The sequence below is a fragment of the Cryobacterium mannosilyticum genome, from assembly GCF_004402705.1.
In the GTDB taxonomy this organism is placed as follows: domain Bacteria; phylum Actinomycetota; class Actinomycetes; order Actinomycetales; family Microbacteriaceae; genus Cryobacterium; species Cryobacterium mannosilyticum.
In genome coordinates this window covers 1-53968 of record NZ_SOFM01000052.1, presented here as the reverse complement: position 1 = coordinate 53968, position 53968 = coordinate 1, and the positions used below count along the sequence as shown (strand labels likewise).

Sequence of the window (53968 nt, the reverse complement as noted above, 5' to 3'; positions counted from 1 at the left end):
GACGGTAATGAAGGGCCATGAACCATTTTCTCAGACCCCTCAAACACGCCCAGGAACGACACGCCCTGCCGGTGGGCAGCCCCATAAAGCAACAGGCTCCGGAGCGAGCGCCTGGTTCCGGAAGGTGCGCCGCGAGCGAGCCGGACCGGATCGTCCATCGGGTGCAGCCCCTCATTCCCGGCGAGGCACCTTGCCTACTTCCATTTTGTCGCATCGACCTGCACGGCCACGACGTAGAGGTGCCGGCCCTGCTCGATCTTCTCGACCTCGTAGACCCGCACGGGGGTCTGCGGGGTGGAGCTCAGCGGGCGGCCGACGCCGATGCCGTAGGTGACGTAGCCCTCGAAATCGCCGGCGGGCGCGTACCTCGTGATCGCCTTGTAGCCGACGAAGGCCGGCGGCGACGAGACCACGCTCGACTGCCCGCCTTCGGTGTGCGCCTGCGCGGTATGGAAGACGACCCGCAGGATCGTGTTGGTGCCGGGCATCGGGATCGGCAGGCCGCTGGCGTCGCCGTCGAGCTCCGGCACGTATTCCAGGGTGTAGCCGGGGAACCCGCCCGTGAAGCGGAAGCTCATCTGGTCGAACGGCGGGCTGTCCGACGGATGCGCGCCCACGCCGATCGAGTAGAGGGAGGGCAGCGGCGGCTCGGGCGGCGGCGCGATCGGAACCGTGTTGTCGTGCACCACGGAGATCGGCTGGTCCGGTCCGGGCCAGGCCCAGTCGTGGGCAAGCCGGGACGAGATGACCTTGTCGCCGGACTGAGGCGGTTCGGTCTGGTCCGGTGGCGGGGTGGCCGGGGAGGTGCCGGTCGGAGTGGGGGTAGGGGTGGCCGGCGTGGTCGCCGTGCCGGAGGGCGTGGCGGTGTCGGTGGGCAGCGGCAGCCAGGGCACGCAGGCGGCCAGGGCGAGCACCGCGGGAATCGCGATCAGAAGGCCGGCCGTGCGGCGCATCCGCCGGTGGGAACTGCGGGACATCATCGTCAACCCCAATCAGGCGGCTTCGAATGGCCCCGAACGCCACTGCTCGCGAAGACCGGTCTGATCGTGGTCTACTCCCGCACGTCAGGGTTCACAAGGTCGAACGGCCCTGAGCGACGCCGGCAGGGTCAGGAGGCGCCGCGAACGATCGCGGTGACCTTGCGGTCGGCGAGCCAGACATCCAGTTCCCCGGCGGAGACCGGGCGGGAGACCAGGTAGCCCTGCGCGGAGTCGCAGCCGAAGCGCACGAGCTCGTTGTAGGCGACGCTGTTCTCGACTCCCTCGGCCACCATCTGCAACCCCAGGCTGTGGGCCAGGGCGATCGCGGAGGAGACCAGGGTGGCGGCCCGCTCGTCGTCGATCATCGGGAAGACGAAGGACTGATCGAGCTTGAGCTCGTCGATGGGCAGGTCGCGCAGGTAGGCGAGCGAGCTGTAACCGGTGCCGAAATCGTCGACGGCGATGCGCACGCCGAGGGCCCGCAGCCGGGTGAGGATGTCCCTGGCCCGCTCCCGGTCGTTCAACAGGAACTCCTCGGTGACCTCGAGGGTCAGCACGGATGCCGGCAGGCCCCGGGAAGCGATCATGGCGCCGACCCGGTCGGGAAGGTCACGGTCGACCAGGGAGCTCGCCGACAGGTTCACGGCGACCGTCAGCTGTTCTCCCTGGGCCCGCCAGAGCACCGCCTGGTCGAGGGCCTTGTTCAGCACGATCCGGGTGAGCCCAGGCATCAGCCCGGCCTCTTCCACCAGGTCGAGGAAATGCTCCGGAAGGAGCAGGCCGCGGGTGGGATGATTCCAACGCACGAGGGCCTCGACGCCCTGAACGTTCCCCGTGGCCAGGTCGACCTTCGGCTGGTAGTGCAGCTCGAGCTCGTCATCGCCGATCGCGGAACGCAGCTCCTGGAGGGTTCGCAGGCGCAGGTCGCCGTGGCTGTCGTCGTCGCTCCGGTAGACGTGGTGCCCGCTCTTCGTCGACTTGGCCTTGTACATGGCCATGTCGGCCTTGCGCATCAGCGATGTCAGGTCGTTCCCCTGGTCGGGGTGCACGGCGATGCCCATGCTCGCGCTGGAATGCAGCGTGATCCCCTCGAGCAGGAAGGGCTCGGCCAGCGCCGCGCGCAGCTTGCCGGCGACCAGAACGGCCTCATCGTGGCCCGAGTTCACGAGCAACACGGCGAATTCGTCGCCGCCGAGGCGGGCCAGCAGATCGGTGGCGCGCAGTTGTCCGGCCAGACGCACGCCCACCTGCACCAGTAGGCGGTCGCCCACGTCGTGCCCGAGGCTGTCGTTGACCTCCTTGAACCGGTCCAGGTCGAGGAGCAGAAGGGCGCTGCGCCGGCCGGCGTCAACGGCCCCGAGCCGGCCGGGCACATCGGTGTAGAAGGCGCGCCGGTTGGGCAACCCGGTGAGTTCGTCGGTGCGGGAGAGCACCCGGAGCACCCGTTGCCTGCCGATGAGTGGGATGGTCGCCACGGCCATCGTCAAGGCGGCCAGCAGAACGGCCAGCCCGGACACCGGAGCCTGGCTGGCCAGGATGAGCACGCCGAGCCCGGCCAGGATCGACACCGCCGGCACGGCCACGGCCGACATGCTTCCGGTGCCGCGGCCGGCCGTCGAGCGGGGGGCACCCGAGCGGTCGACCCACAGGGTGATCAGGGCGATCGCGATCGCCCAGGTGGCATCGAGCGGGGTGCCGATCAGATAGAGGTCAGGTGCCAGCGCGAACACCACGTCGGCGCCCGTGAAGATCACCAGTCCGGAAACGAGGAGCATCCAGCGGCGGCCTGACTCCGGCCCGTGCGACGCGACGATCCCGGCGATGGCGGCGAGGAGGAGCAGGTCGAGCATCGGGTAGGCGATCGCGACCGCGGTGCCGAGTGTCGGCGGTTTCGCGACGGCGGCGTTGAGAGCGGGGGTCAACAGCACCGCGAGAAGCGAGGCGGCACCGAGCGAGCCGACGACGCTGTCCAGGATCATCGTCCTGGTGGAGCCGCGCAGCTGCCGACGCACCAGCACGATGAGGGAGGCCAGGAACAGCACGTAGAAGAGGAGATACCCCGCGTCAGCCGGCGAGGGGTAGCCGGCGAAACCGGTCCCGCGCTGGATCAGCTCGTAGGTGTCACCGAGCGTGTTGGCGGTCACGGCGCCGGCGGCGAGGAGCACCTCCGGGCGTCCGTGGCCATCGCGGCGCCCCCGGCCGCTTCGGCGGTCCCGGCCCGCCCGGTAGGCGGCGGCCCAGCACACGGCGACGCTCGTCCACCCGGCGGCCATGGACAGGAACCCGTCGACGAAGGGATTGAACCCGGAGTCCGGGACCATGAGGCCGATCGTGTAGGCGAGTACCAGGCCGGCCAAGACCCAGAGAGACCAGCGCCGCCGGATGGGGAGGGCGCTCATTCGGTGGTCGCCGTGATCTCGCGGCGGGCCAGCCACTGGTCCAGGTCGGCGGCCGGGATGGGGCGGCAGATGAAGTACCCCTGGGCGTAGTCGCAGCCGTAGCGCACCAGCTCGTCGTAGGCGACGCCGTTCTCGACGCCCTCGGCCACCATGCGGAGGCCGAGGCCGTGGGCCAGGTCGATGGTGGAGGCGACCAGGGCGGCGGCCCTGGCGTCGTCGGCCATCGGGAAGACGAAGGACTGGTCGAGTTTGAGCTCGTCGATGGGCAGGTCGCGGAGGTAGGCGAGCGAGCTGTAGCCGGTGCCGAAGTCGTCGACGGAGATCCGGATGCCGCTGGCACGCAGCCGGGTCAGGATCTCCCTGGCCCGGTCCCGGTCGGCCATCAGGAATTCCTCGGTGATTTCCAGGGTGAGGGCGGATGCCGGAAGGCCGCGGCTCTCGATCATGGCGGCGACCCATTCGGGCAGTTCGGCGTCGACCAGGGAGCTGGCCGAGAGGTTCACCGCGACGGTGAAGGAGCGGCCGGCGGCCAGCCACACGGCTGCCTGGTCGAGGGCCTGACGCATCACCACCTGGGTGAGGGCGTGCATCAGTCCGGCCTCCTCGGCCATGGCGAGGAACTGGTCGGGGAAGAGCAGACCCCGGGTGGGGTGGTTCCAGCGCACGAGGGCTTCGACTCCGTTCACCGTTCCGGTCCCCAGCTCGATCTTGGGCTGGTAGTGCAGCACGAGCTGGTCCTGGGCCAGTGCTATCCGCAGCTCGTGCAATGTGCGGAGCCTGGTCGCGCCGTGGCTGTTGTCCGCGCTGCGGTAGACGTGGTGGCCGCTGTGGCCGGATTTCGCCTTGTACATGGCCATGTCGGCCTTGCGCAGCAGCCCGGTGAGGTCGTCGCCCTGGTCGGGGTAGAGTGCGATGCCGATGCTCCCGCTGGTCTGCAGCGAGATTCCCTCGAGGGTGAAGGGTGCCGCGAGTGCGGTGCGCAGCCGGAGCGCGGCTGCTTCCGCCTCGAGCCGGTCGGAGTCGTTGAGCAGGATGGCGAATTCGTCGCCGCCGAGTCGGGCGAGGAAATCACCGGGTGCCAGCTCCGAGGCCAGGCGGGACCCGACCTGGATCAGGAGGCGGTCGCCGGCGTCGTGGCCGAGACTGTCGTTGATCTCCTTGAACCGGTCCAGGTCGAGGAGCATCAGCGCGCGCGGCTGCGCCCGGTCGGCTGCGAGCCGCCCGGCGACGGCGGTGTACAGCGCCCGGCGGTTGGGCAGGCCGGTGAGGTCGTCCGTGCGGAGCTGGCGCCGGAGCACCATCTGCCGCGAGATGAGCGGCAGCGCCGCCAGCCCCAACGTCGCGGCTGCGAGTGCGATGGCGAGGGGGGCGAGCGGAACCTGGCTCGACAGCACCAGTACGCCGAGGGCCGCGATGGTCGACACCGCGGGCAGGGCGAGGGCGGCGGCGCTGTGCGCCGCGTGGCCGAGCACGGCATCCGGACGGGTGGACGAGTCAAGCCAGACGGCGACGAGGGCGAGGCCGATCACCCAGCCCGCATCCAGCGGGGTGCCGATGACGTATCGGTCGCCGATGATCGCGAACACGATGTCGGTGGAGGCGAAGATCATCAAGCCGAAGACCAGGAGGACCCAACGTCGGTCGGCATTCGTGCTCTGTGACGCGGCGATTCCGCCGACGGCCAGGGCCAGCAGCAGGCTGAACAGCGGATAGGCGACCGCGATGCTGCCCGTCGCGTCGGGTTTGGCGTCGCCGATCGAGTCCAGAAAGGGGGAGAGCAGCGCCGCGAGCACGGATGCCGTGCCCAGGGTGCCGACGGCACTGTCCAGGAGCACCGACCAGGCCAGGCCGCGCGCACTGCGCTGCACGAGCATCCCGATCACGACCGTCATCAGGGCGTAGAACAGGAGGTAGCCGGGGTTGGTCGGGGAGGGGAACGGCAGTTCCTCGCCGCGGCTGTTCGCGGAAAGGGCGTAGACGTTCGCGGCGACGACGCCGGTTGCGGCCACCGCCGTCAGCAGCAGCTCGCGATGGCCGCGCCCGCCCCGGGCGACCGCCAGCCAGCACACGGTCAGCAGGACCGACTGGGTGAGCATCGACAGCACACCGTCGACGAGCAGGTTGAAGCCCGGGCCGTGCAGGAGCAGGGCGCCGGTGTAGGCGGCGACGAGGAGGCTCATGACCCACACCAGCCACATGCCGGACTGACTGAAGTACCCCAGTACCGGACCGCGTAGACGCGCAAAATTGTTCGACTGCATGGAACTCCCGGACTGACGTTTGTTCAGCGTAGCAGCGGGATGCCGGTGAGCCACGGTGGAGATGCTCCGAGCCGGGACCAATCCTGGCATCGTCCGCATGAATTCGGAGAAAAGGTCGATGACCTTCACCGTGGCGACGGCGATCCGGCTGCGGCCCTCGGTCGTTACGATTGAGGTACCCAGGCAGGAAAACAGGAGGCACTCATCATGACGGTACTCGTGGGGTTCTCGAGCAAGTACGGTGCGACCGAGGGAATAGCCGAGCGCATCGCGCGAAAGTTGCGCGAGGCGGGCCGTGACGCGATCGCCCGGCCCCTCGCATCCGTGGACAAGCCGGCGGATTACGACGCCTTCGTGCTCGGCAGTGCGGTCTACATGGGGTCGTGGCGCAAGGAGGCAACCGAATTCGTGCGCGGACACCTGGCGGAGCTGGCCGGCAAGCCGGTCTGGTTGTTCAGCAGCGGACCGCTCGGCACCGACCCGAAGGATGCCGAGGGACGCGACAAGCTCAAGGAAGCCGAACCGAAGCAGTTCGAGGAGTTCGGTGAGGCGCTGAGCCCGCGCGGGCGCCAGGTGTTCTTCGGCGCCCTCGATCCGGGCGTGCTCGGTCGCCGGGACCGGCTGGTGCGGCGGATCCCGTCCGGGCGAGAGCTGTTGCCCGAGGGTGATTTCCGCGACTGGGCTGCGATCGACGAGTGGGCGGCCGGGATCGCCGAGGAGCTGGCCGCGGGCTGAGCCCGTCGCCGGGGCTCAGGGTTCGAGCAGGCCGCGGATGTCGTCGGCCGTGAGCGCGTCGCTGAAGCCGGCGTCGCCGGCCGTGCCGGCACCGTCGAGCACCGAGCCGGTGAGCGCCGCCTTCTGCTCCTTGAGCGCCATCACCTTCTCCTCGATCGTGTCGGTGGCGACCATCCGGTAGACCATCACGTTCTTCGTCTGACCGATCCGGTGAGTACGGTCCACGGCCTGCGTCTCGGTGGCCGGGTTCCACCACGGATCGAGCAGGAAGACATAGTCCGCCTCGGTGAGGTTCAGGCCGAACCCGCCCGCCTTGAGGCTGATCAGGAACACCGGCGCGGCGCCCTGCTTGAACCGGTCGATCACCGCCGAACGATGCAGCGTCGACCCGTCGAGGTAGCAGTAGGCGATTCCCGCGGCATCGAGCCGTGCCGCCGCCTTGCCGAGGAATGAGGTGAATTGGCTGAAGACGAGCGCCCGGTGTCCCTCGGCGACGACGTCTTCGAGCTGGTCGAACAGGGCGTCCAGTTTGCTCGAGGACACCCCGGCATATTTCTCGTCGACCAGCGAGGGGTCCAGGCTGAGCATGCGCAGCAGGGTCAGCGACCGGAAGACGATGAACCGGTTCTGGTCCAGGTCTTCGATCAGGCCGAACAGCTTCTGCCGCTCCCGTTGCAGGAACGTGTCGTAGAGCCGCCGGTGCCGCGGGTTCAACTCGATCTGCAGGGTCTGTTCCTGTTTGGGCGGCAGTTCCGGAGCGACGACGTCCTTGGTGCGGCGCAGCATCAGGGGCCGGATGCGGCGGCGCAGCCGATGGATCAGCGCCGGGTCGGCCGGGGCCGTTGCGGGTCGCAGGTAGTCCTCGGCGAAGCGGCGGGCCGAGGGGAAGAGGCCGGGGGCGACGACAGTGAACAGGGCCCACAGTTCGAGCAGGTTGTTCTCCATCGGCGTTCCGGTGAGGGCGAGCTTGAACGGGGTGTCCAGGTCCCGGGCGCAGAGGTGCACCTTCGAGGCTCGGTTCTTGATGAACTGGGCCTCGTCGAGGATCAGCCCCGCCCAGCCGGCGGCCTGGTAGGCCTCGAAGTCGAGGCGGAAGAGCGCGTAGGAGGTGACGATGACGTCGACGCCGGCCGCGGCATCCTCGATCGGTGTCCCACCGGCCGCCTCGGTCGCGGTGACGGCGCGCACGACGAGGCCGGGCGTGAACCGGGCGGCCTCGGCGAGCCAGTTGGAGACCACCGAGGTCGGGGCGACGACCAGGAACGGCCGTCGGCCCGGGGTGCGCGGCTGCGCGGTGGCGTGGGCGAGCAGCGTCAGGGTCTGCAAGGTCTTGCCGAGCCCCATGTCGTCGGCGAGGATGCCGCCGAGCCGGTGCTCCCAGAGGAAGGCGAGCCAGGCGAAGCCGTGCAGCTGATAGGGGCGCAGGGTGGCCTGGAGTCCGGCCGGCAGGCAAACGGACCGTGGCTCGGCGAGGGCGCGCTGCCCGCCGGCGGGGTGGTCGCCCGCGGTGAGGGCGAGCAGCCCGGCCACGGCGGACCGCCACGCCACGGCCTGCACGGTCTCGTCGGCGAGGTCCTCGAACTCGGACCAGAGGGCGGCCTGGTGACGGCTGATCCGCAACCCGGTGTCCCACTCCTGCAGGGCACGGGCTTCGGCGATGAGCTCGTGCAGACGCTCGAACACCGGCTGGCGCAGGGAGAGGTAGCTGTTGTCGACCAGAAGCAGCTTGGCCTTCCCCTTGGCCAGGGCCTTGAAGAGGGGGCCGAACGGCACACTCCGGCCGTCGACGGTGACCAGCACGCCGAGGTCGAACCAGTCGCGCTGATCGGTCTCGACCGTGCTGACGGTGAGCTTGGGAACCGCCGTGAGCTCATGGTAGTCGGGCGGGTCACCGACGACGTCGACGCGCACGCCCGGAACCGAGCGGAGCCTTGGCAGGCTCCGCTCGGCGAACTCGGCCGTCTCGATGTCGTGCAGGTGGCGGGGTGCCGGGCCGGGCGCCGGGTGGCCGTCCAGCCGGAGGGTGTCGGCCGCGTCGGCGAGGATGGTGGCTTCAGGGGTGTCGGCAGTCTCGGGGCCGGGGGTGTCGGCTTCGGGTGTGCCGGCGTCGGGTGTGCCGGTTTCGGGTGTGCCGGTTTCGGGTGTGCCGGTTTCGGGTGTGCCGGCGGCGGGGGTGTCGGGCGACGGCCGGAGGGGGCTCCGGGTCACGCGGGCACCCTCCCGGTGCTCCCAGTGCCACTCGAGCTCCAGCGCCTGCTTCGGCCGGAATCGTGCCGTGAGCACGAGCACGGGCGGGTCTGCCTCGGGGAAGTGCACCGAGGCATCCGTGCTCGTGACCGGGAGGGTGTGCCGCAGCGCGGGGTAGAAGACGGTCAGGAACTCGGCCACGTCGGACTCCGGCACGTCGACCGTGCCCGGCTGCCCGAGCAGCCGGAGCTGTTCGCGGCTGAGCGGCCGGTCGGCGGGGGCCAGGGTGAGCTGTGGCCGGGCGCCGAGCTCCCAGACGTAGAGACCGTGGCTGCCGATGGCGCCGGCGTGTTCGGCGGGGTGGGCGTCGCCGTCGATCAGCAGCCGGGTGGCCAGGCGGAGACCCTCGTCGACCGCGTCGGCGCTCGCGTCGAGGCTCAGGCGGGCCGTGCGGCCCACCGTGACCTCGGCATCCTTCTTGCTGCCGACCAAACGGAGGCCGATCGCGGCGGCCTCGTCGAAGAGGGTCCAGAGCAGCGGGCTGGTGAAGTCGTCGAGGTAGAGCCAGTCGGCCTCCTGGCCGGTGTACACGCCGCGCACCGCCCGGTGCAGGGCGAGCAGCTGGCTGAGCCATCGGTGGTGCTCGGGGTTGAGATTGAGCCGGTTCAGGTGGAATCCGAGCTGGTTCCAGGACACGTTCGTGCGCACCCAGCTGCCCCGCGCGCTCAGGATGACCGGCCGCACCCCGAGCCGGAGCTCGCCGTGCCCGGGCCGGACTGTGGTCACCGCTCGCGCCGTCGGCCCGCGCCAACGCTCATTCGTGCGGGGGGTCTGCTCGCGCAGCTCGAACTGCAGCCCCATCGACACCGGCGCGCCGGCGGCGGCGGGGGAGCCGGTCGCCTCGGCGGCAGGCCCCGCGATGCGCTTCCACTCGGCGGATGCCGCTGGAGGCCCGGAGCGCGACATGGCTCCATGCTCTCACGCGCGGCCCGGGCCCAGCGGCATCCGACACCGGGCCAGGCGCTGCCGTCCGCGAACGCCAGAGCGGAGAAAGATCGGACACGCCGGGGAACGCGGCGGCGGCACCGGCGTGGCGCGAGAATCTCCATCCCGGAGTAGGCGGAGTGGGCGGAGCGGTGCGCGCTATTCGGGGAGCGGGGCCTCCCCGGACGGATGCGCGCCCGCGACGTCGATCAGCCAGGCGAAGTCGAAGGCCCGCTCACGCCAGGCGGCGTAGCGCCCGGACACCCCGCCGTGGCCGGCCGACATCTCGGTCTTCAGCAGCGCATCCGCCCCGACCTCGCGCAGCCGGGCCACCCACTTGGCCGGCTCGACGTAGAGCACCCGGGTGTCGTTCAGGCTGGTCACGGCCAGGATGCGCGGGTACCGGGTCGCGCGCACGTTCTCGAGCGGGGAATACCCCTTCATGTACGCGTACACCTCGGGGTCGTGCAACGGGTCGCCCCACTCGTCCCACTCGATCACGGTGAGCGGCAGCGACGGGTCGAGGATCGAGGTGAGCGGGTCGACGAACGGCACGGCGGCGTGGATGCCGGCGAACAGCTCCGGCGCCAGGTTCGCGACCGCGCCCATCAGCAGCCCGCCGGCACTGCCGCCGTCGGCGACGAGCCGGTCGGGGCTGGTCACGTCCAGGTCGACCAGGTGCCGGGCGCAGTCGATGAAGTCTGTGAAGCTGTTGCGTTTGTGCAGCTTCTTGCCCTGTTCGTACCAGGGGCGGCCCAGTTCGCCGCCGCCGCGCACGTGGGCGATGGCGAAGACCATGCCGCGGTCGAGCAGGCTCAGCCGCGGGATGCTGAAGCCGGGATCGATGCTGTGTTCGTACGATCCGTAGCCGTAGAGCACGGTCGGCGCCGGCACCCCCGGGCGCACCAGGTCGCGGCGGAAGACCAGGGAGATCGGCACGCGGGTGCCGTCCGCGGCCACCGCCCACTCGCGACGCTGTTCGAACAGGCTCGGGTCGTAGCGGCCGCGCACCGGCTGCTGCTTGAGCAGGCGGCGCTCGCCGGTGGCGACGACATGGTCGTACACGGTCGACGGTGTGAGGAAGCTGGTGTAGCCGAACCGCACCGTGGGCTGGTCCCACTCCGGGTTGGCGCCGGTGCCCACGGTGAAGAGCGGCTCGTCGAAGGTGAGTTCGGCGAAGTCGAGCCCGCCGGAGCCGGAGCCGGAGCCAGAGCCGGAGCCGGAGCCGGTATCGGTGCGGGCGATGGCCACCCGGGTGAGCCCGTCCCGCCGGTATTCGGCGGTGACGAAGTCGCGGAACGCGTCGACGCCCTCCAGACGTACGGCGTCGTCGTGGGGCAGCAGCATCCGCTGCGGACCCTGGGGGTCCGCCGCGGCCACGCTGACCAGTTCGAAGTTGACCGCGTGGTCGTTGTGCACGATCAGCAGGCGGTCTTCGCCGTTGACGACGGCGTGCTCCACGTCGTATTCGACGCCGTCGCGGCGCGGCCAGACCACGGCGAACTCGCCGGTCGGGTCGGCCGCGGCGAGCAGCCGGGTCTCGGTGGTCACGCTCGACCCGGCCTCGACCAGCAGGAACTTGCGGCTGCGGGTGACGCCGACGCCCACCCAGAACCGTTCGTCCGGTTCGTAGAACACCTCGCTGTCGACGGATGCCGCCGCGCCGACCTCGTGCCGCCAGACGGTGTCCGGCCGCCAGGCGTCGTCGACCGTGGTGTAGAAGAGGTAGCGGCCACTCGGATCGAACAGGGCGCCCTCGGCCGTGTCCTCGATCTCGTCGGGGAGGTTCTGCCCGGTGGCGAGGTCGCGCACCCGGATCGTGTACCGCTCGTCGCCCTCGGTGTCGACGGCGTAGAGCAGCCGGCTCCCGTCGGCGCTCACGTCGAAGCTGCCGAGGGAGTAGAAATCGTGCCCGGCCGCTTCGGCGTTGTCGTCGAGCAGCTGCTGCTCGCCCGGGAGCCCGGCCGCGGCCGGGTCGCCGTCGGCGGTGATCACCGGCGGCTCCCAGTCGTCCGGCCCGGTGATCGGGGCCCGGCAGTGGATGCCGTACTCCTGCCCCTCGACCGTGCGGGTGTAGTACCACCACCGGCCCTCGCGCACGGGCACACTGAGGTCGGTCTCCTGGGTGCGGCCCTTGAACTCCTCGAAGAGCTGCTCCCGCAGCAGTTCGAGGTGGGCGGTGCGGGCATCCGTGTAGTCGTTCTCGGCGCCGAGATGGGCGAGGACGGCCGGGTCATCCTTGTCGCGCAGCCACTCGTAGTCGTCGATGTAGACGTCGTCGTGGTGCACCCGCCGGGTCGGTTTCTTCGCCGCAAGGGGAGGAATGATCATTGGTCCAGCGTACGGGGGAGCACCCGTGCGCGCCGGTGCGGGAGAATTGCCGGGTGACCGGAGCCGACAATCGCGGCCCCGGGAAAGGACACCCATGACGAACGCCCCGAACGCCCCGACCGCCCCGACCGCCCCTCGGGAGTCTCCCGACACCTCGAACACCCTGCTCGGCCGGGTCTTCGAGGCCGTGCTGTTCGACATGGACGGTACCCTCGTCGACTCGACTAACGCCGTCAACCGGTCCTGGCGGCGCTGGGCCGACGAAGCCGGCCTCGGCGAGTCGTTCCAGGGTGCCCGCCACGGGGTGCCGGCCCGCCAGATGCTCGCCACGCTGGTGCCGGCCGACCAGGTCGACCAGGCCGTCGTGCGGCTGACCGAGCTCGAGCTGGCCGACACCGGCGACATCGCGATCCTCCCCGGCGCGGGGGAGCTGCTCGCGAGCATCCCCGAGCACCGGCGGGCGATCGTCACCTCCGCCACCCGGGCGCTCTGCCTGGTGCGCCTGACCGCCGCCGGCGTGCCCACCGTCGCCACCGTCGTCACGATCGAGGAGACGAGCCGGGGCAAGCCGTTCCCCGAGCCGTTCCTGGCCGCCGCCGCGCGCCTCGGCGTCGACCCGGCCCGCTGCCTCGTGGTGGAGGACGCCCCGGCCGGCCTGGAGGCAGCCCGGGCCGCCGGATGCGCGACCATCGGCGTGGAGGGCACCCACGCCGCGGCCGACCTGGTCGCCGACCTCGTGGTGCCCGGCCTGGACCGGCTCCGCATCCTGGTGCAGGACGACGGGGTCAGGTTCGAGCTGCTGCCGGCTTAGTCAGCTCTGGTAGATCTCCAGCGGGAGGCCGTCGGGGTCACGGAAGAAGAACATGGCCTTGTCGTTGTTCGGGTCCACCCGCAGTTCCTCGCAGTCGACGCCCTTCCGCAGGAGTTCGGCGTGGGCCGCCGGCACGTCGTCGACCTCGAAGGCCAGGTGGCGCAGGCCGAGCGCCTCCGGGCCGCTGCGCCGCGGCGGGGTGTCCGGGAACGAGAACAGTTCGATCAGGTAGTGCCCGTTCAGGGCGAGCTTGCCCATCCAGGAATCCCGTTCGGCCCGGAAGTACTCGGCCTCGAGGGTGGCGCCGAGCACGTCCTGGTAGAACGCCTTGGACGCTTCGTAGTCGCTGGCGATGATGGCGATGTGGTGCACTCCGTTTATCCGCATCCCGGCAGTCTGGCACGGCCGCCGTGGCTCCCAGGGGCGCACTCTGTGAGGCATCCACAGGAATATTCAGGGCGCACACGGGTGCGGACTATATGGTGGGCGATTAGTGCAAAAAACCAAGACAGGGAGATCAATGGCACGGGAGCAGGAGCCGATCGGGCGTGGAGACGCCCGTCGCCAGGCCAAAGTGACTGGTCTGGTGCGCCACAAAGGCCACTCCCGCTGGCGCGAATTCTGGGCGCCGCTGCTCAAGGTCGTCGCGATCACACTGGCCGTCGCACTGGTGAGCGGGGCATCCGTCGCCGCCATCGCCGTGAACCAGCTCGCCACCAAGGTCGCCGCCAACTCGGTGGACATCTCCAACGGCAAGAAGCCGGCGAAAACCGCAAAGGCGGCCTCCTTCGCCGGCGGTTTCAACGTGCTGGTCGTCGGTGTCGACAACTCCACCGCCCAGGGCCAGTCCTACGGCGAACGCGATTCGACCCTGAACGACGTCAACATCCTGCTGCACGTCTCCGCAGACCATAAGAGCGCCGTCGTCGTCAGCATCCCGCGTGACCTCGTCATCGCCCAGCCCGAGTGCACCAACCCCGACACCGGCGATGTCAACCCCGCCGTCGACGCCGAGGCGGTCAACGCGTCCTACGGTCGCGGCGGCCTCGGCTGCGTCGTCTCGACGGTCTCCGAACTCACCGGCCTGGACATCCCCTTCGCCGGGCTGATCTCCTTCGAAGGCACCGTCGCGATGGCGGATGCCGTCGGCGGCGTTCCGATCTGCCTCAACGATGCCATCGAAGACCCTGCCTCCGGCCTCAACCTCCCCGCGGGCACCAGCGTCGTCGCCGGCCAGACGGCCCTCTCCTACCTGCGCAGCCGCCACGGCGTCGGCGACGGCAGCGACCTGTCCCGCATCTCGTCGCAGCAGGCCTACATGTCCTCGCTGATGCGGGTGATGAAGAGCAACTCGACCCTCACCGACGTGTCGAAGCTCACCGGCCTGGCCAACGCGGCCGGCACGAACCTCAAGCTCTCCACCTCGCTCGCGAACATCCCCACGATGGTGAGCATGGCGCTCGCGCTGAAGGACATCGACCTGAACAAGCTCGTCTTCGTGCAGTACCCGTCGGCGGAGGATCCCGAAAACACCGCGAAGCTCGTGCCGTCGGAAGAGCTCGCCACGGCGCTGTTCGCCAAGGTGAAAGCCGACCAGCCGTTCACCCTCGACGAGAACTCACTCGGCAACGGCGCCCAGGCGGACCCGGCCGCGCCGGCTCCCGCGGAAACCCCGGCACCGGCTGAGACGGCCGACCCGGCAGCGACCGACCCGGCCGTGACCGACCCGGCAGCGACCGATCCGGCCGCGACGCCGGCCCCCGCCGCGCCGGAAACGATCGCCGGGCTGCGCGGCCAGACCGCGAACCAGCAGACCTGCTCCATCGCCTACGACTACTGACCCGGCTGGTGAGCCCGTCTGACTCGACCTGACCCGGCGGGGTTCGGGCCCGGCGGGGCCTTTTCAGCACCCTCATCCAGTGCTAACGTCAACTAGCTAAGCTAATTGACTATTAGGAGGATGAGATGAAACAGGGCAGTGACCTTCTCCGCCAGGGCGTCGTGCTGGTCAGCGCGATCCTGGCGATCATCGGCTCATTCATTGGTTCGGGGGCGGCCGGCGGCACGCCGATCCAGAACGCGTCGGGCGGTGCACTCGCCGCCGACGCCACCCTGATCGCCCCCGCCGTTCCGGCGTTCGGCATCTGGACCCCGATCTACCTCGGCCTGATCGGCTACGCCATCTGGCAGTTCCTGCCCGCGCAGAAGACGGATGCCCGTCAGCGTCGCCTCGGCTACCCGGTAGCCGCGTCGCTCCTGCTGAACGCGGCGTGGATCCTGAGCGTGCAGTTCGACCAGCTCTGGTTGAGCGTGCCGGTGATCGTGCTGCTGCTCGCCGTGCTCGTGCTGACGTTCCGGATCACCCTGGCTTCGCGTCCGAAGAACCTGATCGAGACCGTTCTCGCCGATGGCACGATCGGCCTCTACCTCGGCTGGGTCTGCGTGGCGACCGCCGCCAACGTGACCGCGGTCCTGGTGGCGGCCGGCTTCGACGGGTTCGGCGCCTCACCGGACGGGTGGGCTGTCGCCATCGTGGCCGTCGCCGGGCTCGTCGGGGTGTTGCTCGCCGTCGCCGGCCGCGGGCGTCTCGCCCCAGCCGTGTCCCTGTCCTGGGGACTGGCCTGGCTGGCCGTCGCGCGGCTGACCGGCAGCCCGCCGTCCACCCCGGCGGCGGTCGCGGCCCTGGTCGCCGTCGCCGTCATCGTCATTCTCACCCTCACCCTGCGCCTGCGCGGCGCACGGTCCGTCGCTCCCCGATTGGCCACCGCATGAGCATCCCCGCCTCCGACCGTGCCGCGCGACCCGCCGAGGCCACGGGGTCTCCCCGTCGCCGCTGGGCCGGCCTGGTCTTCATCAGCGTCGCCGTCGCGCTCATCATCGTCGATTCCACGATCATCAACGTGGCCATCCCCTCGATCGTCGACGACCTCGCCATCACCTCCACCCAGGTGCAGTGGGTGCAGGAGAGCTACACGCTCGTCTTCGCGGCGCTGCTGCTGGTGTTCGGCACCCTCGCTGACCGGTACGGGCGCCGCCGCATCCTGTTGCTCGGCGTCGTCGTCTTCGCCGCGGCATCCGTGCTCGCCGCGTTCTCCGGATCGGGCGACCTCCTGATCGGCGCGCGCCTGGTCCAGGGCGTCGGCGGGGCCATGGTGCTGCCGACCACCCTGTCGCTGATCAACGCCACCTTCCGCGGCCGCGACCGTGGCATCGCGTTCGCCATCTGGGGCTCCACGATCGGCGGCATGGTCGCCGTCGGCCCGCTCCTCGGCGGCTGGCTCACCACCTACTTCTCCTGGCGCTGGGCGTTCGGCATCAACGTGCCCCTCGGCATCATCATCGTCATCGGCGTGCTCACCTTCGTGGTCGAATCGCGGGATGCCGGCGAGCCGCGCCGGGTCGACGTCGTCGGCGCCGTGCTCTCCGTGATCACCAGCGCGTCGCTCGTCTTCGGGCTGATCGAGGGGCGCAGCTACGGCTGGTGGCTGACCAACAAGGCGATGGTGGTCGGCGACTGGACCTGGCCGTTCGAGCTCTCGCCGATCCCGTTCGCGTTCGCGATCACGCTCGTCGCCGGGGCGGCGTTCGTCGCCTGGGGTCTGCACCGCCAGCGCACGGGCCGCACCACCCTGCTCGCCTTCTCGCTGTTCCGGATCGCCTCGTTCCGCAACGGCAACATAGCGGCCATGATCGTCTCGCTCGGCGAGTTCGGGATCATCCTCTCCCTGCCGCTCTGGCTGCAGAACGTGCTCGGCTACGACGCGCTTCAGACCGGTTTCGTGCTGCTCGCCCTTGCCCTCGGCTCCTTCGTGGCGAGCGGCCTGGCCGGCGCGTTCGGCAACAAGGTCTCGCCCGAGACCATCGTGAGGCTGGGCATCGTCGCGGAGATCATCGGCGTCACGGGTCTCGGGGTCGTCATCTCGAAGGATGCCACCTGGCTGTCGGTCGTGCCGTTCCTCTTCGTCTACGGCATCGGCGTCGGCCTCGCGACGGCGCAACTGACCGGGGTCGTGCTCAAGGACGTGCCGGTCGAGAAGAGCGGCCAGGGCTCCGGCACCTCGAGCACGGCCAGACAGATCGGTTCCGCCCTGGGCATCGCCGTGCTCGGCACCGTGCTGTTCACCTCGGTCGGGGCGTCGCTCGACGCGAAACTCGCCGACGTCCCCGGCATCCCGGCGGTCGCGCAGTCCCAGATCGTCGACGCCGTCGTCGACAGCGCCGGTGCGGCCATCCCGGCGCTCGAGGCCCGGAGCCCGGCCATCGCGGATGCCGCGCGGGACGCGTTCAGCGAGGGCACCCGGTACTCCGCCTTCGCCGCCGCCGGTTTCCTCGTGCTCGGCTTCCTGGCGACGCTGCGGCTCTCCGGCACTGCTCCGCACCGGGTTCCCCGTGAAGCGGATGCCGCCCCCGCCGGAGTCGGCGGTTCCGCCTGAATCGACCCGGCGTCACCGCACGGCGCCCTGGGCTCCGCGTCAGGGGAGGCGCCGGCGTGGGCGGCGGAGCCACACGAGAGCGGCACCAGCGAGGATGAGCGCCGCCGCCATGGCCGCCCCACCGAGGTCGACGCCGGTGGGGGCCAGGTGCGGCTTCGCGGGGACGCCCGGCGCGGCCGGACCCGGCTGGGCTGGTGCTGCCGCGGGGGCGATCACGATCGAGTACGTTGCCGTCGCGGCGGGGTTGCCACCGGTGTTGTCGTCATCGGCGACGGAGATGACGACCGAACTGGTCCCGGCGGCCGAAGGTGTACCGGCGATCACGCCGGTCGCCGAGTCGAGGATCAGGCCGTGGGGGAGAGATCCGCCGATGATCCGGAAGACGGGGTCGAAGAGGCCGGAGGCCGTCAGAATGAAGCGGTACGCGCTGCCGACGAGGCCGCTGGACGGCGGCCCGGAGGTGATGGCCGGCAGGTCGGCGAGCACGGTGACGGTGCTGCCATCCGTGCTGCCCACGTAGGCGCGGTGCGTCCCCGGGTCGACGGCGACACCGTAGGGCGCGTTGGGCACCGGGACGGTCGCGGTGACCGTGTTGGCGGCGGCGTCGATCACCGACACGGTGTTGCCGTTGATGTTGGTGACGAAGACGGTCCGGTTCGGGTCGACCGCGACCCGGTACGGGGCGGTGCCGACAGCGATGGTGGCGGTCACGGCGCCGGTGCTGCCGTCGATGACCGAGACGGTGTTGTCGCCCGCGTTCGTGACATAGACGGTGTGGCTGGCCGAATCGACGGCGACCCCGTAGGGGAACGCCCCGACCGGGATGGTGCCGACGATGCTGGTGCCGTCGAGCACGGTGACCGTGGCGTTGTCCGCGTCCGTGACGTAGGCGGCATGACTGCCGGTGTCGACGGCGACTCCCTTGACGTTGGTGCCGACCGTGACGCTGCCCGTGACCGACTCCGTTGCGCCGTCGACCAGAGTCACCGTGCCGCTGTCCGGGGAGGTGACGTAGACGGCCCTGGTTCCGGGGTCCACGGCGACCTGGTCGGCGGGGAAGCCGAGGTCGATCGTGCCGGTCACGGCATCCGTCGCGCCGTCGATCACGGAGACCCGGTTGTTACTGGTGACATACACGGTGTGGGTCACCGGGTCGACAGCGACGCCGGTGGCTCCTGAGGGGAGGGGAATGGTCGCGGCGACGACCCCCGCGTCGATGACCGACACCGCGGCGGGAGAGCCGGCGGCGACGTAGACGGTGTTCGTGCCCTCGTCGACGGCGACGCCGAACGGGTTGAAGCCCACCGGGATGGTGTCGGCGACTGCCCAGGCCGCGGAGGCGGCCTCGAGTGCGACCGGGGCGACGACCATCGCGCCGGCCAGGGCGAGTGCCGCGCCGGCCCGGAGCCCCAGACGACCGGCGGAGGGTGTGCGCATGGAGTCTCCCGTCGTCCGTGGGGACAGCCGTCGATGGGGACAGTAGTCGCCCAGCGGGCGCTCCGATAGGGACGGGACCCCCCGAATGCGGGGCGTACGGGGCGGCGCGGCCGGCGGCATCCGTCGCGGCGCACCCTACGCAAGCGGGCGCACGCTTTGCGGTGCGCCGGCTTCCCGAGGGTGCGCCGCGACCGGGTCCGCCTCAGATCTCGGAATCGTCCAATCGTCCAGCCAGGTCAGGGCGCGCGTCGCGATCCTGCCGAGCGCTGCTCGCATCGGTGCCGGAACGCGCGGCCCCGGTGCGCTCGGGCGGAGCCGCGGGGCGGGCGGGCTGCGGTCGTTGAACGGCGAGTTCGCCGCCGAGCCGGCCGCCGAACGGTCGACCGTGGTCGGCGTATTCCTCCCGGAAGTAGGCCATTCGCCACGGCCCCATTTCGATCCGGGCGCCGGTGCGCAGAATCTGGCCGCCGCCGTGCGGCCGAACCTCCTGCTTCGTGCCGCCGGCCACCGGGCCGAGGGGGAACAGGACGTATTCGTCGTTCCGGTCGTGCCGGATTTCGGCGTGCACCGGTTGCAGACCGTCCAGCCGGAGGTCGCAGTCCGGTCCGGACCCGATCGTGGTGACCCCGGGCAGCAGATCGAACTCTCGCGGTGCCTGTCCGTTCCAGTTCTCCGAGCCGACGACGAACACCAGCCGAGGCCGTCCGGCACCCGGCGCGTAGTGCGTCGTCGTGATCCGGCGGCGGATCCGCCGGTCGAATGTCGGGACCAACGGGAACAGGGTCGACGGCGGCAATGGCACGGTGGGCAGCGGTGGCGCCCCCCGGCGCCGGGACCGCCGCCGCAGCAGCGGCGTGAGTGCGGCCCGGCTGCCCAGGACGATATGGGACGACCCGGTCAGGACCCGCTGGAGCGGGGGTGACGTCACCGCTCCCACGCGAACGATGAGGCCGTTCGGGCCGCTCAGCGACACGGTCAGGCCGCGGTCGGCGAGATCGGCCGCGATCCGGCGAAGGTCCTTCAGCCTGACCGCCGAGGACACGAACAGCTCGGGCTTGCCGGCGAAGATCTCCACGTCGAGGCCGGCGGCCTTGACCGTGCCGGACATCGTCTCGACGGTCGGCGTCGGCACCGCCGCACCGGCCGCCCTCTGGTCCGCCGTGGTCGAGGGAGGCGGGCTCGGCTGGACCAGGGAGAAGGCCAGGTCGATGTCCAGCCGGGTGGTCGCGGTCATGGCTACTGGGGGAGGGATTCGGCGCCGGCGTTCTCACTCGTGGTGACGCGCAGGGTGCCGTTGAGCTTCCAGGTCGCCCGCGGTGCGTCGGGTCCGATGTCCCGCGGCACCTCGACGGTCATGTCGATGAAGCTGTAGTTGATGACGGCACTCTTGCCGGTGAGATAGGACCACATCTCCTTGCCGAGGTCGGTCCAGTCCTGGATGCTGTGGGCCCCGGGTCCGTTCGCGCCGGTTTCGGCGGGCGAGGTCTGGTCTGTGGTCGAATCGTTGGTCACGGTGCACTCTCTTTCGGTTTCACCGGGATGAGACTGGCTCAGGCAGGTGCGGAACCGTCCCGGATCCGGGTCCGTCTGCTCCGGCAACCAGCTGCGCCACTGCCTGCCGTGACGCCAGAGTAGTTGAGGCCCGACCGCCCGGAGCGAATCCACAGCAGGCTCTCAGGACGACACCGTCGGAGGGTTCGGTTAGCCTCGGGGGAGCACCCCTGGAGGCCACCGTGTTCCTACTCGATCCCGGCACCATCGTCTACTCGGCGAGCGACCTCAGCGCCGCCGCCGGCTGCGAATGGGCGCTGATGCGCAGGCTCGACGCGAAACTCGGGCGGATCGACCCGATCGCCGAGACCGCCGACGCCATGCTCGCGCGCACCGCCGAGCTCGGCGATGCCCACGAACTGCGGATGCTCACCCGGCTGCGGGAGACCCGCCAGGTCGTCGAGATCGAACGCCCCGCCCTCGCCGAGATCGGCTCCGCCGTGCGAGCGAGCGAGGCGGCGCTCACCGGTGGCGCCGAGGTGGTCTTCCAGGCCGCGTTCTTCGACGGCCGGTTCCTCGGCTACGCGGACTTCATCATCCGCTCCGACGACGGCGCGAGCTACGAGGTGTACGACACGAAGCTGGCGCGCAAGGCGAAGATCACCGCGTTGCTCCAGCTCGCTGCCTACAGTGACCAGCTCGAACGGATGGGCATCCCGACGGGGGAGCAGGTACACCTCCTGCTCGGCGACGGGCGCACGAGTTCGCACCGGCTGCGGGACATCCTGCCCGTCTACCGCACCCGCCGGGCCAGGCTGGAACGCCTCGTCGACGACCGGCTCGCCGACACCGGGCCGACCGAGTGGGGCGACCCGCGCTACACCGCCTGCGGGCGCTGCGACCTCTGCGACGACCAGGTGCAGCAGCACCGCGACGTGCTGCTCGTGGCCAACCTGCGGCTCAGCCAGCGCGCGAAACTGCGCGCCGCCGGCGTGGCGACGATCGAACAGCTGGCGGCGGCGGTGGGCCCGGTCCCCGGCCTTTCGGATGCCACGCTGCACACGCTCAGCGAGCAGGCCAGGCTGCAGGTCACGTCGGCCGGCGCCGACCGGCCCGTGAACTGGGAGGTGATCAACCCGCTCGCGCTCCAGGCGCTGCCGGCACCCGACCCGGGCGACATCTTCTTCGATTTCGAGGGCGACCCGCTGTACCAGGAAGACGCGGGCGAGGCCGGCCAGGCCGGCGTTGTCTGGGGGCTGGACTACCTCTTCGGCCTGGTCGAGCCCGACGACACCTTCCGCTCGTTCTGGGCGCACAGCCACGCCGACGAACGCCGGGCACTGGTCGAGTTCCTGGACTACGTGCGAGCGCGGCGGGAGCGCCATCCGGGGATGCACATCTACCACTACGCCCCCTACGAACGCACCCACCTGCTCACCCTCGCGGCCCGGCACGGAGTGGGCGAGGACGCCGTCGACGGCCTGCTCAGGGACCACGTCCTCGTCGACCTCTACCCGGTGGTGCGGCAGGGCCTGCGCATCGGCAGCCGCAGCTACTCGCTGAAGAAGCTCGAGCCGCTTTACATGGGCAGCGAGGAGCGCGAGGGCGTCGCCAACGCCGCCGACTCGATCACCGAGTACGTGCGGTCGCGCGAGCTGCTGGCGAACGGCGACGCGGATGCCGCGGCCGACGTTCTCGCCGACATCGCCCGGTACAACGCCTACGACTGCCGCTCCACCCGGCGGCTCCGCGACTGGCTGCTCGAGCGCGCCGCCGAGAGCGCGGTTCCCGCGGCGGCGGCCGCGGAGCCGGCCTTCGACCTTCCGGTGCGCGAGCCCGACCCCGTCTACCTCGAGCTCACCGACCTCCTCGCCGCGGTGGCGCCCGCCGATCGGAGCACCGACCAGACCGCGCTCGCCCTGGCCGCCGCCGCGATCGACTATCACCGGCGGGAGCAGAAGTCGTTCTGGTGGGACCACTACTCGCGCCTCGGTTCGCCCGTCGACGAGTGGGCCGACACCCGCGATGTGCTCGTCGTGGACTCCGTCACCGTGCAGACGGGGTGGCACCGGGAGGGCCGGCAACGCCTCGACCGGCGTCTGCTGCGGATCTCGGGCGCGCTCGCCCCCGGCAGCTCGCTCAAGGTCGGACAGAACCCGTTCCTGCTCTACGACCCGCCGTATCCGCCGATCCGGCCCAGCGCCGAGCCGGGCGCGCGCACCGCGCACGACAAGGCCACCATCGTCGAGGTGATCGACGAGTCGGTGTTCGTCGTCGAGGAGATCCTCGAGCGGGACGCCCCCACCCACCACGAACTGCCGATCGCGCTGACCCCCGGCACCCCGCCGCCGGCCGGCAGCCAGGTCGGGGCGATCTCGGAATGGGGCCGGGCCGTGCTCGGCGCCTGGCCGGAGCCGCTGCCGGATGCCGCGTTCGACCTGCTCCGGCGCCGGCCGCCACGGCTCCGGGCCGGCCCGGCCGACGCGCCCGGAGGCACCGCGGAGCACGGCCTCGCCCGGCCGCGGGACGGCGACGTGCAGCCGGCAATCCTGGACAGCCTGTTGCGCCTTGACCGTTCCTATCTCGCGGTGCAGGGACCGCCCGGCACCGGCAAGACCTACGTCGGGTCGAGGGTGATCGCCGACCTCGTCGTCAACCACGGCTGGACGATCGGCGTTGTCGCCCAGTCCCACGCCGCAGTGGAGAACATGCTCCGCGCGGTGCTCACCGCCGGCGCAACGGTCGGCCTCGACCCCGACCGGGTCGGCAAGAAGGCCAGGAAGGGCGAGGAGAACAAGCCCGTTCCGTGGGCGCTGCTCGACACCCGGACCTTCGGCGCGTTCACCGGCCGCCCCGGCGGCTGGGTGGTCGGCGGCACGGCCTGGGACTTCAGCAACGCCGACCGGTTGCCACGCGGGTCCCTCGACCTGCTCGTCGTCGACGAGGCCGGCCAGTTCTCCCTGGCCAGCACGATCGCCGCGGCCGTGTCGACGGAGCGGCTGCTGCTCCTGGGCGATCCGCAGCAACTGCCGCAGGTGAGCCAGGGCACCCACCCGGAACCTGTCGACGAGTCCGCCCTCGGCTGGCTGAGTGACGGGCACCGGGTGCTCCCGGCCGAATTCGGCTACTTCCTCGCCACCAGCTGGCGGATGCACCCCGCGGTCTGCGCTCCCGTCTCGGCGCTGTCCTATGAGGGCAAGCTGCTCTCGCACCCGTCGGACCGCAGCCTGGCCGGGGTGACTCCCGGACTGCACCCGCTGCCGGTGGCACATTCCGGCAACGCGACCTCATCGGTCGAGGAGGCGGAGGAGGTGGTCGGGCTCGTGGCCGACCTGCTGGGGCGACCCTGGACATCCGCGGGGGTCACCGCGACGCTCGGGCAGCACGACGTGATCGTCGTGGCTCCGTACAACGCCCAGGTGGAACTCCTCCGCGGCAGGCTGAAGGCGGCCGGTTTCGGCCTGGTGCCGGTCGGGACCGTGGACAAGTTCCAGGGGCGGGAGGCTGCGGTCGCGATCGTCTCACTCGCGGCGTCGGCCGCCGAGGACGTGCCACGGGGCCTCGAGTTCCTGCTCCTCGCGAACCGGCTGAACGTGGCCGTCTCGAGGGCGCAGTGGGCGGCCTGGCTGGTCTATTCGCCAGCGCTGACCGAGTCGCTGCCGACCAGCGTCGACGTGCTCACCCAGCTGAGCGCGTTCATCACGCTGGTGACCCCCGCCGGGTCGTAGCGGGGCGCCGGGCCTGGCCGACCGGGACAGGCCGGCCAGGGGGAACGGCCGGGTGTTACTCGGCGTCGAGGTCGGTTTCGAGGATCTTGACGAGGGCTTCGAGGGCCTCGTCGGCGCCCTCACCCTCGGCGCGGAGCACGACGACGTCTCCGTTGGCGGCGCCGAGGCTCATCAGGCTCAGGATACTCGAGGCATCCATTGCGTCTTCGACCGGGTCGGCCTCGAGGCCGATGGTGACCTCGATCGGCAGTTCGCCGACGGCCGCGGCGAAGATGGACGCGGGGCGGGCGTGCAGGCCCACCCTGCTGGCGATGGTGGCTTTACGTTCGGACATGGTTTCTCCTCATTTGGTGCTCGTCGAGTTGTGCCCGGCGATCGTGGGGCGGCGCGGTGCGCCGCGAAATGGTGCGTCGGGGCTCAGAGGCCCAGCTTTTCGAGGATCGGCAGCTCGGCGCGCACGCGGGTGCGCGCTTCGTCGGCGTTCCGGGCCGAGAGAGCCAGCTCGGCCAGGCGCTTCGCCTCGTCGAGGGTGACGCTCTTCAGCACAGCGCCGACGGCGGAGAGCGACCGTGCGGTCATCGAGAGCGTCGAGACGCCGAGACCGACGAGCACGACGGCGAGCACGGGGTCGGCCGCGGCCTCGCCGCAGACGCCAACGGGCTTGTTCTTGCCCTGGGCGATCGAACCGGCGACGGTCAGCTTGATCAGATGCAGCACGGCCGGCTGCCACGGCGAGTTCAGCGCGGCAAGGGTGCCGAGCTGACGGTCGGCGGCCATCGTGTACTGGGTGAGGTCGTTCGTGCCGAGACTGACGAAGTCGACCTCGCCGAGGATCCGATCCGCGAGCAGCGCAGCGGACGGCACCTCGACCATGACCCCGGGGATCTTCAGCCCGGCGACGCGGCACATCGCGGCGAAGTCGGCGGCCTCGTCGACGGTCGCGATCATCGGCGCCATCACCCACACTTCGGCGGGGGAATCGGTGGCCGCGGTGGCGATCGCGGTGAGCTGGCGCTTGAGCACGCCGGGGGTGGTCAGGTCGGTGCGGTAGCCGCGCACACCCAGGGACGGGTTGGGCTCGGTGGTGTCGGTCAGGAACGGGAGGGGCTTGTCGGCGCCGGCGTCGAGGGTGCGCACGACGACCTTCTTGCCCGGGAAGGCGTCGAAGACGCCGCGGTAGGCGACGACCTGCTCGTCGATGGTCGGTTCGGTGTCGCGCTCGAGGAAGCAGAACTCGGTGCGGAGCAGGCCGACGCCCTGGGCGCCGAGCTCGGCGGCCTTGACCGCGTCCACGGCGCCGCCCACGTTGGCGAGCAGGGGCACGAGGTGCCCGTCGGCGGTGCTGCCCGTGCCGTCGAATACGGCGAGGGTCTCGGCGGCGAGCAGCCAGGCCGCAACCAGCGCCTGCTCGTCGGCGCCGGGGTTGACGCTGACGGTGCCGGCGGCGCCGTCGACGTAGACCTCGGTGCCGTCGACGAGTTCGTCGACGCCGGGGGCGGCAACCACGGCCGGCAGGCCGAGGGCGCGGGCGATAATGGCGGTGTGCGACTGCGGGCCGCCGCCGGAGGTGACCAGGGCCAGGACCTTCGCCGGGTCCAGGGTGGCGGTGTCGGCGGGGGCGAGGTCCTCCGCCACGAGAATAAAGGGTTCGGTGGATTGCGGGATCCCGGGCGCAGGCACCCCGCGCAGCTCCGCGACGATGCGTGCGCGAACGTCGAGGACATCCGTGGCCCGGTCGGCCATGTAGCCGCCGAGATTGTGCAGCATCTCGGCGACGGATGCGCCGGATTCCCAGATCGCCCGCTCGGCCGAGGTGCCGGTGGCAATGAGTTTCACGGCCGCCTTGATCAGCATGGGATCGGCTGCCATCAGCGCGGTGGCCTCGAGGACTGCCTTGCTGGCACCCGTTGCGGCCGCGGCGCGCCCCTGGAGCTCGGCTTGCACGACCTTCGACGCCGCGCGCAGACTGGCCGTGGCCTCATCCGCTGTCGTCGAGGACGACATGCGCTCACCGACGGGGGGTTCGCTGACCGGTTTCGGCATCTGTCGGACGGAACCGATGATCCGTCCTGGGCTGACGCCAACTCCAGAGAAATTCTGCACGGGATAACCTCTTTCATGCGCAGCGATTTGCCCACGCTATTTCATGCTACGCGTCGGCCGCCGTGCTTGTGACACGGCGGCCGACGTGATGGTTACGCGTTGACGAGTGCGGGGGTCTCCGCGTCGACGCTGGACTTCCTTACTGCGTACCGCTTGAGCACGATCACGACGAACGCCGCGACGACGGTTCCGATCGCGATCGCGAGGGCCCAGAGCGGGAAGCTGTCGATGGCGAAGAAGACGAAGACTCCGCCGTGCGGGGCCTTCGAGGTCACTCCCCAGGCCATCGACAGGGCACCGGTGACGCCGGCGCCGATCATGCTGGCCGGGATGACCCGGAACACGTCGGCCGCGGCGAACGGGATGGCGCCTTCGGAGATGAAGGATGCCCCGAGCAGCCAGGCCGCCTTGCCGTTCTCACGTTCGACCAGGCTGAACAGCTTCTTGTCGACCACCGTGGCCAGGGCCATGGCGAGCGGCGGAACCATTCCGGCGGCCATGACCGCGGCCATGATCTGCCACGGCGCCTGGTTGGCGATGGTGGCGGTGCCGAGGCCGGCGACGGCGAACGCGTAGGCAACCTTGTTGACCGGGCCGCCGAGGTCGAAGCCCATCATCAGGCCGAGGATCAGGCCGAGGATGATCGCCGATGCGCCGCTCATGCCGGTGAGCCATTCGTTCAGGTTCGTGGTGATCCAGGCGATCGGACCGCCGAGCACGAGGAACATCAGGCCGGATGCGACGATCGAGGCGACCAGCGGGATGATGACGACGGGCATCAGGCTGCGGAGCCAGCGCGGAACGTCGAGCCTGGCGAAGCTCGCTGCCGCGACACCGGCGAGGAGACCACCGGCGATGCCGCCGAGGAAGCCCGCGCCCATGAAGCCCGCGACGGCGCCGGCGACGAAGCCGGGCGCGATCCCGGGGCGGTCGGCGATCGCGTAGGCGATGTAACCGCCGAGGGCCGGAACCAGGAAGCCCATCGACAGGGCGCCGATCTTGAAGAAGACCGCGCCGAGGTAGATCAGCAGTCCACCCTCAGGGAGGTTGAACAGGCTGTTCTGCAGCACGACGACGTCGGCGACCTTGGTGATCTCGTAGCCGCCGAGCAGGAAGCCGAGGGCGATGAGGAGACCTCCACCGGCGACGAACGGGATCATGTAGCTGACACCGGTGAGCAGCGCACGTTTGACCTTCTGGCCGAAGTGCTCGTTCTTGGTGTCGGCCTCGACGACGCCGACGTTGCCGCCGACGCGACGCGCGTTCGGGTTCCTGGCTGCGGCAAGCGCGTCCTGGATGAGCTTGGCCGGTTCGTCGATGCCCCGCTTGACCGGGGCCTGGATGACCGGCTTGCCGGCGAAGCGCTCCCGTCCGCGCACGTCGACGTCAACGGCGAAGATGACGGCGTCGGCGGCGGCGATGACGGCCGGGTCGAGCATGGTCAGGCCGGCGGAGCCCTGCGTCTCGACCTGCAGATCGACGCCGGCGGCCTTGGCCGCCGCGACCAGGGAGTCGGCAGCCATGTAGGTGTGCGCGATTCCGGTGGGGCAGGCGGTGACGGCGACGATGCGCTTGACCGACGACGACGAGCTGGAGCCGGTGCCGGCGTTGGCGTTGCCGGCGGCGGCCGCGCCCGCGCCGACGGTGACGGGGGCGATGACGTTGGTGACGAGTTCGACGATTTCGGCCGGCGACTTGGCGGCGCGCAGGGCGGCGGTGAAGTCGCTCTTCATCAGCGAACGGGCGAGCTTCGCCAGGATCTTCAGGTGTTCCTGGTCGGCTCCCTCCGGCGCGGCGATCAGGAAGACCAGGTCGGCCGGGCCGTCCTTGGCCCCGAAGTCGACGGGCGAGGTCAACCGGGCCAACGCCAGCGTCGGCTCGGTGACCGCGGAGGAACGGCAATGCGGGATGGCAAGGCCGCCCGGGATGCCGGTAGCCGTCTTCGCCTCGCGGGCGAGGGCATCCGCGTAGAGGCCCTCGATCTCGGTGGCCCGGCCGGCGCCGACGATCAGCTCGGCAAGATGCCGGATTACGCTCGAGGGAGCGGCTCCGAGATTCTTATCCAGAGCAACAAGCTCCGGCGTGATCAGTGCACTCACTGGACATCCTCCTTTGGATGGGTAACAAGCGACGTCACGGTGACATCGCCTGGTCTGGTTTGGTTCACTGCCGGCACGGTCGAGCCGGGCAATGACGCGGCTGCTGCCCCGTGGGCGGCGGCCTGACGAAGGGAGTCGGGCGCGGATGCCCCGGCAATGGTGCTGAGCAGGAATCCGGCCAGCGACGAATCTCCGGCGCCGACGGTGCTGGCGGCGATCATCGGCGGCGTCCGGGCCAGCCAGGCGCCGGCCTCGGTCACCAGCACGGCGCCCTGGGCGCCGAGGGTGGCCAGCACGGCCCCGACCCCGGCGGCGACGAGGCGTTCGGAGGCCCGGGCGACCAGCGCCGGGTCTGCCTCGAGCGCGTCGGCATCGGGGATTCCGGTGAGTTCGGCCAGCTCCTCGCCGTTGGGCTTGATCAGGTCGGGGGCCGCGGTCACGGCGGCGACCAGCGGTGGGCCCGACGAGTCGACGGCGACCTTGGGGGCGGCGGCGCCGTAGCGGACCCGCAGCTGCCGGGTGATGTCGGCGTAGAAGTCCACCGGCACGCCCGGCGGCAGGGATCCTGCCAGCACGAGCCAGTCGGCGCCCTCCGCCTTCTCCAGCACCAGGGCGATCAGCGCGTGCTGCTGTTCGGTGCTGAGCAGCGGTCCGGGAACGTTGACCTTGGTCGTGGTGCCGTCGGGTTCCGTGATCGCGACGTTGCTGCGAATGGCGGCGCCGATCGGCATGCCCAGGTGGGGGATCCCGGCCGCGCGAAGGCCCTGCAGCACGGGGTCGAGTTCATCGCCGGGCAGGATGGCGAGGCTCGGGAGGCCGGATGCCTCGAGGGCGCGGCAGATGTTGACGCCCTTGCCGCCCGGTTCCTCGGATGAGGACACGGCCCGCTGCACCTCGCCGCGGACGAGCGGCCGGTTCAGTCCGATCGTGCGATCCAGGCTCGGATTGGGGGTAAACGTGATGATCACGCGATCACAACCTCAACGTCGGCCGCGGCGAGGGCCGCGGCAAGTTCCAGTGATGGGGGAGCGTCCGTGATCAGCACGTCGATTTCGCCGAGGGCCGCAAAGCGGAGCAGGGTTTCCTTGTCGAGCTTGGAGGAATCGGCCAGAGCGACGACACGCCGGGCCGAACGGACGATGGCTGTCTTCACGGCCGACTCGACGGCATCCGGGGTGCTGAAACCGAACTCGGCGTGCACGCCGTTCGCGCCGACGAAGCCGATGTCGGGGCGCAGGGCGTCGAGCTGGGCGATGGTGCTCGGCCCGACGACTGCCCGGGTGAGACCGCGCACGCGACCGCCGAGGATGTACAACTGGATGTCGTCGTTACCGGCCAGCTTCGTGGCGATCGGCACGGCATTGGTGATGACGAGGAGCTCGTCTCCCGGATCGGCCGGGGCCCAGTCGACGAGGAGGTCGGCGAGGAGTTCGGTGGTGGTTCCGGCGTCGAGCAGGATCGAGCCGGTCTGGCTGGCGGGGATCAGCGTGAACGCTGCGGCGGCGATCCGCACCTTCTCGTCGTGGTGCTGGGTCTGCCGTTCCTCGAGGCTCTGCTCGGACATGCTCAGCCGGTCGAGGGCCACCGCGCCGCCGTGGACCCGGCGCAACTGGCGCGCGCCTTCGAGGGTGTCGAGGTCCCGCCGCACGGTCTCCGGGGTGATGTCGAAACGGGTCGCAAGTTCGTTGACCGTGACCCGACTCGAACTGGAGACCAGATCGATGATCAGGGCCTGACGCTCTTCCGCGAACATGAGACCTCCTCCTCGACGTTGAGTGACCGGGGTCACTGTGTGAATAATCTTCACGCTACCTGTGTTTGCTTTTGTTTGTCAAGAAAAACGCAGACAAACAAAGAATCAGTCTGACTCGGGGACGATTTCAGCATCGCCCGCCTCCGCGGTGGCGATTCACCGTGCGATGTCGGCGGTCGCCCGTAGCGTGGGAACAATGAAGATCCTGCACACCTCGGACTGGCACATCGGGCGCACCTTCCACACGCATTCCACGCTGGGGCATCTCCGTGTGGTGTTCGAGGCGCTCGTCGAGGTGGTGCGGGAACGACAGGTGCAGGTTGTCGTCGTCGCCGGTGACGTCTTCGACTCCGCGATGCCGTCGGCCGACAGCTACACCCTCCTGGCCTGGGTGCTGCGGGAGCTCAGGGGAGCCGGAGCCGCGGTCGTGATGACCAGCGGCAACCACGACTCGGCGACACGGCTCGGCTTCCAGTCGGAGTGGGCGGGCCTGGCCGGCATCCACATCATCACCCGGCCCGACCAGTTCCTCGAACCCGTCACCATCTCCGACGCGAACGGCCCCGTGCACTTCTACGGCATCCCCTACCTGGAGCCGGCGATGATCCGGCACCTGTTCCCCGAGGAGACGCTGCGAAACCACGAGCAAGTGCTCACCTTCGCGATGCGGAGGATCCGCGCCGACATCGCCGCGCGGGGCGGGCGCTCGGTCGTGCTGGCGCACTGCTTCGCGGCCGGGGTCACTCCAGCGGCCGAGGCCACGGAGGTCGAACGGGACATCACCGCCGGAGGCCTCGACCTGGTGCCGATCGCGGTGTTCGGCCCGTCCGACGGCCCGCTCGGTGACGGCCCGCGCGGTGTTGGCCAGCGCGGTGACGGCCAGCGCGGTGTCGGCCCAATCAGTGACGGCCCCGACTACGTCGCGCTCGGCCACATCCACGGCCGGGCCACGCTCACCGAGCGGGTGCGCTATTCCGGGGCACCCCTGCACTACTCCTTCTCCGAGGCAGGCAAGCCGCGCGGCGCCTGGCTCGTCGACCTCCAGGCCGGCCGGCGCGCCGAGGTCGAATGGGTCGGGCTTCCCGTTCCCCGCAGGTTGTCCGTGCTCACCGGCGAGATCGAGGAACTGCTCACCGCCGACGACTACGCACGGTTCGAGGCCGACTGGGTGTCGGCCGTGCTCACCGACCAGGTGCGGCCCCTCGACGGCATGCGCCGCCTGCAGAAACGATTCCCGCACTGCGTCACCGTCGAACACCGGCCACTGGTCGTCGTGGACACGGATGCCGCGAGCTACGGCGCGCGCCTGCACCAGCAGAACGACCACCAGATCGTCGCCGGGTTCCTCGAGTTCGTGCGCAACGGGGTCGGCCAGACCGACTTCGAGCGCGAGCTGGTCGCCGAATTGCTTGCTGCCAACGATCTGAGGGAGATCACGGCATGAAGATCCAACGACTGAGGATCGCCGGGTTCGGACCGTACAAGAACGAGCAGGTGATCGACTTCGAACGGTTCGACGACGACGGGATCTTCCTGATCACCGGCAAGACCGGGGCCGGAAAGTCCAGCATCCTGGACGCCATCTGTTTCGCGCTCTACGGAAACGTTCCCCGCTACGAGGGCACGGAGTCCCAGCTCCGCAGCGACTATTGCGAGCCGGAGGACCCGACCTTCGTCGAACTCGACTTCGGGCTGGGCGAGCGGGACTACCGCCTCTATCGCACCCCGCGGTACGAGAAGGCCAGGAAGCGCGGCACCGGCACGACCCTGGCGCAACCGGACGCCCGGCTCGATCTCCGCAGCAACGAGGGCTGGCGCACCATCGCCACCCGGCCGGTCGACGTCGGCCACGAGCTGGGCCGCATCCTGCCGCTCAAGCAAGACCAATTCCTGCAGGTGATCCTGCTCGCCCAGAACCGGTTCCAGAAGTTCCTGCTCGCGAAGACGGACGATCGCCGAGCCGTGTTGCGGACCCTGTTCGGCACCGTCAGGTTCGAGCAATTGGAGACCGTGCTGATCGACCGGCGCAAGTCCCTCGATGACGAGCTGGTCGCCGTCGAGCTGCGCCTGGCCGGGCTGGCGGCGTCCGCGGCCGGCCAGGCCCAGTGCGAGGCGGCGGAGGGAACCGCCGACCGAGACTGGTTCGACCGGGCCCAGCAACAGCTTGACGGCCAATTCGGCCGGGCCATCGACGCCGCCGAACGGGCCGGCACGGCGCTGGCCGCCGCCACCCTGCACCATCGGATGCAGGAAGACCTGCGACGGCGCCAGGACAGGCGGGACACGGCGGCAGCTGAAGCCGCGGTCCTGGCCGGCCGGCAGGAATCCGTCGCCGCCGACCGCGTCGCCGTGCAGGCGGCGAACCGGGCGGCACGAGTGTGGCCGCTCCTCACGGCACGACGAGAGGCCGAGGAGGCCCTCGCGGCGGCCGTCGCCGTCGAAGCGGATGCCCGCGACCGGTTGCACACCCTCGCCGAGGAGGAACCGGGCGACGGTCCGGCCTCAGCCGGAGCCGCAGGCACCGAGTCGCACGAGACCGTCGGGGCGGTCATCGAGGAGCTGCTCGGGCGACTCGGGTCCCTCAACGATGTGCTCGTCGCCGAACACATGCTGCCCGGCCTCGAGCGCGAACTGACCGAGGTGCGAACCAGGCTCGCCCGGCACGAGGAGGCATTGGCCGCCGCACAGGCCCGGGTCGTGCGGCTGCCCGGACAGATCGACACCGTCGACCGGGACCGCTCCGTGGCGGCCCTCGCCGCCGCACGCGAACCGGAGGCGCGCGCCAGGCTCACCCGGCTTGAGGCAGCCAGGGCTGCCGCCGAGGAAGTGAGCGTCCGCGGTGCGGAACTCGAGGGGGCGTTCCAGGCCGACAGGACGGCCGCGGCCGCGAACACCGCCGCCGCCGTTCAGTTCCAGGTGCTGGTCGATCGCCGGCTCGCCGGCCACGCCGGTGAACTGGCCGAACAGCTCGTCGACGGGAAGGCGTGCGAGGTGTGCGGTTCGACCGTCCACCCGGCCAGGGCGGTGAGTGCCGGCGAACCGGTCACCGAAAGCGACATCGAGGAGGCGCGGTTGCAGATGACGGCGCGCCAGGCCGCGCTCGAACAGACCCGTGCCCGGATCCAGGAGATCAACCTGCGCCTGGCCGAGGCCCGCGGCCGGGCGGGCGACCGCAGCGTCGACGCCCTCGAAACGGACGTCGCGGCCGCGTCCGGCAACCTTGCGGCCGCCCGCCAGGCCGCAGCGCAGGAGACCGAGCTCAAGAGCGAGAAGGCCCGCCTCCTCGCGGACCTGGACGAGGCCGGCCGGGCGCTGGCTGAGGTGCGGCAGGCGAAGGACCTGGACTCGACCAGGCTCACCGAACGGGGCAGCCAGCAGGCCGGGATCCTCGAGCGGGTCGCGGCGCAGCGTGGCCGGTGCGCATCCGTCACCGAACTCGTCGACCGGTTGCAGCGCGAGCTCGAGGCGGCCCGCACCCTCGACGATGCTCTCGACCGCAGCCGCGAGCACCGCGGGGTGCGCGACGCCGCGGCTGCCGCCGTGGAGGCCCAGCTGGCCGTCGAGGGCTTCGCAGCCGAGGCAGCCGCGGTCGCCGCCAGGCTCACCGAGGCCGCCCTGCTCCAGGTCGAGGCGCGCATCCGCCGCCACGACGATGAGACGGCCGCGGCACTCGCCGTGCTCGCCGAGCCGGAACTCGGCGGCCTTCCCGACGAACCGGTCGATGCCGCCCCGGCACGGCGAGACCAGGCCGCCGCCGCGGCGCTCCGCGACACGGCGATCGCCGACCGTGCCTCCCTGGCCGAGCGGGTGACCGTGACCACGGGGCTCGTCGGCGAGGCCCGGTCGCTGTTCGACGCGTCGGCCGCGCTGCTGGCCACCCAATCCCAGGTGCGCGTCCTGGCCGCGGTGGTGCACGGGGAGGAACCGAACACGAAACGGATGCGCCTGGAAACCTATGTGCTGGCCGCGCAGCTCGAGCAGATCATCGCCGCGGCGAACGGCCGGCTGCGCACCATGACCGGCGGTCGTTACGCGCTCGAACACGACGATTCGCTGCAGTACCGGGGCAGCCAGTCCGGGCTGGGCCTCGCAATCAGGGACGAGCACACCGGGCGCGCCCGCCCGACCCATTCGCTCTCCGGCGGCGAGACCTTCCTGGCCTCGCTGGCCCTGGCTCTCGGGCTGGCCGAGGTGGTGTCGAACCAGGCCGGGGGAATCGCCCTCGACACCCTCTTCGTCGACGAGGGGTTCGGTTCGCTCGACAGCGCCACCCTGGAGACGGCGATGAGCACCCTCGACGGGTTGCGGGCGGGCGGGCGCACCATCGGGCTGATCAGCCACGTCGACTCGATGAAGGAGCAGATCCCCGCGAAGCTGTCGATCATCGTCACCGACCAGGGCTGCAGTGAGATCGAACCGGCGCTGCTGCCCGTGTAACGCCGGTGTTCGCCGGCAGCCCGGGCCGCACCGGTCCGGCAGCCCGGCGGGCGCGCGGGCATACTGGCCCCATGACCAAACACTGGACTCCGCTCGCGTTCGTCTACCTGGCCCTGAGTCTTGCCGGACTCATCGGCACCTGGTCGTTCAACATCCTCGCGATCGTGGGGCTGCGGGACTTCATCGGCGACTGGGTGGGCAGCGGCCCTGCCGTCTCCTCCCTGACCGTCGACCTGCTCGTCGCCGCGGTGGCCGGCAGCATCCTGATCATCGTCGAGGCACGCCGGCTCGGGATGCGGTGGGGCTGGCTGTACGTGGTGCTGTCCGGCCTGACCGCGTTCGCATTCACCTTTCCGCTGTTCCTCGCGATGCGGGAACGCACCCTCCAGGCCGCACGCGCGGCCGCCGAGGGCTGAGTCGGGGCTCTCGTTCCCGGTGGATTCCCAGCCGTGACGGCCGGCCGGTCTGGTTCACTGGTCGAAGGAGGGGAGTAATCCCCGACGTTGCGTCGTCACCACGATTCCCCGGGCGGAATCCGGCGCAACGGGTCCGAGAGGGCCGGACGAGACCTCCAGTTGGAATCCCGACTGGAAGGCATGACTCATGGATGTTCCCCTCTCCGCCTGGCTGATCGTCTTCGGCGCCATCGCCGTGATGCTCGCCGTCGACCTGTTCGCCCACCGCACCGCTCACGTGATCGGGGTGCGGGAGGCGGCCGCCTGGTCGGTGGCCTGGGTGCTCGTCGCGGTCGGCTTCGGCGTCGGGGTCTGGGTCGTCGCCGGCGCCGAATTCGGGCAGCAGTATTTCGCGGGCTACCTGATCGAGAAGTCGCTCTCGGTGGACAACGCCTTCGTCTGGGCGATCATCTTCTCGGCCTTCGCCGTGCCGCGTCAGTACCAGCACCGGGTGCTCTTCCTCGGCGTGGTCGGGGCGCTCCTGCTGCGCGGCGTGTTCATCGCGGCCGGAGCCATCCTGATCGAGAGTTTCTCCTGGGTGCTCTACCTCTTCGCCGCGTTCCTGATCTTCACCGGCTACCGGATGATCCGGCAGCGCAACGAGCACGTGCACCCGGAGAAGTCCCCGGTGCTGCGGGTCTTCCGGCGGCTGGTGCCGATGACCGACGCTTTCCACGAGCAACGGCTCCTCATTCGCCGCGGCGGCGTGCTGCTGGCCACCCCGCTGCTGGCGGTGCTGGTGCTGGTCGAGGTGACCGACGTCGTCTTCGCGGTGGACTCGATCCCGGCCATCTTCGCGGTCACGAGCGAACCGTTCATCGTCTTCGCCGCGAACGCGTTCGCCATCCTGGGCCTCCGGGCGATGTACTTCCTCCTCGCCGACCTCATGCACCGGTTCGTCTACCTGAAGATCGGACTCGCGCTGGTGCTGGTCTGGGTGGGCGTCAAGATGCTCCTGCTCGACCTGTTCTACGTTCCGACCACCGTGTCGCTGCTTGTCGTCGCATCGATCATCGGGGTCTCGATCGTGCTCAGACTCCGCGCCACGCGCGGCCAGGGTCGCCGCCCCGTCGCGGCCGAGTCGGCCGGGGCGTTCCGGATGGCGAGCGCGGAGGAGATCGCGGCCCTCGAACCGGTCTGGGGAGCAGGCTCGCGCCGAGCCGGCTCGAGCCGAACCGAGAAGGACCGAACCGAGAAGGGCCGAACCGAGAAGGGCCGAACCTAGAAGGGGAAGAGCAGACGGTGCAGGAACTGGCGGGTGCGTTCCTGGGTGGGGTTGCGGAGCAACTGCTTCGGGTCGCCGTGCTCGACGATGGTTCCACCGTCGACGAAGGCGACCTCGGTGGCGACCTCCCTGGCGAACTCGAGTTCGTGCGTGACGATCACCATGGTCCAGCCCTCGACCGCGAGTTCCTTGATCAGGCGCAACACGTCGCCGACGAGTTCGGGGTCGAGCGAGGAGGTCGGCTCGTCAAAGAGCAACAACTGAGGGCGGAGCGCAAGGGCGCGCACGATCCCGACGCGCTGCTGCTGGCCGCCGGAGAGCTCGAACGGGTGGGCATCCCGCTTGTCGGCCAGGCCGACCCGGCCGAGCAGGGCGAGCGCCTCCGCGGTGGCTTCCGCGCGCGGCCGGCCCTGCACGATGATGGGACCCTCGATCACGTTCTCGAGCACGGTCTTGTGCGGGAAGAGGTTGTAGTGCTGGAAGACCATCGCCGAGCGGTCACGCAGCCCGGTGAGCTCCTTCCGCGCCGGCGCGGTGCCGAAATCGAGGGTCACCTCACCATTGATGGAAATGGTGCCGCCATCGGCGACCTCGAGCCCGTTGAGGCAGCGGAGGATGGTGGTCTTGCCCGAGCCGGACGGCCCGATCAGGGCGAGAACCCGGCCCCGGCCCACCGTGAGGTCGATCGATTCGAGCACCCGGTTCGTGCCGAAGCTCTTGCTCAGGCCTCGAACTCTCAGCAGGGGTGCCGGGGCGGGAACGCCGGCGGGCGCGGCATCCGTCGGCAGGTCAGTGGGCGACATAGCGGTCCAATCGGGTCTCGAGCACGCCCTGCACCGAGGACAGGACGAGGCAGATCACCCAGTAGACCAGGGCGGCCTCGAGGTAGAGCAGCATGAACTCCTGGCTGAAAGCGGCCACCTGCTGCGCCTGCCGGAACAGCTCGGTGACCAGGATCAACGAGGCCAGGGAGGTGTCCTTGACCAGGCTGATGAAGGTGTTCGACAGGGGAGGGACGGAGACCCGGGCGGCCTGGGGCAGGATGATCCGGGTGAGGGCGCGGCGGTGGGACATTCCGATCATGTAGGCGGCCTCCCACTGTCCCTTGGGCACGGAGAGGATCGCGGCGCGAATCACTTCCGCCGCGTAGCCCCCGACGTTGACCGAGAAGGCGATCACCGCACTCGGCCAGGGGTCGATCAGCACGCCCAGCGACGGCAGCCCGTAGAAGATCACGAACAGCTGCACCAGGAGCGGGGTGCCGCGCACGATCGAGATGTACACCCGCGCGATCGACGAGATCCACCGTCGCCGGGACAGCCGCATCAGCGCGAGCACGAGGGCGAGGGCGAGACCGACGGCGAACGACACCAGAGCCAGCGGGATCGTCCCGGTGACGGCACCCAGCACGATCGGTCCGAGCGAGCTCAGGAACAGGTCCCACGTGGATTGGTTCATGCGAAGAGGTCCAGGATCTTGCTCGAGGCTGACTGGGGGTGGCGCAGTCTCAGGCTACCGGGAGACGTCGGCCCCGAAGTACTTGTCGGAGATCGTCGCCAGGGTTCCGTCGCTGCTCAGTTCCTCGAGCGCCTTGTCGACGGCGCCGGCGAGCTTGGTGCTGCCCTTCTTGAACGCGAACGCGCTCTCGGACTGGTCCTTGGTGGTCGCGGCGACCTTGAGACCGGCCGCTCCGGTCTGCTTCTTGTAGTCGAGGTAGGTGAGCTTGTCGTTCACCGTGGCATCGACGCGGCCCTGTTCGACGAGGGCGACCGACTGGGCCCAACCCTCGACGGCCTGCACGTTCGCGCCGCTCTCCGTGGCGAGGGCGTTCCAATTGCTGGTCAGCGACTGGGCGCTGGTCTTGCCGGCCAGGGTGGCGAACGAGGTGATCGAGGTGTTGTCGCTCTTCACGACGATGACGCCCGACGAATAGGTGTACGGCTTCGAGAACTCGTACTTCGCGGTGCGCTCCGGTGTGATCGAGACCTGGTTGGCGATGACGTCGAACCGGTCCGCTTCGAGACCGGCGAAGATGCCGTCCCACTGGGTCTCTTCGAACTTGGCCTTGACGCCCAGCTTCGCGGCGACGGCCTGAGCGACCTCGACGTCGAACCCGGTGAGCGGTCCGGAGCCCGCGTCGTGGAAGGAGAACGGGCGGTAGGTGCCCTCCGTGCCCACGGTCAGGGTGCCGGCCTTCTGCACGGACGACAGAGAGTTGTCGCTGCCCGTCGCGGCCGGCTTGGCCTGGCCTGCCCCGCCGGCGGAGCAGCCGGCCAGTGAAACGGCAACCGCTGTGAGAAGAACCGCCGACATGATCTTGAGCTTCATTATTTCTGGCCTAACCGGGATGCGGGTGGGAACGTCAGGGTGACGACGGTCCGCAGGGTGACGAAATCGCAGGATGCTGGATTTCCGTGGCACGCCCGAAGGCGACGTCCGAAGAGTAACAAGCGCCCGGCGACCGCGGGTATTCCCGTGACGCCCGGTTACTCGCACGGATCCGGGCCTCCCGTCAATGCCTTGCCCGACCATTCCTGGCCGACGTAGGTTGTGCCTGTCGACTCAACCCGAAGGAGTCCGCTGATGCTCAGTCCTGCCCAGCACGATCGATCCGCCGCCGTGCTCCTCGGGCTGGCCTGCGGGGATGCCCTCGGCGCCGGCTACGAATTCGCCGGCCCCCTTTCGTCGAACGCACCGGTCAGCATGCGCGGAGGGGACGGCTTCCACCAGGCGCCCGGGGAATGGACCGACCACACGGCCATGGCCGTGCCGATCGCGATCGCCGCGTCGAAGGACCGCGACCTTGCCGCGGACGCCGTGCTGGACGACATCGTGGCCGAATGGGTGGTCTGGTCCCGGTCCGCGCCCTACGCCGGGATCCAGCTCGGCGCGGTGCTCTCCGGCACTGAACCGACCGCGGCCTGCAGCCGGCGGATGGCCAGGGAGCAGCACAACCGCACCGGTCGCAGCGCCGGCAACGGTTCCCTCCTCCGCACCGCCCCGGTGGCGCTGGCGTGCCTGGACGACCCGGCCGCGCTCGCCGGGATCGCCCGCCTGATCAGCGAACTGACCCACGTCGATGAGGACGCCGGTGACGCCTGCGTACTCTTCGGGCTCGCCCTCCGGCACGCCGTGCTCGAGGGGGAGGCCGACCTCCGAATCGGGCTGGAGCTGCTTCCCGCGGCCCGCAGGGACGTATGGGCGGCGCGGCTGGCCGAGGCCGCCCGGAAACTTCCGGCCGATTTTCCCCGGAACGGCTGGGTGGTGCAAACCCTGCAGGCCGTGTGGTCGGCGATCAGCCGCACCGAGGCGGATGCCGGCCAGCTGCGGCGGGGCGTGGAGGCGGCCGTCCGCGGGGGCGGCGACACCGACGCGGTGGCAGCGGCTGCCGGTGCGCTCCTGGCCGCGCGCTGGGGACTCCCGGCCGTGCCGGAATCCTGGCGGCGCCTGGTTCGGGGCTGGCCCGGGCTCACCGGGCCGGACCTGGTGAGCCTGGCCGTGCTCAGCTCCCACGGCGGCCGGTACAGCGAGGACGCCGCGCCTGTGCCGTTCCGGCTGCACGTGGTCCGTTAGGCGGAGGGCGACACCGGGGCCGACGGCGTCATCGCGGAGATGATCTCGTAGGCCACATGGGAGGCCGCGACCGCGGTGATCTGCGCGTGGTCGTAGGCCGGGGCGACCTCGACGACGTCGGCGCCGACCAGGTTCACGCCGCGCAGCGCGCGGATCATCGCGAGGAGTTCCCGGCTGGTCATTCCGCCGGCCTCCGGTGTGCCGGTTCCGGGCGCATGCGCCGGGTCGAGCACGTCGATGTCGATGGACAGGTAGACGGGACGGTCGCCGAGGCGGGCGAGCATCCGTTCGATAGCGCGGGGGAGCCCCTCGGTCTCGAACTCGTGGCTGGCGATGATCGCGAAGCCGAGCCGTTCGTCGTCACGGCGGTCGTCGCGGGAGTAGAGCGGCCCGCGGATGCCGACGTGCAGGCTCGCGGTGAGGTCGATCAGGCCCTCCTCGGACGCGCGGCGGAACGGCGTGCCGTGGGTGACCGGGGCGCCGAAGTAGGTGTCCCAGGTGTCGAGGTGCGCGTCGAAGTGCAGCACCGCCACCGGGCCGTGCCGCTCGGCCACGACCCGCAGCAGCGGGAGGGCGATCGTGTGGTCGCCGCCGATGACCACGAGCCGCTTGCCGTCGGCGGAGAGCTCGGCCGCGGCGGCCTGGATCTGGGCGACGGCCTCGGTGAGATTGAACGGGTTGGCGGCGATGTCGCCGGCGTCGACGACCTGCTGGCTGGAGAACGGTTCGACGTCCTGCACCGGGTTGTACGGGCGGAGCAGGCGGGAGGCCTCGCGCACGTGCGCCGGGCCGAAGCGTGCCCCCGGGCGGTAGCTGACTCCGGAGTCGAAGGGCACGCCGACCACGGCGATGTCGGCGCGGGTCACGTCTTCGAGCCGGGGGAGCCGGGCGAAGGTGGCGATTCCGGCATAGCGCGGGACGAGGCTGGCGTCGACCGGACCGAGGGGTGAGTCTCCGTTGACCATGGTGTTCCTTGCTTGTCAGTCGAGCGGTGGCACTGTGACGCAATTAAAAGTGTCTCAGAGGCAATATCGGTGTGGATCGAGTCTGCGGGCAGGCCCGGCCGTTGTCAAGGCCATGCGGGCGGCGGTCAGGAACGCAGGGCGAGCGCGAACGGCAACACCGTTCCTACGCCCTGGCGGCGGAGCAGACGGCCGGCCACGGTGAGGGTCCAGCGGCTGTCGGCAAGGTCGTCGACGAGCAGAACGGGGCGTCCGGCGAAGGGAGCCAGCGCCGCGGCGAGTGCCGGCCCGACCGCGAACCGGTCCCAGACGGAGGACAGGCGGTAGGCGCTGTTGCCGCCCGGCGTGCCGACCGGGCCGCCGCCGACCAGGTCGAGCGACCCGAGCCAGGGCAGGCGGCCGGCGTCGGCGAACGCCCGCCCGACCGAGTCGACGAGCAGCGGATGCCGCCGTGACGGCACGCTGACCACCGCGGCCGGGCGTTCGTCCCAGCCCCAGTCGGCCAGCACCCGGAAACACGCGGCCGTCATGGCCGCGCTTGCCGGGGCATCCGGGGCGTCGACCGCGAACAGGTCCCGCAACGGGCCACCCCAGCCGAGGTCGGTCAGCCGGGCGAGGGCGCGGCCGGTCCCGAGCCGTTCGCCCACCGGGATGTTGCCGCGCACGTCGACGCCGAGGCTCGCCACCCCGGTGGGCCACTGGGCTCGGGGCTCGAGGGCGACGCCGACCCGGTCGAGCGAGGCGGCGGCGGCCGCCGCGGCCTCGTCGGCGACCCCGGACGGGTACCAGGCGTCGGTGCAGTTGTCGCAGCGGCCGCAGGCCACGGCGGTGTCGTCGTCGAGGGCCCGCTGCAGGAACTCCATCCGGCAGCCGGTGGTGCGTTCGTAGTCGATCATCGCCTGCTGCTCGCTCAGCCGGGCCGCCGCGATGCGCTCGTACCGGTCCTCGTCGTAGACCCACGGCTGCCCGGTCGCGACCCAGCCGCCGGTGACCCGGCGCACGGCGCCGTCGACGTCGAGCACCTTGAGCAGCAGTTCCAGCGGGGAACGCTTGAGGTCGACCCGTGCCTCCAGGGCCGGTGTGGAGAGCGGGGACCCGCCGTGGGCGGCGAGCGCGCCGAGCACGGCCTCCGCCTTGTGCCGGCTCGGCATCGACGAGGTGGCGAAGTATTGCCAGATCGCTTCGTCCTCGACCCCGGGCAGCAGGAGCACGTCCGCGTTCGCGGTGGCCCGGCCCGCACGGCCGACCTGCTGGTAGTAGGCCACCGGGGAACTGGGCGCGCCGAGATGCAGCACGAAGCCGAGGTCGGGCTTGTCGAAGCCCATCCCGAGGGCGCTGGTGGCGACGAGGGCCTTGACCTCGTTCCGCTTGAGCATGCCCTCGGACTCCTCCCGCTCGGCGGTGTCGGTCTGGCCCGTGTAGGCGCGCACCGGATGTCCGGCCTCCCGCAGCATCCGGGCGGTGTCCTCGGCCGCGGAGACGGTGAGCGTGTAGATGATGCCGCTGCCGGGCAGTTCGGCCAGGTGGCTGAGCAGCCACGCCAGCCGGGCACGGGAATCGGGGAGCCGGAGCACGCCGAGGCGCAGGGAGGCCCGGGCGAGCGGGCCGCGGATGGTGACGACCTCCGCGCCGCCGGTGGTCGGGCCGCCGGCGGTCTGGCCTGCCCCTACCCTCACCGCCGCCCCGACCTGCTCGGCGACATCCGTCACGACCCGGCTGTTGGCGGTCGCGGTCGTGGCCAGCACCGGCACGCCGGGCGGCATCTCGGCGATCAAGTCGCGCAGCCGCCGGTAGTGCGGGCGGAAGTCGTGGCCCCAGTCGGAGATGCAGTGCGCCTCATCGACCACGAGCAGCCCGACCCTGGCGATCAGCGCGGGGAGTTGCTCGTCGCGGAAGGACGGGTTGTTCAGCCGTTCGGGCGACACGAGCAGCACGTCGACCTCGTCATCGCGGAGCTTCTGCAGGACCTCGGCCCACTCGTGGGCGTTGGAGGAGTTGATCGACACCGCCCGCACCCCGGCACGGGCCGCCGCGGCCACCTGGTCGCGCATCAGGGCGAGCAGCGGCGAGACGAGGATGGTCGGCCCGGCGCCCTGGCGGCGCAGCAGCAGGGTCGCCACGAAGTAGACGGCGGACTTGCCCCAGCCGGTGCGTTGCACCACGAGCGCCCGTTTGCGCGCGTCGACCAGGGTCTCGATCGCCTCGAACTGGCCCTCGTGAAAGTCGGCGTCGTCGCGGCCGACCAGGCTGCGCAGGATCTCAAGGGCGGCGGCACGGGTGTCGGTCATCGGCCCAGCCTTGCAGACGCAGGTGACAGTGCGCCCCGCGCGCCCCCCAAACCTGCGCGCCCCCAGACCTGCGGGCGCTCGAACTGGGAATGGCGGCGAACGCGGCGCCCGCCCTAGCGTGGATGCTGGCGCAGTATTGATTGTGCTCTCAACATTCGGGGGAATGATGCGCTCACTGACGACCGCCGCGCCCGGCCATCCGGCCGGAACACCGACGACATGACGCGTCGACGGGTTTTCACGCCGGACACGGTGACGGTCATGTACTCGACGCCGCGTCGGGGGACCCTGAGCTATGTGGGGTTGCTCATCTACATCGCCGGGACGACGGTCTGCTGGGACCGTCTCGCGCTCTGGCCGTGGGTCGCGATGACCGCCGCCGCCGCCCTGGTGCTCTTCATCCTGGGCACGCTGTGGATCGCACAGGACGACCGCGAGGCGCGTGAGCGGCGGACAGGCAGTGAGAGCGAGTCGAGCCGTTAGAGCGCGTCGAGGCGGGCGGCCACATCGGCCGGAAAGCCGCCGGTGCCGATGGGGCTCCACCGGGTGGGCGTGATGCGGATCAGGGACTTGTCTTGCAACGCCATGGCCGCGCGATACTCCGCCCAGTCCGGGTGTTCGCCGGCGATGGCGCGGAAGTACTCGACCAGGCCGTCGGCCGCCTCCGGCATGTGCAGCACCTCGGCGTCACCGTCGACCTGGATCCAGCCGCCGTCCCAGTCGTCCGAGAGCACGAGAACGGATGCGCGCACGTCCCGTTCGGCGTTGCGGGTCTTGGCCCTGGCCGGGTAGGAGGAGATCACGATGCGTCCGGCCGGATCGACCCCACCCGACACGGGTGAGATCTGCGGGCGGCCGTCGGCGCGCGTGGTGGCGAGCAACATCCGGTGCCGGGGTCGCACGAAATCGAGCATGCCGTCCCGGTCGACGACGGTGGTGGTTGCGATGCTTCTGGCCATCCGCCAAGGCTACCGGAGTCACCCGGTGCCGCTCGGGGAGTCGCGCAGTCTCTGCGCTGGGCGTCGCTAGGCTCGCAGCGTGAAGGTGATTCAGGAACTCGAGACCCGCATGCACCCGGATGCCATCGCCGGCTTCCGGCTGGTGGTCGCCGAGGCACGGGTCACCGACTCGATCCTGCTCCCGGAGCGGGCGATGACGCGCATGCTCGGCCAGGTGCAGTGGATCCTGCGCCGGGTCGGGGCCGACGGCATCCGCCTCACCAGGGCCGGCCACCTGCCGCCGGCAGTCGTGGTGGCCGCGTCGGCCGAACTCGACTGGGACTGGCCGACCGGGGCGAACCGGGAGTCCAACCTGCTCCCGCTGGCCGAGTTGCGCGCTCACCTGCGTGCAGTGGGGCTGCTGCGGGTGAGCAAGGGCATGCTGCTGCTGACCAGCCGCGGCCGGGCGCTCGCCGAGGCACCGCGGGAGCTGTGGTGGCATCTCGCGCGCACCATCCAGATCAGCCGGAACCCGGCCGAAAGCGACGCGGTCAACCTGCTGCTGGTGCTCATCGCCCGGCGTGGCTTCGACGAGGCGGAACTCTTCACCCAGATGCTCGCCCTCGGCCTGGAGACCCTTGGCTGGGTGGCCCCCGACGGCGCCCAGCTGTCCAGCCACGTGGCGATGGCCCTGGTCGCCCCCAAGTGGCGGCTGCTCAATCAGCTCGGCCTGTTCGCGCGCACCCCGAACGACTACCGGCACTGGACGATCACTCCCGGCGGGGCGGCCTTCGCCCGTGCCGCCCTGCAGACCGACGTCGAGTCCCGGGACGACGACTGACCGACGGCCGGCCGGCCCCTCGCGTGGTCGGCGGCGCCACGGATGCCGTCAGCCGCCGAGCGGGAAGTCCCGGCTCTCGCCGGGCGAGAGCCGGGCCTCCCGTCCCTCCACCCGCACCGTGATCGGTGCCGCTCCTCCCGTCCGCAGCCGGACTCGCAGGGTGGCCGGGGTGAGCTCGAGCCGGATCGGCTGGTCGCGGTAGTTGATGCTGAAGGCAACCTCGTCCAGCTCGGCCGGGAGCACCGGGTGGAGCCAGAGCACGTCGTCCCTGATCTCCAGGCCGCTGTAGCAGCGGAGCACCATGTCGACGGAGCCGGCCATCGCCCCGAGGTGGATGCCCTCGTGGGTGGTGTCACCCTGGATGTCGGCGAGGTCGCTCGCCAGCGCCTGGCCGAGGAATTGCCAGGAGCGCTCCCGATCGCGTCGAGCCTCCACCCACGAGTGCACGACGTTGCTCAGCGTCGATCCGTGGCTGGAGCGGGCGCTGTAGAAGTCGACGGTGCGCACGACGGCTTCCGGCGACAACTCATAGCCGAGCGCCTCGAGCTGTTCACGCAGTTCCTCGGCCGAGAACAGGTAGAGCAGCATGAGCACGTCGGCCTGTTTGGAGAGCCGGTAGTTGTTGGTGCTGTCGCCCTCGGCGTTGAGGATCAGGTCGAGCCGGCCCAGGTCGCCGTAGCGCTCCCGGTACCCGGCCCAGTCGAACTCGGGGAGGTCCTCGTAACCGTCGAACTGGCTGGGCACGCCGTCGGAGTGGAAGGCCACCCGCATCCGCCGGCTGATCCGTTCCCAGCCGTCCACCTCGTCGGGCCGCAGTCGCAGCCGGTTCCAGAGCGGGCGGCAGTTTCGCCCGGCCAGTAGGGCCACCGTCTCGACCGCCCGGCCGAGCACCCACGCCGTCATCACGTTCGTGTACGCGTTGTTGCGCAGCCCCGCCCCCGGTGCCCCGGGCGGGCCGTCGTGGAACTCGTCCGGGCCCATCACCCCGTCGATGTCGTAGCGGTCCGCAGCCGGGTCGTGGGTGGTGAGCGAAGCGAAGAAACGGGCGATCTCGAGGATGAGTTCCGCGCCCTGGTGCACGAGGAAGTCGGCGTCGCCGGTGGCCTGGTAGTACTTCCAGACGCTGTAGGCGATGGCCAGGCCGACGTGCCGTTGCTTGTAGGAATTGTCCGGCAGCCAGCGGCCCGAGCGCGGGTTGAACAGCTCGGCCGGGGTCACTTCCCGCCCGTCGATGCCGCTCTGCCACGGGAACATCGCGCCGGTGAACCCGGCCGCCCGTGCCGCGGCCCGTGCTTCGTTCAGACGCCGGTAGCGGTAGCCGAGCAGGGCCCGGCTCAGGTCGGGCCGGCGGAGGGTGAGCATCGGGTAGACGAACGTCTCGTCCCAGAAGACGTGCCCGCGGTAGCCCTCGCCGCTGAGACCCCTCGCCGGCACCCCCGCATCCAGGTCCGCGTCCACGCCCGCGAGGGTCTGCAGCACGTGGAAGGTGTTCAGGTTGAGCGCGAGGGCCTGGTGGTCGCCGCTCTTCAGGCTCACCGCGAACTCGTCCCAGAGCCCCTCCCATTCCCGTTCGTGGGCCGCGAGGAGTTCGGCCGGGTCGGCCGCCCGCTCCAGCCAGGTGGTGACGGCGGCCGGGGCGGACAGCACGGCCCGGTCCCGGGACGTGCTCACCGCGACGGTCTTCTCGACCCGCACCGGATGCCCCGGTTCCAGCAGCAGGTCGAACTCCTGCGCGACCCAGCCGGCCGGGTCGCTCTCGAACCGGCGCTCAGGGGTGAGCGGCCGGTCGCCCGCGAAGGCGCGGGTGCGGGCACCCATGGCGATGTGCACGCCGGAGCGAGTGGTCTCCATCTGCAGCAGCACGGTGTCGGCGGTGACCTGCTCGGTGCTGCGCGCGACGAGGTGGCCGGAGGCCAGCAACGCATCGGCGATCACGTTCCGGTTGGCGACCCGGCCGTCGATGCCGGTCTGCACGGTGACCGGGCCGCTCCAGTCCTCAGCCTCGAACCTGGTCTCGAGCACCGCGAGGTGCGGCGCGGCCTGGGAGACGAACCGGAGCGAGGTGACCGTGCTGGTGCGCCCGGCCCGGTCCCGAATCCGCACGAACCGGGTGAGCACCCCGCGCCGCAGGTCCAGTTCCTGCCGGTAGTCCAGAACGTCGGGGCTGCCCGGCCGGAACCAGTCGCCGCCGGCGAACCGGAAGCCGAGCGGCAGCCAATTCGGGGCGTTGACCATGTGCTCATCGTCGCGGGAGTGCTCGCCGAGGTCGGTGTGGACCGGGTTGTAGACGCCGGCGAGGTACGTGCCGGGGTAGTGCACGGCATCCGCGGCGCATTCGGGGGCGGCGCCGCGGGTGCCCCAATAGCCGTTCCCTAGCGTGCAGAGGGCTTCGCGGCGACCCTCGGTCCCGGGGTCGAAGCCGTCGAAGCGGAGGATCCAGGGATCGTCGCCGGCTGCGGGTGAGCGGCCCTCGGCGCGGCCCACGGTAGGGCCCTCGCGCTCGGCGCCGGCCCGGCTCGTCGTCGAGTCCATGCCGGTCCCTTCCTCCGAACGGCGGCCATCGGGCCGCGGGTGGCCGATCGGCCCATGACCTCCACTGCGTCCAGCGACACCGCCGCCACGACCACAGCGTACATCGGCGAGGTCGGCGGCCGGCGACTCGCCGTGGCGGCTTCCGCGGCGGCCTGGTCGTCAGTCAACTTCGGCAGACGCACCCTGGCCCTCGACCCCGAGCTCCGTGGTTCCCCCGCTAACGACCCGGTCCCCGAGCGGCTGCGTCGGCCGCGCGTTGTGGCTGTGCGCGCCCACGAGCGTGCCGATCTGCCCCGGCGACATCGAGATCGGCGTGCTCATCACGACCCACTGCACGTCCTCGGTGCAGGGCGGCGTGGTCAGGCTGCCCGAATACTCGAAATGCTCCAGCGACGACGGCAGCACAGCCGAGACATCCATCGTCACGTCTCCTTCGTCAGCCGGATGGGTGGCGGCCTCGATGAACGGCGCCAGGGCGTCGGATGCCTGCCCCTCGGCCACCAGGACGCCGAGCACCAGCAGTGCGCCGTCTGCAGTCGCGTGAACGAGGTGCAGCTCGGCCGCGGCCGGCCGGCCGTTCACGGTGTGCTCCGACGGCACATGGGCGTGCATCTGCTGAAGGTGGTACTCATCGCCGGCGAGGGTCAGGGTCTCGCCCTCGCCGTCGGACTCGAACTCCACCGCGTGGCCGCTGTCGAACACGTCGCCGTCCGCGTTCGTCGCGCTCAGCCGGATGCTCCTGCTGGCTGCGGGCATGGCCGCCGGCAGGTCGATCGGGGACTGCCGGCTGCCCACCGCGCAGGTCTCGAAGCCGGAGTCCAGCTCCGCCCACGACGCCGGTCCGCTCGCGCCGTCGTACGACCAGTGCCCCGGTTCTGCCACCGGTGTCACGCTCGCCTCCGGCCCGGGCTGGGCGCAGCCGACAAGGGTGACGGCGGCCAACGTGAGTGCAGAGGTGACGAGCCAGGATCGTGCGGACATGGGAACTCCTAGAACTGGTGAGACAATCGCCGCACCGAACGTGCGGCGTGACCACTCCCGTGAGAGAACGGCCGTCCCGAATTATCCTCTCGACGCGCCCGGGTCCCGCCCGCGGGTGGTTGGATTGACCCATGACCTCCACAGCGCCCAGCGACACCGCGGCCTCGACCACAGCGTACATCGACGACTTCGCCCGGTTCATCGCGGCGTCGCCGTCGTCGTACCACGCGGCGGCGGAGGCCGCCCGGCGCCTGGACGAGGGCGGTTTCACCCGGCTGAGCGAGTCGGACGAGTGGCCGGACGAGCCCGGCCGGCGCTATGTGGTGCGCGACGGCGCCGTGGTCGCCTGGCTGCAGCCGGCCGGCGCCGGGCCGACGACGCCGTTCCGGATCCTCGGTGCCCACACCGACTCGCCCGGTTTCAAGCTCAAGCCCAAGCCCACGATCGGCTCGCACGGCTGGTTGCAGGCGGGCGTCGAGGTCTACGGCGGCCCGCTGCTCAACTCCTGGCTCGACCGCGAACTCGAGCTCGCCGGCCGGCTCGTCACCCGTGACGGCACCGAGCATCTCGTCCGAACCGGCCCGTTCCTGCGCATCCCTCAGCTCGCGATCCACCTCGACCGGGACGCGAACACCGGCCTCACCCTCGACCGCCAGCGCCACCTGACCCCGGTCTTCGGCGTCGGCGACCTGGCCCAGGCCGACCTGGTCGGGCACCTGGCCGGCCTGGCCGGGCTGACGGGGGCGGATGTCGCCGGTTACGACCTGCTCACCGCCGACAGCCAGGCTCCGGCCCGGTTCGGCCAGGACCTGGCCCTCTTCGCCGCCGGACGGATGGACAACCTGTCCTCGGTGCACGCCGGCCTCGTCGCGCTCCTGGCTGCCGGCAACCCGGCGCAGGGCGGCTCCTCGCAGCGCGGCTCCGGGCAGATCAGCGTGCTGGCCGCCTTCGACCACGAGGAACTCGGCTCCGAGACCCGCTCGGGGGCGAGCGGTCCGCTGCTCGACGACATCCTGACCCGGATCGGGGCCGGGCTCGGGGCATCCGCCAGCCAGCGGTTGCGGGCGTATGCCGATTCCTGGTGCGTGTCGGCCGACGCCGGCCACTCCGTGCACCCGAACTACCCGGAGAAGCACGACCCGGCGAACCTGCCGATCGCCGGGAGCGGGCCGCTGCTCAAGATCAACGCGACCCAGCGTTACGCCACGGATGCCGCCGGCGCCGCGCTCTGGGCCCGCACCTGCGCGTCGGCCGGGGTCGAGTACCAGGAGTTCGTGTCGAACAACACCGTGCCGTGCGGCTCGACCATCGGGCCGCTGACGGCGACGCGGCTCGGCATCCGCACCGTGGACGTCGGGATCCCGTTGCTCTCGATGCACTCGGCCCGCGAGCTGTGCCACGTGAACGACCCGGTCGCCCTGTCCGCGGCGATCGGCGCGTTCTTCGCGCCCGAGCGATGACGGCCTCCTGCCCGCTGCCGTTGGGTGGCTAACTCAGGAAATCTGCGGGACAGATTCGGTCGGAGGCCAAATCCGGGCCGGATTCCGGCGGATTTCCTGAATTAGCCACGAGACGGGGCGCTCGGAGGTGCACGGAAACCATCGGTGGCGAAAGATTTAGCATAGATAGTGTAACTATCTGATATAGTGAGTATCAGAAAGTTTCACTATCGGTAAGGCGATCTTTGCGTCGTCCACGGAGGAGAACCAATGGCCACCCAGCTCGTCGTCGGCGCCGGTTTCATCGGGCGCGCATTGACCCAGTCGCTCGTCGCGCGCGGCGACACGGTCAGGCTCGCAACCCGCTCCGGCACGATCGTGCCCGGCGTGACGGCCCTCACGGTCGACGCGTCCGACCCGGATGCCCTGGCTGCCGCTGCGGAAGGCGCCGCCACGATCTTCCTCGCGACCGGTCCTCGCCAGTACCACCGCTGGCCCGAACTGTGGCCACCGATCTACCGCGCCGCGATCGAAGCGGCCAGCCGGTCCTCGGCGCGGCTGGTGCTGATGGGCAACCTCTACGGCTACGGGGAGGGCAGCCCGATGCCGATGACGGAAACGACGCCGCAGCATCCGACCGAGCCGAAGGGCCGGGTGCGCGCCGAGGGGTGGGCGCTGGCCCTTTCCGCCCAGGCGCGCGGCGAGATCGAGGTGGTCGAGGTGCGCGCGAGCGACTATTTCGGACCGGCCGCCGGAAAGGGTGCCCAGCTCGGATCGGCGTTCTTCGAGCCGCTCCTTGCCGGCAAACGGGCTCGGATCTTCGGCGGCCAGGCCGCACCGCACAGCTGGTGCTACCTGCCGGACATCGTCGCCACGCTGATCGCGGCCGCGGACTACCGCGGACCGTGGGGCCGGGTCTGGCATGTTCCCGCAGCGGAACCGCTCTCCCGTGCCGAACTCGCCGAACGGGTGAACCAACTCACTGGTGAGGCAGGGAGCGTCAAGCCGATGAGCCCGGCGTTCCTGCGGATGCTCGGCTTCGTGGTGCCGTTCATCCGGGCGGCCGGCGACTCGGTCTACCAGTTCGACCAGCCGTTCATCGTCGGCTCCGCAGAGACCGAGCGCCTGCTCGGCGTGCACGCCACGCCCTGGGAGCGTTCGCTGCCGGCCGTGATCGACGGCTACCGAATGCAGGCCGGGCTGGCGGTCGCCTGACCATGGCGACAGCCGAATGGAAGATGGCCGAACTCGGCGCACGGAGCGGTGTCCCGGTTGCGACGATCAAGTTCTACCAGCGGGAGAACCTGCTTCCGCCCGGAGAGCGCACGAGCCCGAATCAGGCGTTGTACGGCGAAGCGCATCTCGGCCGTATCCGTCTCATCCGCGCCCTGATCGAGGTCGGCGGCCTCAGCATCGTCGCCGCCCGCCAAGTGCTCGAGGCCATCGACTCCGAGCGCCCCCTGCAGGAGACCTTCGAGATCGCCCAGCACTCCGTGTCCGAGGCGATCGATCCGGAGACCCTGACCACGGATGCCCTCACCCACGTCGACGCACTGATGAGCGGATGGCACGTCTCCGCCGACAACCCGGGTCGCCTAGCTGCCGCCCGGGTCTACGACACCTTCACGGGAGTCGGCCAGGTCGACGCCGCCGGCTGGTTCCGTCGCTACGCGGCCGCCGCCCTGCTCGCGGCGGAGGCCGACATCGACGAACTCGACGCCCGCGCCGAGCGAGCGGCCAAGGCGGAAATCGTCGTCGTGGGCACCGTGCTCGGTGACACGCTGTTCTCCGGTCTGCGTCGGGCCGCCCAGGAGCATGTGTCTGCGCTCCGCTACGCGACTCCGCCCGCGGCGGAGGTCTGAACCGGGCGCAGATTCCGCACGCCATAGCAGTGAACCAAACCGTCCAGCGAAACCGCAGTTCTCAAGGAGTGATCATGTCCGGTAAGCCGTTCCCGTCGTCCCGGCCGAGCCTCGCGCCGACCCGCACCCTTCGGCCGCCGTTCGACCCCGCGCAACGGGGGCGACGGGCGATCCTCGGCCCACTCGCCTGGCATCGTCCCCTGCTCGGGATGACTCTGGCCATGGCGGTCCTCGTCGTGATCTGCCTGGTCGGGCTCGTGGTCGATCCGCGCACCCTCACCGGCGCGCCGCTCTGGGCCAAGCCGCTCAAGTTCTCGATCAGCGTGCTCGTGTACGCGATCACCCTCTCCTGGCTGCTCCCGTTTCTGCGTCGGCGGCGTCTGGCCTGGTGGATCGGCACGGTGGCGATTGCTGCGCTCGCCATCGAGATGGTCATCATCGTCGGAACCGCCTGGGCCGGAGTGACCAGCCACTTCAACGTCGCGACCCCGCTCGCGGCCACACTGTGGTCGGTGATGGCGTTCTCGATCGTCGTGGTGTGGATGGCAACGCTCCTCGTGGCGGTGCTGCTCTTCCGGGCCGACCTCGGTGACCCGGCCCTGTCGCTCGCCATCCGGGCCGGCGCCCTGGTCGCCGTGGCCGGGATGGGACTCGCCTTCCTGATGACCGGGCCGACGGCGGCCCAGCTCGACAGCTTCCAGGGCATCGCCGGCGCGCACACCATCGGGGTGCCCGACGGCGGACCGGGCCTGCCCCTGCTGGGCTGGAGCACAGTGGCCGGCGACCTGCGCATCCCGCACTTCGTCGGGATGCACGCCCTGCAGGCGATTCCGCTCACCGCGCTGCTGCTCGAACTCCTGGCCAGGCGCATCCCGGCCCTCGCCGAGCCGCGCACCCGGTTGCGCCTGATCTGGGTCGTGATCGGACTCTACCTCGGGGTGCTCGCGCTCCTGACCGGCCAGGCGCTCGCCGGGCAGTCGATCGTGCGACCGGATGTCGTCGTCGTGGTGTCCGCGGTGTCCCTCCTGGTCGCGGCCGCCAGTGCCGCCGGCGGAGTGCTCTGGGCCGGCCAGCGCCGCGCACGCGCTGCGTTCGCCCGCTGAGATACGGAGAATGCACCTGGCCGCGAAGGTGTCTTTTCCGCAACTCACCCGCGGCCAGGGAGCGGCTAGGCCGCCGCGCCGAGCCGGGCGATCCGGGCCCGGGCGGCAACCTCGGAGGTCGAGGACCGGCCGAGCAGGAAGCGCACCAGGCCGAGCACGGCGCCGGTGCCCCAGACGACCGGGAGCATCGAGCGCCGCACGCCGAGCAGATCGCGATACTCACGGGGGATCGACGCGACGGCTCCGGCGAACATCACCCGGTAGAAGGGCATCATCGCGGGCCGGAGCGGGGGATTGCGGATGAAGCGCACGGCCTCGGCGACGCGTTCGTCGCTCTTGAGGATGCCGGCATCCCGGAAGGCGTCAAGCTGGCGCTGCAGCTCCAGGCGGGACCGGGGCGGGTTGCGCACGCCGACGAGCTCGCCCGCCTTGGCCCATTCGCAGACGTAGCCGTCCGCGCCGCCGGGGATCGGCCCGCCCCAGATGGTGTGCGACTGGAGGAACGCATCGGTGAAGACGATGTGCACCCAGGCGAGCAGGTCGGGGTCGCCGGCCGCATACGGGCGCTCGATGCCCTGAGCGTCACGGTAGGTGCCCGTGACCCGGTCGTGGAACCGCCCCACCCGGGAAGACTCGTTCTCGGCCAGGGCGGTGTCGCCGAAGGTGACCGTGACGAGCCACTGGATGGTTCCGGAGAGCCGGCCGAGCGGGTCCTCCTTGTACCGCGACCAGTCGTGCACGCCGGCCATGGCGCCCGGGTGGAGGGTCTGCATGAGCAGGGCACGGATGCCGGCCACCATCGTCGCCATCCCGCCGTGCACGGCCCAGGCCGCGGAGCCGGGGCCGAAGAAGCCGACGTCGTCGCCGAGTTCGATTCTGTCGACCCACTGCGGCCGGCCCTCACCGTTGCCGGAGAACGTCACCAGGAGATGTGACCGCCAGCTGTCCACGAACCTTCCCATGCAGAGAGGCTAACCCGGGCTGGCTGGGCATCGGCCCGGAACCCGGCAGCGGCCCGTTGTCGGCCCGCGGCCGCTCAGGATGGGTCGCGCGCCGGTCGGCGCCCGGCGCGAGTGACCGCCGCGCGCACCGGTGCGCCGAACGGCACGATGCGCGCGACCGGTCGCCCGCGCCGGGTGAGCACGATCTCCTCGCCGGCCTCCACGCGGTCCAGCAGCACGCCGAGGTGCCACCTCGCATCCGGCACGGAGACGGTCAGGGGCAGAAGCCCGCCGGTGCCGGAGTGCAGCAGCGGATACGGGTCGTAATCGGGATCGCGGTCGACGCCGTGGCGCCCGTCGCGCGGGCCAGGGTCGGGGAGCTCTGGCAGCTGGTCGAGATCGTCCGGGTAGAACATCGTCGGCTCCTCTCCGTTGACGGATGCCTGCATTGACGCTACTTCGATCGGCATCCGTTCGCTAGTCGTTCGCCCCGGTCGCGCGGCTCCCCGCGATCCGGTCGCGCATCCTCGCCGCGCCGGTTTCGGCAGCCCGCGCCCGCGACGGAGCGTGTTGATTATTGGAGGCTGGCGATCGAGGCCAGCACTCAGTCCCATGTCGGATGTCGATGGGCTGGTGTCGGCGCGGGCGATCGGGCGCTG

At 70.7% G+C, this 53968-nt stretch carries 41 protein-coding genes; 17 read left to right on the top strand and 24 right to left on the bottom strand.

Translation table 11 applies throughout. The annotated features are described in order from the left end of the window. Positions 1-194: 194 nt before the first annotated feature. From E3O32_RS17090 to E3O32_RS17080, 3 genes are all read right to left on the bottom strand, one after another. Positions 195-977: an AMIN-like domain-containing (lipo)protein gene (locus E3O32_RS17090; protein ID WP_166790895.1), complete on the bottom strand. Its 783-nt coding sequence runs from the start codon at positions 975-977 to the stop codon at positions 195-197. A gap of 131 nt (positions 978-1108) precedes the next feature. Then, on the bottom strand, positions 1109-3379 hold the full coding sequence (locus tag E3O32_RS17085) for a putative bifunctional diguanylate cyclase/phosphodiesterase (protein WP_134511041.1): 2271 nt from the start codon (positions 3377-3379) through the stop codon (positions 1109-1111). Beyond that, positions 3376-5559, bottom strand: coding sequence for a putative bifunctional diguanylate cyclase/phosphodiesterase (locus E3O32_RS17080; RefSeq protein WP_166790894.1), 2184 nt, complete (start codon positions 5557-5559; stop codon positions 3376-3378). Before E3O32_RS17080 ends, E3O32_RS17085 begins: the two co-directional genes overlap by 4 nt. A gap of 288 nt (positions 5560-5847) precedes the next feature. Between E3O32_RS17080 and E3O32_RS17075 the strand changes: the two genes are divergently transcribed. Beyond that, a complete protein-coding gene (locus E3O32_RS17075; RefSeq protein WP_134511039.1) occupies positions 5848-6375 on the top strand; it encodes a flavodoxin domain-containing protein in 528 nt (175 codons plus the stop codon). Between the two features lie 15 nt (positions 6376-6390). Here E3O32_RS17075 and E3O32_RS17070 read toward each other — a convergent pair whose 3' ends face one another. Further along, positions 6391-9528, bottom strand: a complete 3138-nt coding sequence (locus E3O32_RS17070; RefSeq protein ID WP_134511038.1) for a DEAD/DEAH box helicase — start codon at positions 9526-9528, stop codon at positions 6391-6393. A gap of 177 nt (positions 9529-9705) precedes the next feature. Next, positions 9706-11877: a S9 family peptidase gene (locus E3O32_RS17065; RefSeq protein WP_134511037.1), complete on the bottom strand. Its 2172-nt coding sequence runs from the start codon at positions 11875-11877 to the stop codon at positions 9706-9708. A gap of 94 nt (positions 11878-11971) precedes the next feature. Between E3O32_RS17065 and E3O32_RS17060 the strand changes: the two genes are divergently transcribed. Then, positions 11972-12688 carry an HAD family hydrolase gene (locus tag E3O32_RS17060; RefSeq protein ID WP_134511036.1) on the top strand — a complete coding sequence of 239 codons (717 nt, stop codon included), beginning with the start codon at positions 11972-11974 and terminating at the stop codon, positions 12686-12688. On the opposite strand, the gene E3O32_RS17055 is transcribed toward E3O32_RS17060, so the two are convergent. Then, on the bottom strand, positions 12689-13075 hold the full coding sequence (locus E3O32_RS17055) for a VOC family protein (protein ID WP_134511035.1): 387 nt from the start codon (positions 13073-13075) through the stop codon (positions 12689-12691). A 133-nt stretch (positions 13076-13208) separates the two neighbouring features. Here E3O32_RS17055 and E3O32_RS17050 point away from each other — a divergent pair, with 133 nt between their 5' ends. The 3 genes from E3O32_RS17050 to E3O32_RS17040 all read left to right on the top strand — a co-directional run bounded on the left by E3O32_RS17050 (position 13209) and on the right by E3O32_RS17040 (position 17121). Next, the gene (locus E3O32_RS17050) at positions 13209-14528 is read left to right on the top strand and encodes an LCP family protein (RefSeq protein ID WP_134511034.1); all 1320 of its coding nucleotides are present in this window, start codon (positions 13209-13211) and stop codon (positions 14526-14528) included. Positions 14529-14653: 125 nt separating this feature from the next. Then, on the top strand, positions 14654-15460 hold the full coding sequence (locus E3O32_RS17045; protein WP_134511033.1) for a tryptophan-rich sensory protein: 807 nt from the start codon (positions 14654-14656) through the stop codon (positions 15458-15460). Further along, the gene (locus E3O32_RS17040) at positions 15457-17121 is read left to right on the top strand and encodes a DHA2 family efflux MFS transporter permease subunit (RefSeq protein ID WP_134511032.1); all 1665 of its coding nucleotides are present in this window, start codon (positions 15457-15459) and stop codon (positions 17119-17121) included. The genes E3O32_RS17045 and E3O32_RS17040 overlap by 4 nt, the downstream gene beginning before the upstream one ends. A gap of 39 nt (positions 17122-17160) precedes the next feature. Here E3O32_RS17040 and E3O32_RS17035 read toward each other — a convergent pair whose 3' ends face one another. The 3 genes from E3O32_RS17035 to E3O32_RS17025 form a co-directional block, all read right to left on the bottom strand. Next, positions 17161-18558 carry a putative Ig domain-containing protein gene (locus E3O32_RS17035; protein WP_166790893.1) on the bottom strand — a complete coding sequence of 466 codons (1398 nt, stop codon included), beginning with the start codon at positions 18556-18558 and terminating at the stop codon, positions 17161-17163. A 202-nt stretch (positions 18559-18760) separates the two neighbouring features. Then, positions 18761-19792 (bottom strand): FHA domain-containing protein, encoded by a 1032-nt coding sequence (locus E3O32_RS17030; RefSeq protein ID WP_174776532.1) that lies wholly within the window; start codon positions 19790-19792, stop codon positions 18761-18763. A 2-nt stretch (positions 19793-19794) separates the two neighbouring features. After that, complete coding sequence (locus E3O32_RS17025) at positions 19795-19998, bottom strand: hypothetical protein (RefSeq protein ID WP_134511045.1); 204 nt, start codon at positions 19996-19998, stop codon at positions 19795-19797. Positions 19999-20291: 293 nt separating this feature from the next. Between E3O32_RS17025 and E3O32_RS17020 the strand changes: the two genes are divergently transcribed. After that, the gene (locus tag E3O32_RS17020; protein WP_134511030.1) at positions 20292-23777 is read left to right on the top strand and encodes a TM0106 family RecB-like putative nuclease; all 3486 of its coding nucleotides are present in this window, start codon (positions 20292-20294) and stop codon (positions 23775-23777) included. A 55-nt stretch (positions 23778-23832) separates the two neighbouring features. Here the strand turns inward: E3O32_RS17020 and E3O32_RS17015 are convergent, their stop codons facing one another. From E3O32_RS17015 to E3O32_RS16995, 5 genes are all read right to left on the bottom strand, one after another. After that, positions 23833-24111, bottom strand: a complete 279-nt coding sequence (locus E3O32_RS17015; RefSeq protein ID WP_134511029.1) for an HPr family phosphocarrier protein — start codon at positions 24109-24111, stop codon at positions 23833-23835. Positions 24112-24194: 83 nt separating this feature from the next. Continuing rightward, complete coding sequence (gene ptsP, locus E3O32_RS17010) at positions 24195-25880, bottom strand: phosphoenolpyruvate--protein phosphotransferase (RefSeq protein WP_134511028.1); 1686 nt, start codon at positions 25878-25880, stop codon at positions 24195-24197. A gap of 92 nt (positions 25881-25972) precedes the next feature. Beyond that, positions 25973-27979 carry a PTS fructose transporter subunit IIABC gene (locus E3O32_RS17005; RefSeq protein WP_134511027.1) on the bottom strand — a complete coding sequence of 669 codons (2007 nt, stop codon included), beginning with the start codon at positions 27977-27979 and terminating at the stop codon, positions 25973-25975. Next, positions 27976-28947, bottom strand: a complete 972-nt coding sequence (locus tag E3O32_RS17000; protein WP_134511026.1) for a 1-phosphofructokinase family hexose kinase — start codon at positions 28945-28947, stop codon at positions 27976-27978. The genes E3O32_RS17005 and E3O32_RS17000 overlap by 4 nt, the downstream gene beginning before the upstream one ends. After that, positions 28944-29732, bottom strand: a complete 789-nt coding sequence (locus tag E3O32_RS16995; RefSeq protein WP_134511025.1) for a DeoR/GlpR family DNA-binding transcription regulator — start codon at positions 29730-29732, stop codon at positions 28944-28946. The genes E3O32_RS17000 and E3O32_RS16995 overlap by 4 nt, the downstream gene beginning before the upstream one ends. A 196-nt stretch (positions 29733-29928) precedes the next feature. Between E3O32_RS16995 and E3O32_RS16990 the strand changes: the two genes are divergently transcribed. The 4 genes from E3O32_RS16990 to E3O32_RS16975 all read left to right on the top strand — a co-directional run bounded on the left by E3O32_RS16990 (position 29929) and on the right by E3O32_RS16975 (position 35849). After that, the gene (locus E3O32_RS16990; protein WP_134511024.1) at positions 29929-31176 is read left to right on the top strand and encodes an exonuclease SbcCD subunit D; all 1248 of its coding nucleotides are present in this window, start codon (positions 29929-29931) and stop codon (positions 31174-31176) included. Next, complete coding sequence (locus E3O32_RS16985; RefSeq protein ID WP_134511023.1) at positions 31173-34169, top strand: AAA family ATPase; 2997 nt, start codon at positions 31173-31175, stop codon at positions 34167-34169. The genes E3O32_RS16990 and E3O32_RS16985 overlap by 4 nt, the downstream gene beginning before the upstream one ends. Before the next feature lie 71 nt (positions 34170-34240). After that, a complete protein-coding gene (locus E3O32_RS16980; protein WP_134511022.1) occupies positions 34241-34585 on the top strand; it encodes a DUF2834 domain-containing protein in 345 nt (114 codons plus the stop codon). A gap of 187 nt (positions 34586-34772) precedes the next feature. Further along, on the top strand, positions 34773-35849 hold the full coding sequence (locus E3O32_RS16975; protein WP_134511021.1) for a TerC family protein: 1077 nt from the start codon (positions 34773-34775) through the stop codon (positions 35847-35849). Here the strand turns inward: E3O32_RS16975 and E3O32_RS16970 are convergent. From E3O32_RS16970 to E3O32_RS16960, 3 genes are read right to left on the bottom strand one after another with little or no spacing between them, the layout of a single operon-like run. Continuing rightward, entirely contained in the window at positions 35846-36652 is an 807-nt protein-coding gene (locus E3O32_RS16970; RefSeq protein ID WP_134511020.1) for an amino acid ABC transporter ATP-binding protein, read from the bottom strand. The genes E3O32_RS16975 and E3O32_RS16970 overlap by 4 nt on opposite strands. Then, positions 36639-37307 carry an amino acid ABC transporter permease gene (locus E3O32_RS16965; RefSeq protein WP_134511019.1) on the bottom strand — a complete coding sequence of 223 codons (669 nt, stop codon included), beginning with the start codon at positions 37305-37307 and terminating at the stop codon, positions 36639-36641. The genes E3O32_RS16970 and E3O32_RS16965 overlap by 14 nt, the downstream gene beginning before the upstream one ends. A gap of 54 nt (positions 37308-37361) precedes the next feature. Beyond that, on the bottom strand, positions 37362-38177 hold the full coding sequence (locus tag E3O32_RS16960; RefSeq protein ID WP_134511018.1) for an amino acid ABC transporter substrate-binding protein: 816 nt from the start codon (positions 38175-38177) through the stop codon (positions 37362-37364). A 255-nt stretch (positions 38178-38432) separates the two neighbouring features. On the opposite strand from E3O32_RS16960, the gene E3O32_RS16955 reads away from it, so the two are divergent. Then, positions 38433-39422 (top strand): ADP-ribosylglycohydrolase family protein, encoded by a 990-nt coding sequence (locus E3O32_RS16955; RefSeq protein WP_134511017.1) that lies wholly within the window; start codon positions 38433-38435, stop codon positions 39420-39422. Here E3O32_RS16955 and speB read toward each other — a convergent pair. After that, a complete protein-coding gene (gene speB / locus E3O32_RS16950; protein ID WP_134511016.1) occupies positions 39419-40387 on the bottom strand; it encodes an agmatinase in 969 nt (322 codons plus the stop codon). The two genes, E3O32_RS16955 and speB, sit on opposite strands and share 4 nt — an antisense overlap. Before the next feature lie 125 nt (positions 40388-40512). Further along, entirely contained in the window at positions 40513-42672 is a 2160-nt protein-coding gene (locus E3O32_RS16945; protein WP_134511015.1) for a RecQ family ATP-dependent DNA helicase, read from the bottom strand. Between the two features lie 219 nt (positions 42673-42891). Here E3O32_RS16945 and E3O32_RS16940 point away from each other — a divergent pair, with 219 nt between their 5' ends. Continuing rightward, positions 42892-43155: a hypothetical protein gene (locus E3O32_RS16940; protein WP_134511014.1), complete on the top strand. Its 264-nt coding sequence runs from the start codon at positions 42892-42894 to the stop codon at positions 43153-43155. Here E3O32_RS16940 and E3O32_RS16935 read toward each other — a convergent pair. Then, positions 43152-43631, bottom strand: a complete 480-nt coding sequence (locus E3O32_RS16935; protein ID WP_134511013.1) for a PPOX class F420-dependent oxidoreductase — start codon at positions 43629-43631, stop codon at positions 43152-43154. The genes E3O32_RS16940 and E3O32_RS16935 overlap by 4 nt on opposite strands. 79 nt (positions 43632-43710) lie before the next feature. On the opposite strand from E3O32_RS16935, the gene E3O32_RS16930 reads away from it, so the two are divergent. Continuing rightward, on the top strand, positions 43711-44451 hold the full coding sequence (locus E3O32_RS16930; protein WP_134511012.1) for a hypothetical protein: 741 nt from the start codon (positions 43711-43713) through the stop codon (positions 44449-44451). 48 nt (positions 44452-44499) lie between these two features. Here the strand turns inward: E3O32_RS16930 and E3O32_RS16925 are convergent, their stop codons facing one another. Both E3O32_RS16925 and E3O32_RS16920 read right to left on the bottom strand, forming a co-directional pair. Then, a complete protein-coding gene (locus E3O32_RS16925) occupies positions 44500-46983 on the bottom strand; it encodes a glycoside hydrolase family 65 protein (protein ID WP_134511011.1) in 2484 nt (827 codons plus the stop codon). 159 nt (positions 46984-47142) lie between these two features. Beyond that, the gene (locus E3O32_RS16920; RefSeq protein WP_134511010.1) at positions 47143-47964 is read right to left on the bottom strand and encodes a carbonic anhydrase; all 822 of its coding nucleotides are present in this window, start codon (positions 47962-47964) and stop codon (positions 47143-47145) included. Between the two features lie 131 nt (positions 47965-48095). Between E3O32_RS16920 and E3O32_RS16915 the strand changes: the two genes are divergently transcribed. The 4 genes from E3O32_RS16915 (at position 48096) to E3O32_RS16900 (ending at position 52368) form a co-directional block, all read left to right on the top strand. Then, positions 48096-49424 carry a M18 family aminopeptidase gene (locus E3O32_RS16915; protein ID WP_134511009.1) on the top strand — a complete coding sequence of 443 codons (1329 nt, stop codon included), beginning with the start codon at positions 48096-48098 and terminating at the stop codon, positions 49422-49424. Between the two features lie 249 nt (positions 49425-49673). Then, on the top strand, positions 49674-50618 hold the full coding sequence (locus E3O32_RS16910) for an NAD-dependent epimerase/dehydratase family protein (protein ID WP_134511008.1): 945 nt from the start codon (positions 49674-49676) through the stop codon (positions 50616-50618). A gap of 2 nt (positions 50619-50620) precedes the next feature. Beyond that, complete coding sequence (locus E3O32_RS16905; RefSeq protein ID WP_134511007.1) at positions 50621-51265, top strand: MerR family transcriptional regulator; 645 nt, start codon at positions 50621-50623, stop codon at positions 51263-51265. 74 nt (positions 51266-51339) lie between these two features. Continuing rightward, a complete protein-coding gene (locus tag E3O32_RS16900) occupies positions 51340-52368 on the top strand; it encodes a hypothetical protein (RefSeq protein WP_241975080.1) in 1029 nt (342 codons plus the stop codon). Positions 52369-52433: 65 nt separating this feature from the next. Here E3O32_RS16900 and E3O32_RS16895 read toward each other — a convergent pair whose 3' ends face one another. Together E3O32_RS16895 and E3O32_RS16890 are read right to left on the bottom strand one after the other, a co-directional pair. Beyond that, the gene (locus E3O32_RS16895; RefSeq protein WP_134511006.1) at positions 52434-53330 is read right to left on the bottom strand and encodes an oxygenase MpaB family protein; all 897 of its coding nucleotides are present in this window, start codon (positions 53328-53330) and stop codon (positions 52434-52436) included. 74 nt (positions 53331-53404) lie between these two features. Beyond that, complete coding sequence (locus tag E3O32_RS16890; RefSeq protein ID WP_198417591.1) at positions 53405-53758, bottom strand: type II toxin-antitoxin system Phd/YefM family antitoxin; 354 nt, start codon at positions 53756-53758, stop codon at positions 53405-53407. Positions 53759-53968 lie beyond the last annotated feature (210 nt).

Coding starts and splice junctions, on each gene's coding strand:
- E3O32_RS17090 (WP_166790895.1), bottom strand. CDS start 977: ATGTCCCGCAGTTCCCACCGGCGGATGCGCCGCACGGCCGGCCTTCTG.
- E3O32_RS17085 (WP_134511041.1), bottom strand. CDS start 3,379: ATGAGCGCCCTCCCCATCCGGCGGCGCTGGTCTCTCTGGGTCTTGGCC.
- E3O32_RS17080 (WP_166790894.1), bottom strand. CDS start 5,559: ATGAGCCTCCTCGTCGCCGCCTACACCGGCGCCCTGCTCCTGCACGGC.
- E3O32_RS17075 (WP_134511039.1), top strand. CDS start 5,848: ATGACGGTACTCGTGGGGTTCTCGAGCAAGTACGGTGCGACCGAGGGA.
- E3O32_RS17070 (WP_134511038.1), bottom strand. CDS start 9,528: ATGTCGCGCTCCGGGCCTCCAGCGGCATCCGCCGAGTGGAAGCGCATC.
- E3O32_RS17065 (WP_134511037.1), bottom strand. CDS start 11,877: ATGATCATTCCTCCCCTTGCGGCGAAGAAACCGACCCGGCGGGTGCAC.
- E3O32_RS17060 (WP_134511036.1), top strand. CDS start 11,972: ATGACGAACGCCCCGAACGCCCCGACCGCCCCGACCGCCCCTCGGGAG.
- E3O32_RS17055 (WP_134511035.1), bottom strand. CDS start 13,075: ATGCGGATAAACGGAGTGCACCACATCGCCATCATCGCCAGCGACTAC.
- E3O32_RS17050 (WP_134511034.1), top strand. CDS start 13,209: ATGGCACGGGAGCAGGAGCCGATCGGGCGTGGAGACGCCCGTCGCCAG.
- E3O32_RS17045 (WP_134511033.1), top strand. CDS start 14,654: ATGAAACAGGGCAGTGACCTTCTCCGCCAGGGCGTCGTGCTGGTCAGC.
- E3O32_RS17040 (WP_134511032.1), top strand. CDS start 15,457: ATGAGCATCCCCGCCTCCGACCGTGCCGCGCGACCCGCCGAGGCCACG.
- E3O32_RS17035 (WP_166790893.1), bottom strand. CDS start 18,558: ATGCGCACACCCTCCGCCGGTCGTCTGGGGCTCCGGGCCGGCGCGGCA.
- E3O32_RS17030 (WP_174776532.1), bottom strand. CDS start 19,792: ATGACCGCGACCACCCGGCTGGACATCGACCTGGCCTTCTCCCTGGTC.
- E3O32_RS17015 (WP_134511029.1), bottom strand. CDS start 24,111: ATGTCCGAACGTAAAGCCACCATCGCCAGCAGGGTGGGCCTGCACGCC.
- E3O32_RS16995 (WP_134511025.1), bottom strand. CDS start 29,732: ATGTTCGCGGAAGAGCGTCAGGCCCTGATCATCGATCTGGTCTCCAGT.
- E3O32_RS16990 (WP_134511024.1), top strand. CDS start 29,929: ATGAAGATCCTGCACACCTCGGACTGGCACATCGGGCGCACCTTCCAC.
- E3O32_RS16985 (WP_134511023.1), top strand. CDS start 31,173: ATGAAGATCCAACGACTGAGGATCGCCGGGTTCGGACCGTACAAGAAC.
- E3O32_RS16980 (WP_134511022.1), top strand. CDS start 34,241: ATGACCAAACACTGGACTCCGCTCGCGTTCGTCTACCTGGCCCTGAGT.
- E3O32_RS16975 (WP_134511021.1), top strand. CDS start 34,773: ATGGATGTTCCCCTCTCCGCCTGGCTGATCGTCTTCGGCGCCATCGCC.
- E3O32_RS16970 (WP_134511020.1), bottom strand. CDS start 36,652: ATGTCGCCCACTGACCTGCCGACGGATGCCGCGCCCGCCGGCGTTCCC.
- E3O32_RS16965 (WP_134511019.1), bottom strand. CDS start 37,307: ATGAACCAATCCACGTGGGACCTGTTCCTGAGCTCGCTCGGACCGATC.
- E3O32_RS16960 (WP_134511018.1), bottom strand. CDS start 38,177: ATGAAGCTCAAGATCATGTCGGCGGTTCTTCTCACAGCGGTTGCCGTT.
- E3O32_RS16955 (WP_134511017.1), top strand. CDS start 38,433: ATGCTCAGTCCTGCCCAGCACGATCGATCCGCCGCCGTGCTCCTCGGG.
- speB (WP_134511016.1), bottom strand. CDS start 40,387: ATGGTCAACGGAGACTCACCCCTCGGTCCGGTCGACGCCAGCCTCGTC.
- E3O32_RS16945 (WP_134511015.1), bottom strand. CDS start 42,672: ATGACCGACACCCGTGCCGCCGCCCTTGAGATCCTGCGCAGCCTGGTC.
- E3O32_RS16940 (WP_134511014.1), top strand. CDS start 42,892: ATGACGCGTCGACGGGTTTTCACGCCGGACACGGTGACGGTCATGTAC.
- E3O32_RS16935 (WP_134511013.1), bottom strand. CDS start 43,631: ATGGCCAGAAGCATCGCAACCACCACCGTCGTCGACCGGGACGGCATG.
- E3O32_RS16925 (WP_134511011.1), bottom strand. CDS start 46,983: ATGGACTCGACGACGAGCCGGGCCGGCGCCGAGCGCGAGGGCCCTACC.
- E3O32_RS16920 (WP_134511010.1), bottom strand. CDS start 47,964: ATGTCCGCACGATCCTGGCTCGTCACCTCTGCACTCACGTTGGCCGCC.
- E3O32_RS16915 (WP_134511009.1), top strand. CDS start 48,096: ATGACCTCCACAGCGCCCAGCGACACCGCGGCCTCGACCACAGCGTAC.
- E3O32_RS16910 (WP_134511008.1), top strand. CDS start 49,674: ATGGCCACCCAGCTCGTCGTCGGCGCCGGTTTCATCGGGCGCGCATTG.
- E3O32_RS16905 (WP_134511007.1), top strand. CDS start 50,621: ATGGCGACAGCCGAATGGAAGATGGCCGAACTCGGCGCACGGAGCGGT.
- E3O32_RS16900 (WP_241975080.1), top strand. CDS start 51,340: ATGTCCGGTAAGCCGTTCCCGTCGTCCCGGCCGAGCCTCGCGCCGACC.
- E3O32_RS16895 (WP_134511006.1), bottom strand. CDS start 53,330: ATGGGAAGGTTCGTGGACAGCTGGCGGTCACATCTCCTGGTGACGTTC.
- E3O32_RS16890 (WP_198417591.1), bottom strand. CDS start 53,758: ATGCAGGCATCCGTCAACGGAGAGGAGCCGACGATGTTCTACCCGGAC.